This is a genomic window from Mucilaginibacter gossypii (assembly GCF_017569325.2).
GTDB lineage: Bacteria > Bacteroidota > Bacteroidia > Sphingobacteriales > Sphingobacteriaceae > Mucilaginibacter > Mucilaginibacter gossypii.
The window spans coordinates 1,611,462-1,669,132 of record NZ_CP071878.2; the positions used below are offsets into that span (position 1 = coordinate 1,611,462).

At 40.9% G+C, this 57,671-nt stretch carries 44 protein-coding genes (2 of these 44 cut by a window edge); 19 read left to right on the top strand and 25 right to left on the bottom strand.

What is annotated here, in order from left to right:
- The 4 genes in view from J3L18_RS06895 to J3L18_RS06910 are tightly spaced (at most 29 nt apart) and all read left to right on the top strand, a layout consistent with a single transcriptional unit that may run on beyond the window.
- Positions 1 to 2,440, top strand: the 3' portion of a protein-coding gene (locus tag J3L18_RS06895) for a SusC/RagA family TonB-linked outer membrane protein (RefSeq protein ID WP_129570923.1). Its footprint begins 614 nt before the window's first position; 2,440 of the gene's 3,054 nt are visible here — the last part of the coding sequence; the start codon falls outside the window, past its left edge; the stop codon is at positions 2,438 to 2,440.
- 19 nt (positions 2,441 to 2,459) lie between these two features.
- Positions 2,460 to 4,058, top strand: a complete 1,599-nt coding sequence (locus J3L18_RS06900; protein WP_129570924.1) for a RagB/SusD family nutrient uptake outer membrane protein — start codon at positions 2,460 to 2,462, stop codon at positions 4,056 to 4,058.
- Between the two features lie 16 nt (positions 4,059 to 4,074).
- Positions 4,075 to 6,297, top strand: coding sequence for an alpha-amylase family protein (locus J3L18_RS06905; RefSeq protein ID WP_208102491.1), 2,223 nt, complete (start codon positions 4,075 to 4,077; stop codon positions 6,295 to 6,297).
- Positions 6,298 to 6,326: 29 nt separating this feature from the next.
- The gene (locus J3L18_RS06910) at positions 6,327 to 6,551 is read left to right on the top strand and encodes a hypothetical protein (RefSeq protein ID WP_208102490.1); all 225 of its coding nucleotides are present in this window, start codon (positions 6,327 to 6,329) and stop codon (positions 6,549 to 6,551) included.
- A 416-nt stretch (positions 6,552 to 6,967) separates the two neighbouring features.
- Here J3L18_RS06910 and J3L18_RS06915 read toward each other — a convergent pair whose 3' ends face one another.
- The 7 genes from J3L18_RS06915 to J3L18_RS31060 are packed head-to-tail and all read right to left on the bottom strand — an operon-like array spanning position 6,968 to position 12,246.
- The gene (locus J3L18_RS06915; protein ID WP_091162774.1) at positions 6,968 to 7,678 is read right to left on the bottom strand and encodes a MarR family winged helix-turn-helix transcriptional regulator; all 711 of its coding nucleotides are present in this window, start codon (positions 7,676 to 7,678) and stop codon (positions 6,968 to 6,970) included.
- Positions 7,679 to 7,714: 36 nt separating this feature from the next.
- Entirely contained in the window at positions 7,715 to 8,782 is a 1,068-nt protein-coding gene (locus J3L18_RS06920) for an oxygenase MpaB family protein (protein WP_129570925.1), read from the bottom strand.
- Positions 8,779 to 10,029, bottom strand: coding sequence for an NAD(P)/FAD-dependent oxidoreductase (locus J3L18_RS06925; protein WP_129570926.1), 1,251 nt, complete (start codon positions 10,027 to 10,029; stop codon positions 8,779 to 8,781). Before J3L18_RS06925 ends, J3L18_RS06920 begins: the two co-directional genes overlap by 4 nt.
- Before the next feature lie 3 nt (positions 10,030 to 10,032).
- Positions 10,033 to 10,689 (bottom strand): flavin reductase family protein, encoded by a 657-nt coding sequence (locus J3L18_RS06930; RefSeq protein ID WP_129570927.1) that lies wholly within the window; start codon positions 10,687 to 10,689, stop codon positions 10,033 to 10,035.
- A 1-nt stretch (position 10,690) separates the two neighbouring features.
- Positions 10,691 to 11,407: an SDR family NAD(P)-dependent oxidoreductase gene (locus J3L18_RS06935; RefSeq protein WP_129570928.1), complete on the bottom strand. Its 717-nt coding sequence runs from the start codon at positions 11,405 to 11,407 to the stop codon at positions 10,691 to 10,693.
- Positions 11,407 to 12,087 carry a GTP cyclohydrolase I FolE gene (gene folE / locus J3L18_RS06940; protein WP_112652969.1) on the bottom strand — a complete coding sequence of 227 codons (681 nt, stop codon included), beginning with the start codon at positions 12,085 to 12,087 and terminating at the stop codon, positions 11,407 to 11,409. Before folE ends, J3L18_RS06935 begins: the two co-directional genes overlap by 1 nt.
- A gap of 9 nt (positions 12,088 to 12,096) precedes the next feature.
- Complete coding sequence (locus J3L18_RS31060) at positions 12,097 to 12,246, bottom strand: hypothetical protein (RefSeq protein WP_375339183.1); 150 nt, start codon at positions 12,244 to 12,246, stop codon at positions 12,097 to 12,099.
- Between the two features lie 758 nt (positions 12,247 to 13,004).
- Here J3L18_RS31060 and J3L18_RS06945 point away from each other — a divergent pair.
- Entirely contained in the window at positions 13,005 to 14,051 is a 1,047-nt protein-coding gene (locus J3L18_RS06945) for an NHL repeat-containing protein (protein ID WP_129570929.1), read from the top strand.
- 522 nt (positions 14,052 to 14,573) lie between these two features.
- On the opposite strand, the gene J3L18_RS31065 is transcribed toward J3L18_RS06945, so the two are convergent.
- The 18 genes from J3L18_RS31065 to J3L18_RS07030 all read right to left on the bottom strand — a co-directional run bounded on the left by J3L18_RS31065 (position 14,574) and on the right by J3L18_RS07030 (position 37,590).
- A complete protein-coding gene (locus tag J3L18_RS31065) occupies positions 14,574 to 14,651 on the bottom strand; it encodes a thiamine pyrophosphate-dependent enzyme (protein ID WP_375339186.1) in 78 nt (25 codons plus the stop codon).
- 361 nt (positions 14,652 to 15,012) lie between these two features.
- Positions 15,013 to 15,651, bottom strand: coding sequence for an MgtC/SapB family protein (locus J3L18_RS06950; RefSeq protein WP_129570930.1), 639 nt, complete (start codon positions 15,649 to 15,651; stop codon positions 15,013 to 15,015).
- A 113-nt stretch (positions 15,652 to 15,764) separates the two neighbouring features.
- Positions 15,765 to 18,419, bottom strand: a complete 2,655-nt coding sequence (locus J3L18_RS06955; RefSeq protein ID WP_129570931.1) for a family 78 glycoside hydrolase catalytic domain — start codon at positions 18,417 to 18,419, stop codon at positions 15,765 to 15,767.
- 134 nt (positions 18,420 to 18,553) lie between these two features.
- Positions 18,554 to 19,897 carry a sugar transferase gene (locus J3L18_RS06960; protein WP_129570932.1) on the bottom strand — a complete coding sequence of 448 codons (1,344 nt, stop codon included), beginning with the start codon at positions 19,895 to 19,897 and terminating at the stop codon, positions 18,554 to 18,556.
- Positions 19,898 to 20,018: 121 nt separating this feature from the next.
- Positions 20,019 to 21,137 carry a glycosyltransferase family 4 protein gene (locus J3L18_RS06965; RefSeq protein ID WP_129570933.1) on the bottom strand — a complete coding sequence of 373 codons (1,119 nt, stop codon included), beginning with the start codon at positions 21,135 to 21,137 and terminating at the stop codon, positions 20,019 to 20,021.
- On the bottom strand, positions 21,134 to 22,189 hold the full coding sequence (locus J3L18_RS06970; protein ID WP_129570934.1) for a glycosyltransferase family 4 protein: 1,056 nt from the start codon (positions 22,187 to 22,189) through the stop codon (positions 21,134 to 21,136). The genes J3L18_RS06965 and J3L18_RS06970 overlap by 4 nt, the downstream gene beginning before the upstream one ends.
- Before the next feature lie 18 nt (positions 22,190 to 22,207).
- Positions 22,208 to 23,284, bottom strand: a complete 1,077-nt coding sequence (locus J3L18_RS06975) for an acyltransferase family protein (protein ID WP_129570935.1) — start codon at positions 23,282 to 23,284, stop codon at positions 22,208 to 22,210.
- A gap of 92 nt (positions 23,285 to 23,376) precedes the next feature.
- A complete protein-coding gene (locus tag J3L18_RS06980) occupies positions 23,377 to 24,678 on the bottom strand; it encodes an O-antigen ligase family protein (RefSeq protein ID WP_208102489.1) in 1,302 nt (433 codons plus the stop codon).
- 26 nt (positions 24,679 to 24,704) lie between these two features.
- Entirely contained in the window at positions 24,705 to 25,478 is a 774-nt protein-coding gene (locus tag J3L18_RS06985) for a glycosyltransferase family 2 protein (RefSeq protein ID WP_129570937.1), read from the bottom strand.
- Position 25,479: 1 nt separating this feature from the next.
- Positions 25,480 to 26,475, bottom strand: coding sequence for a glycosyltransferase family 4 protein (locus J3L18_RS06990; RefSeq protein WP_129570938.1), 996 nt, complete (start codon positions 26,473 to 26,475; stop codon positions 25,480 to 25,482).
- A gap of 2 nt (positions 26,476 to 26,477) precedes the next feature.
- Positions 26,478 to 27,674: a glycosyltransferase family protein gene (locus J3L18_RS06995; protein WP_311085658.1), complete on the bottom strand. Its 1,197-nt coding sequence runs from the start codon at positions 27,672 to 27,674 to the stop codon at positions 26,478 to 26,480.
- A gap of 2 nt (positions 27,675 to 27,676) precedes the next feature.
- Complete coding sequence (locus J3L18_RS07000) at positions 27,677 to 28,237, bottom strand: acyltransferase (RefSeq protein ID WP_129570940.1); 561 nt, start codon at positions 28,235 to 28,237, stop codon at positions 27,677 to 27,679.
- Between the two features lie 33 nt (positions 28,238 to 28,270).
- Positions 28,271 to 29,182, bottom strand: coding sequence for a glycosyltransferase family A protein (locus J3L18_RS07005; protein WP_129570941.1), 912 nt, complete (start codon positions 29,180 to 29,182; stop codon positions 28,271 to 28,273).
- A 104-nt stretch (positions 29,183 to 29,286) separates the two neighbouring features.
- Positions 29,287 to 30,585, bottom strand: coding sequence for a flippase (locus J3L18_RS07010; RefSeq protein ID WP_129570942.1), 1,299 nt, complete (start codon positions 30,583 to 30,585; stop codon positions 29,287 to 29,289).
- A gap of 114 nt (positions 30,586 to 30,699) precedes the next feature.
- Positions 30,700 to 31,782 (bottom strand): GumC domain-containing protein, encoded by a 1,083-nt coding sequence (locus J3L18_RS07015; protein WP_129570943.1) that lies wholly within the window; start codon positions 31,780 to 31,782, stop codon positions 30,700 to 30,702.
- A gap of 35 nt (positions 31,783 to 31,817) precedes the next feature.
- Positions 31,818 to 34,301, bottom strand: a complete 2,484-nt coding sequence (locus J3L18_RS07020; protein WP_129570944.1) for an SLBB domain-containing protein — start codon at positions 34,299 to 34,301, stop codon at positions 31,818 to 31,820.
- 161 nt (positions 34,302 to 34,462) lie between these two features.
- Entirely contained in the window at positions 34,463 to 36,136 is a 1,674-nt protein-coding gene (locus J3L18_RS07025; protein ID WP_091162794.1) for a capsule assembly Wzi family protein, read from the bottom strand.
- Positions 36,137 to 36,513: 377 nt separating this feature from the next.
- Entirely contained in the window at positions 36,514 to 37,590 is a 1,077-nt protein-coding gene (locus J3L18_RS07030; protein WP_129570945.1) for a tellurite resistance/C4-dicarboxylate transporter family protein, read from the bottom strand.
- 270 nt (positions 37,591 to 37,860) lie between these two features.
- Between J3L18_RS07030 and J3L18_RS07035 the strand changes: the two genes are divergently transcribed.
- From J3L18_RS07035 to J3L18_RS07100, 14 genes are all read left to right on the top strand, one after another.
- Positions 37,861 to 38,922 (top strand): MFS transporter, encoded by a 1,062-nt coding sequence (locus J3L18_RS07035; protein ID WP_223266249.1) that lies wholly within the window; start codon positions 37,861 to 37,863, stop codon positions 38,920 to 38,922.
- Between the two features lie 36 nt (positions 38,923 to 38,958).
- Positions 38,959 to 41,175, top strand: coding sequence for a molybdopterin oxidoreductase family protein (locus tag J3L18_RS07040; protein ID WP_129570947.1), 2,217 nt, complete (start codon positions 38,959 to 38,961; stop codon positions 41,173 to 41,175).
- Between the two features lie 26 nt (positions 41,176 to 41,201).
- Positions 41,202 to 41,771 carry a 4Fe-4S dicluster domain-containing protein gene (locus tag J3L18_RS07045; RefSeq protein WP_090527412.1) on the top strand — a complete coding sequence of 190 codons (570 nt, stop codon included), beginning with the start codon at positions 41,202 to 41,204 and terminating at the stop codon, positions 41,769 to 41,771.
- An 8-nt stretch (positions 41,772 to 41,779) separates the two neighbouring features.
- The gene (locus J3L18_RS07050) at positions 41,780 to 42,316 is read left to right on the top strand and encodes a Rieske (2Fe-2S) protein (protein ID WP_090527415.1); all 537 of its coding nucleotides are present in this window, start codon (positions 41,780 to 41,782) and stop codon (positions 42,314 to 42,316) included.
- A gap of 34 nt (positions 42,317 to 42,350) precedes the next feature.
- Complete coding sequence (locus tag J3L18_RS07055) at positions 42,351 to 42,599, top strand: DUF6755 family protein (protein ID WP_090527418.1); 249 nt, start codon at positions 42,351 to 42,353, stop codon at positions 42,597 to 42,599.
- Between the two features lie 1,036 nt (positions 42,600 to 43,635).
- Complete coding sequence (locus tag J3L18_RS07060; protein WP_223266250.1) at positions 43,636 to 46,644, top strand: SusC/RagA family TonB-linked outer membrane protein; 3,009 nt, start codon at positions 43,636 to 43,638, stop codon at positions 46,642 to 46,644.
- A gap of 34 nt (positions 46,645 to 46,678) precedes the next feature.
- The gene (locus tag J3L18_RS07065; RefSeq protein ID WP_129570948.1) at positions 46,679 to 48,187 is read left to right on the top strand and encodes a RagB/SusD family nutrient uptake outer membrane protein; all 1,509 of its coding nucleotides are present in this window, start codon (positions 46,679 to 46,681) and stop codon (positions 48,185 to 48,187) included.
- 11 nt (positions 48,188 to 48,198) lie between these two features.
- Positions 48,199 to 49,308 carry a discoidin domain-containing protein gene (locus J3L18_RS07070; protein WP_090527426.1) on the top strand — a complete coding sequence of 370 codons (1,110 nt, stop codon included), beginning with the start codon at positions 48,199 to 48,201 and terminating at the stop codon, positions 49,306 to 49,308.
- Positions 49,309 to 49,311: 3 nt separating this feature from the next.
- Positions 49,312 to 50,442 (top strand): DUF5007 domain-containing protein, encoded by a 1,131-nt coding sequence (locus tag J3L18_RS07075; protein ID WP_243771468.1) that lies wholly within the window; start codon positions 49,312 to 49,314, stop codon positions 50,440 to 50,442.
- A 20-nt stretch (positions 50,443 to 50,462) separates the two neighbouring features.
- A complete protein-coding gene (locus J3L18_RS07080; RefSeq protein ID WP_223266252.1) occupies positions 50,463 to 53,609 on the top strand; it encodes a SusC/RagA family TonB-linked outer membrane protein in 3,147 nt (1,048 codons plus the stop codon).
- A gap of 11 nt (positions 53,610 to 53,620) precedes the next feature.
- A complete protein-coding gene (locus J3L18_RS07085) occupies positions 53,621 to 55,144 on the top strand; it encodes a RagB/SusD family nutrient uptake outer membrane protein (protein ID WP_091162800.1) in 1,524 nt (507 codons plus the stop codon).
- Positions 55,145 to 55,173: 29 nt separating this feature from the next.
- On the top strand, positions 55,174 to 55,896 hold the full coding sequence (locus J3L18_RS07090) for a fasciclin domain-containing protein (protein WP_091162801.1): 723 nt from the start codon (positions 55,174 to 55,176) through the stop codon (positions 55,894 to 55,896).
- 41 nt (positions 55,897 to 55,937) lie between these two features.
- Complete coding sequence (locus J3L18_RS07095; RefSeq protein WP_129570950.1) at positions 55,938 to 57,548, top strand: DUF5008 domain-containing protein; 1,611 nt, start codon at positions 55,938 to 55,940, stop codon at positions 57,546 to 57,548.
- A gap of 30 nt (positions 57,549 to 57,578) precedes the next feature.
- On the top strand, positions 57,579 to 57,671 hold the start of the coding sequence (locus J3L18_RS07100; RefSeq protein ID WP_129570951.1) for an alkaline phosphatase family protein. It continues 1,608 nt past the right edge of the window; 93 of the gene's 1,701 nt are visible here — the first part of the coding sequence; its start codon is at positions 57,579 to 57,581; its stop codon lies off the right edge, out of view.

The following is a 57,671-nucleotide window of genomic DNA, read 5'->3' on the forward strand; positions in this document are numbered from 1 at the left end:
TCTGAAAGATGCCGCCGCGGCCGGTATCTATGGCTCCCGTGCGGCAGAAGGTGTGATTCTGATCACGACAAAAAAGCCAAAAGCAGGGGCGACTAATGTGAATTTTGATATGTATGCGGGCATCCAGCATAATAATCCGGCTTACCAGATGCTCGGGGCGCATGATTATGCTACACTTAAACGATTGGCTTATCAGGATGCGGATCCGGGGACCTTCGGTCAGCCGGGTACGATGACCGCTGACGCCAAGATATTTAACGCTAACGAATTACAGAGCATAGCTGATGGCTATACCGGTTATGACTGGCAAAAAGCAATCCTGCATAATAATGCACTCACTCAGAACTATACACTTTCTGTGGCTAATGGAACCGGCTCTAACAAGGTATATTTCAGTGGGCAATACCAGAACCAGGACGGCATACTTATTAACACCGGCTATAAAAAATATTCCGGCTACCTGAGCGACGAAACAGCGATCAGATCATTTTTGAAATTGGGCGGTAGCATGAATTTTACTCATGACATTACGCACAATGCGATGCCGAACGAGTATCAGCAATCGCTGACACAAAGCCCGTTGCAGCCGATCTATGACAGCAGCGGTCAGCCGTTGATCACTGTGGATAACTCCACGGGGGTACCGACTATTTTCAATCCTGTAACACTGGCCTTAAACGCCATCGACTTATACACCACCAACCGGACCAATGCAAACCTATTCGTCGAGTTTACACCGGTAAAAAACCTGATGTTCCGTTCCAGTATCGGCGCTGATATCTATCAAGCCGAAGAAGATAAGTATTGGCCAAGAACGACAGGCCCGGGTTATGCACCGACAAATGGCTTAGGTGAGATTTATAATACCCGTGCTACGGACGTACTATGGGAAAATACTGCAACCTACAACCTGACGAAAGGCAACCACGACCTGAGTTTACTGGGCGGTTTCACTTTTGAACGTCACGAAAATACGGCGACTGATATGCAGGGAAGCCAGTTTCCAACGGACTTGCTGAGTTATAAAGCCATCGGCAGTGCCGGTCAGAAATTGCAGGACAATAGCAATTATGATGGTTGGGCAGTACGCTCATTCTTCGGCAGGGCTGTCTATAAATTTAAAGGACGTTACATCTTGAACGGCACGATCCGTCAGGACGGATCCAGCCGCTTTGGGCGTAACAATAAATTCGGTGTATTCCCCACAGTCAGCGGCGCCTGGCGGGTGATCGATGAGCCATGGATCGGCTTCAAGCTGAAAACTTGGCTGAGCGACTTTAAACTCCGCGCCAGCTACGGCTTGGTAGGTAATCAGAACTTGCCTTATGACGCAATTTATACCCGGTATGACCCAACCACTTATCCGTTTAACGGTACAAGTGTAACCAGTGGCTACCTGGCGGGGGGCACGAACGGCGTATTCGGCAACAACTCTCTGCAATGGGAAGTGCAGCACCAGTTCAATGCAGGTACCGACATTGCCATGTTCGATAACCGCATTCAATTATCACTTGACGTATATAATAAAAATATCAGCAGCCTGCTGATGCCACTTCCTTTGGCGCCATCATCTGGTTTTCAAACAGAATACGTGAACGTTGCGGCCATGAGAACGCGCGGCATTGACCTGGCACTGAAAACAACTCCGGTGAAGACGGCCAGCTTTACCTGGCAGGCGCAGATCAACTGGTCGAAGTATGACAGCAAGGTAACCAAGCTATTCCCGGGCAGGGATTCCGTTAACCTGTACCTTCGCGTTGGCTTGCCGCCAGCGGGCACTTTCGTAAACTACATTTTCGACGGCCTGTACCAGCAGGGAGATAACTTCAAGTTAAATCCAAATGGCAAACCTGGCGACATCAAAATACGCGACGTTAATGGTGACGGAAAGATTACACCGCTGGATCAGGTGGTGGTAGGTTCAAGCATTCCAAAAGGTTCGGGCAATTTCTGGAATTACTTCCGTTACAAGGCGATCTCATTGACCGTGAACAGTACGTTTGCGTATGGTCAGAAGTTGAACAACCTGACTTTTACCAACCTGACTTATTACAATTCGGCATTTGGTAGCCAGGGCAACGTCACCGTTCAGGGGGGGGACTACTGGACCCCAACGAATACAAATACAGTAATTCCAAGACCAAACTCTTTCGGTACTTCGCTTAAAACATTGCCTGGTGGTATCTCTCAGGGATCAAGCTATTCCATCCAGAATGCCAGCTACCTGAGAATCCAGCATATTACGTTAGGTTATGATCTACCTTCTTCGCTACTGAAAAAGATAAAAGTCAACACTTTGAATATCTATGCGCAGGCGCTGAATCCATTTGTCTTCACCAGCTACAAAGGAATTGACCCGGATATCGCCGGTAATTATGCATCTAACGAAATTTATCCTCGTTACCGTACTTTCATTTTAGGCGCAAGACTTTCCCTGTAACATTAAGACCAAATTAGACATGAAAACTTTTCAACGTATAAAATTCAAAGCAATCGGTATCACAGCCATCATGCTGTTGTTTGTCATCGCCGGTTGCCGTAAGGAACTTGACTATACTCCGGAAGTATTTGTTTCGGCCCAAAGCCTCTATAAGGACCAGGCCGGGGCTATAGCAGGAGTAACCGGTATCTATCAGCAATTGCAGACGCTTAAAAAATCTGACTATCAGCTTATTGGCGTAATTGGCACCGATGAGGCACGCTGCGCTTACCAGGCGCAGGGTTATGGTTCTTATTGGGCTGGAGTAGTAGGTATTGACGTTTATGACCTTACCTTCAACAGTCAGAACGCTGACATCAGCGGCTTTTGGAGCGTTTGTTATAAAGGGATTGCCAATGCAAATGCAGCAGTCCTTAATATTCCGCAGATCAAGAATTTCGGAGACGCTTCGTTGCAAAACCGTTTGGTTGGCGAAGCCCGATTCCTGCGTGCGGTTTATTACTTCTACCTGGTTCAATTATTCGGCGATGTGCCTATGCCGCTTGAAAATACGGCTTTCGACAACGGCGTACCGCGTACGCCGCAGGCTACCGTTTATAACCAGATCATTTCCGATCTTAAGTTTGCTTCGACCAATTGCTGGGCTAAAAATCAACTTGGAGCAAGTGCCGCCGGCCGGGCCAATATGGAAGCGGCAAAAGCCTTGTTAGGAAAAGTGTACCTGACCTTGCATGACTACCAGAATGCTAAAACAACGTTTGAGGAACTGATCAATGGTAATAAACTGACTTTGCTGGCAAATTATGCTGATCTCTTTGATGGTCAGCATGAAAATAATACAGAATCACTTTTTGAGATCCAGTATTCTACAGATAACAACAATAACACTCAGGGATTGCAGAATCTTTACGGTTCCTACGCTGGTCCTCCGGTGCCTTTTCAACAATTCAATCAGCATACTCCAGGCTATGGCGGTACGGTGATAACTTCCACAGCGTTTTACGCGGATACCGTTTTTGCGAAACCTTACTCATGGGCATATCAGTATGACGCACGTTACAAAGCTTCTATCAGTCACGATCGTTATGACAGTAACGGTAACACCATGAGCTGGTGGGCAGACCCGGGGTTACCAACCGTGAAAAAGTATGATATCTCTTCCAGCGACATTGATGTTTATCACTCTGGCAAAAACTTATATTATCTGCGCGCAGCAGACGTATTCCTGATGTATGCGGAAACTTTGAACGAATTGGGTCAAACTCAGGCAGCACTGGTACCGCTCAATAAAATACGTGAACGCGCTTTTGGAAATAGTTCGGTAAATTACGCTTTGACCGATCAGGTCTCGATGCGAGAGATCATACTGGATGAGCGTACCCGGGAATTGGGCGCTGAAGGCTGGCGCTGGTTCGACCTGAAGCGTACGGGCACATTGATCTCGCGGGTGAAACGTTACGACGATCCAAAACGTGACTTTATGAAGAAAAATAACTCGTCTACCGATCCGCATCCAACGCAGGAGATTTCTTCCAAAAATTTGTTGTATCCTATTCCTCTGAGCGAATTGCAAAATAATGCTGCACTGGGATTAAAAGCACAAAATCCTGGTTACTAATTAAATTGATTTATATATGAGCAAATTCAAATATCTGTGGCTGTTTACCCTCGCTTCAGTTCTTTACTGCTTCCCATTCGCATCGCTCGCACAGCAAGTAGATCGGTCGGGTGACGCGCTAATGGTTAGAAGCGAAGGGTCCGCCATCACTGTCAACCAAAAAACAGGGCGTTTGGATTTTAAATTTGGCAATGGCGTTACGATTGATAACGCCATTGCCTATGTAAGGGAATTATCTTCCGGATATTTGGCGACGACTGACTGCCAGTTGCATCAGGCAAGCACCGATACGTTCAGCAATGCCGCCGGCAAAGGTATACGGCTGACGATAAGACACTCCGGAAATGCGGCCCGAATTACCTTGTTGCAGCAGTTGCTGATCTATACCGATCACCCTTACATTTTTGCTAATCTTACTGCCATTAAAGGAGACGGTACGGATGAAGAAATGGAAACCCGTGAGATCTGCGCGTTGGCTGTTTTACCAAAAGAAAAGGCCCTGCTTGTGCAGCCGGGCGCCGAGCCGCGTTTGCTCGACGTTCCGTTTGACAACGATAACTGGACGCATATTCTGGAACGACGCTGGGAACCCGGGAAACCTGCATTCAACGGCATAACCTACGAGTTTTCTTCAGTTTACGACAACAATAGTTTTTCAGGTATCGTCTTTGGCAGTCTGAGCCACGACTTCTGGAAAACCGGTATTGCATATCATTCAGGTAAGACTACGGGTCAGGTCGATTCACTATCTGTTACCGACGGCGTAGCAACCCCCGATAATTCTGCATTAAGACCAGAGTATGGGGGCAACGACGGAACCCACGATCATGCGGTGCATGGTACCGCTAAGGGGCCGTCAGTTCATTCGTCCGTGATTTTCCTTGCTGCGGGAGATGTCCGCAAAATTTTTATTGACTACGGCAATGCCAACGCTTTACTAAACGGCCGGCTGGACTGGAAAGGCGCAGCACCTTTTTATTGGAATAGTTTTGGTGTGGAAGGCGTGCTGGGTTATGAGGGGAAAATGATGCCGCGTGATATTCCCAAGATTTCAGATTTTATTGCAACGCTTGATCAGTTCAATAAATATTCAAGACCAGTTATGAGTATCGATTCTTATGATCAGGGTATATATACCACGAGTTTGCTGGCATCGTTCGGTAAATACATTGACAAGAAAAAACAGGATCTTGGCTTCTACTTTATACCCTTCGCCATGTGGACCTGGCGGAACAATACTGCAAATACTAAAATTCAGGGATCAGATTATAACCTTTCAGACGCGCTGCTCTCAGACGATCACGGCAACCCGATCTGGTATAAGGAAGGCGACTGGGGGTGCCTGGCGATGGATCCTACACACCCTGCCGTTCGGCAGTACGTGATCTACCAGCTCAAAAAAGCTAAAGAGATCGGTGCTGAATTTTTGAAGATCGATTTCTTAACTGCCGGCGCACTTGAATCTACCCGTCGGTACAACTCGTCCGTTCGTTCCGGTCTTCAGGCTTACAATTATGGTATGAACATGTTGAAATCACTGGCGGATTCCATTCTGGGCAAAGACGTTTTTATAACTGAGGCAATTTCTCCCATGTTCCCCAGCCAGTATGCCCATGGCCGTTTTGTTTCTACGGATGTCTACTCCCATTTTAGGGACGATCAGCCGGGTTTCCCGCAATATGGTAGTACAGAGGCATCCCTTGCCAGCGGGTCTCATCTCTGGTGGGTACAGGGAACACTCTGGCCGTATACCAACCTGGATGTGGCCGTCATGAAAAATTTTCAGAGAAATCCTGATCTGACTGAAAAAGATATCCAGGTACGCCTGTATGCTATGATGAGCATGGGCAGTATACTTGGGGACGGCTCGGATTACCGGAATAAACTCGCGGCTGATCGCGCAGCAGTTTACCTGAACAACAAATACCTGTGCGCTTTCTTTAGCGCACCAAAGGCTTTTACACCAGTAAAGGTAGCTGACGGTGAGTCACTCGACCAGCAGATGGCATTTTTTCTGCCGGGTAAAGAAGTCTTGATCTCACAGTTCAACTTCAGTAATTCCGCCGGCTATGACCAAATTTGGAAAAAGAAGGAGCTGGGTCTTACGAACACCGGTTACCTTATAAAAGATTTTCTGACGGATCAAACAGTAGGCAAGATCGAAAGCGGACAAGAAACTTTTTCTACCAGCGTACCTGCAGCAGATGCGAGAATGCTTAAACTGGTACCATCTAATTAATTTAAAACTACAATTATAATATACCCGATATGGAAGTAAAAGCTTGGGCGGAACAAGTGACCATCCCGACCTATGGGATCGGACAACCGGAAAAAAATCCAATGTTTCTGGAGAAAGGGGTTTACCAGGGCAGTAGCGGTGTTGTTTATCCCCACCCGGTTGTCGAAAAAATATCTGATGAAAAAACGGATAAGGAATACACGGCAGTGTTTCTGAAAAACGATTACCTGAAGATCATGGTTTTTCCACCGTAGCCATGATTTTATTTTACAAGAGTACGCTTTGTGTTTTCTAAAAGCCGTAAACTTACCTCTTATTGTTATCGTGTTAGGATGAATTTTTGTATTGGTTCAGCAAGCGATAACGTTCTACCAATTACCTGATTCAAAACTTGATTTATATAAAGCCTGTTTAATCATTTTCTTTTCACAAATCGTGTTGCTGATTTTTAGTTTTTTGAGTATTTCATTTAAACTGGATAACTTCTTTTACCGAGCGCAGTGTGTTTCGTTCGACCTCCCTTTACAAGTTGACGGCAAAATTTAAAAATGCATAATTCATTCTGCTCATGAGTTCGATCTTGATGGTCAATGTCATCTAATTATAGCCTGATCGCAACGAAGATGCCCTGGCTTAGTACGGCATTTCAATAATGACTTCAGTATCAATGTTACTCTGGATCAGAGGTACGCCCATTATGCGGTGTGATTCCGGTCGCTACTTTTTTAAGGTCTTCTTTGCTGAGGATGGTTTTCTTTTCGTAGTGTTCCAAATGAAAGTTTTCCAATTTTTGTAAAAGATATTGCAGCGTGAATTTTTCGGCAAAGGTCAACCTGCCGGTGATGATCTGTCCCACATAGTTGGTATGTTCAAATACCTGGAACAATAATTTCTTGCCTTCGTCAGTAATGGCAATATGCTTACTTCGTTTATCCTTTTCATCGTCCCACTGCCTAACCAATCCTGACACAACCAAACGCCTGATCACTTCCGTGCCAGAAGTTTTTTCCTGTAGATTATGGCTGATAAGTTCACTTTTTGATAAGTGCGGGTGCGTTAATAAAATAGCCAGTGCCGTAAAATCCTCGGCGGTTTGCAAGGGCGTACCCTCCAGTGCTTTTTTAATATATGATTTGGCGTAACGACTCATGAAAACAAACAGGCGCCCGATGTTATTATCCAACTGATAAGCAATATCCAAAGCGGCGCTGTCATTATCACCGAACCTAACTTCACTGCTATGATTATTAACGGCGGGATCGCCAACCTTATTCAAAAGAAAACCTGTAAAATCCTGCAAAGACACTTCCCGTCCCTGGTTTTCTTTTTCCAGTTCATCTACAAGATCGATCAGTTGATGAATGAGTTGGTATGATTTCATGTTTTTATAAATTAAGCATGCCGGCAATTTTCAAAATTAGTTTCTTTTAACGAGTGCTGGGTTTTGCGTCTTGAAGGTAGCATAGGCAATCTGGTAATTTTTCTTGGCATCTCCCTGCGGCTTAAAGCTTTTAAACAGGTTCAACGTTTTGATCAGGGTTAGTTTATAAGCAGGCAGTTCGGGGGCGTCGATCGCCAGCATATCGGCCATTTCTTTTCCAAGCAGGTAACGCATCAAGCCCAGTATATCGTTGGCCGTGGCCTTACTTTTATTAACGGAAAGGATATGAGCGGTCAGCGATCTGGTTAATTCCTGTCCATGTGCAGAAACAGCGAACTGCCTTCGTTTAATAATGTTATCAAGTTGCTGCGCCATTTTAGAGTTTTCAGGGATCAGATCTTCATCTAATCCCGACAGATAACCTACTACTCCCCATATGTGCATAAACGCCGCCTGATCATCCTGGCTTACGCTGTAACCGAGCATTCGTAACCCGCGAATAACGATCAGTGAAAATGACAGGTTTGTTCCGGCCATGTCTTCCTGGTTGATCGGTAATCCCCAGCTATCATCCCATTTACCGCTTTGCAGCATATAGTAACGAACGGCAGCGTGCATGATCCGCACTTTTAAAATTTCTTCATAAGCGTTTCCGTCTTTACCGAAAGCATCCGGCCCCATAACCTCCCAAACAAACACAGCGGTATCATAAAGCCTTTTGGTAGTTTGTTTACGGATCAGTTCGGACAAGTACAGCACCATCGCGCCATTGGCTGCATTATAACAATAGGGTAATGATAACAGCCCGAGTAAACTCATAATTATCTCCGAATGCCGGGCATAGAAAATAGCGCCGTTTCTCATCAGTAGTGGTTGCGCCCATATTGGCAGTTCCGTAGCTTTATCAATAAAGTCAATTTTTGGGAATAAATGCTGTAATAATTTCAAATGGTCGGCACCTGATTGGCCACCCATCCAGTCCTGTAATTGCTTCTTCTTTACCGGATCGCTAAAAACATAATGTATAAACTCATCCGCCCGTTTATCACCCAACAGCCGCTTGCGGTTTAAAAGTTCATTGCTATATAAATTATGGTTGATCATAAGCGCATGGTATTTATAATGCCCTCTGCAGCCAGCCTGCCGCTTTTCATCGCTGCATTAATTGAGCCATTCATCAAATAATCCCCGCAAATGAAGCATTGGTCATTTACCCGTATGGTTGTATAACCAGGTTCATTAGTCACGTGGTCGTCATTCGGCAGCGCATAATCAATATGGTAGGTTTTTAAGTGTTTCCAGCTAACGGCTTCGGGATACCAGAATTTCAATTCGCTAACCACATTTTCCTGTAGTTCATTTTGGTTCGCATTTGAATGGTCGCCTATTAACGATAATGAAATTAAAGTATCACCGCTTTCAGAATACCTGTTAGAAATACGATCCAATACGGCAATGTTATTTACAATTTTTCCAGGTAACGTATTTAAAGCTATCAGGGGCTTTTCAAAGGGGCGTTTCCTGGCGGTGAAATACATATTGCTTACGGAATGATGCTCAATGTTCGAATTTTTGTTGCTTATTGGAGAACGCAAAGGATCGGTAGCGATCAAAACAAAGTTAGCGTGATAGCTAAGCCCATCTGTTGTTGTTACCGAGCCTCCATTAACTGCGGATACATTTTGATGGAATAAGAGTTCCTGCGGAGCAAGGCATTCAGCCAGTTGTTTAGGTATCATGCCCATTCCTTGGGCTGGGATAGCGGCATCACCCTCGCTGAACATTTTAAAAACAAACTCAAACATTCTGCTGGAGGTACTTAAGCGGTCTTCGAGAAATATCCCGGTCATAAAGGGCATGAAGAACTGGTTTACGATGGTTCCGCTGAAACCTTCTTTTTTTAGGTATTCTGTGGTGGTGATCTCTGGTTCTGAAAAAATCTTGTCGATACTCTTACCGGCCAATTTTAGCTTTAATCGGAGCATGCGTAATTTATCAGTAAATGTAGCAGCTGAAGACAGCAAAGTGCTCATTGTTGAACCTGGCTGCCGGATCGGATCGCCTAAAATATTAGCGCCTTTTTTGTTCAAAATAATTGCGCCGGGATCGAATTTACAAAGGTCCAGCGCCTCATAATCCAATAGGTTTCTGGCCTCCGGATAAGCTGTTAAAAAAACCTGGAAACCCCGGTCGAGCAGGTAGCCATCCACCTCATCGGTTCGCACTCTACCACCTACTCCATCGGAGTGCTCCAAAACCAAGACCGATTTTTGGGCAGCCTTTAATATTTTGGCCGCTGTTAAACCGGCTATGCCTGCACCTACAACAATCACTTCCGCGTCTTTTTTCATGGCTTATGTATTGAAGCTGGTATTTGTATTTAATAAATGAGGTTCAACTCCAGGCTTGGCATAGGCGAGTTGTCCAACGGGTTGCGGTAGATAGTAGGTATCCAAACCGGCCACGGTCATGGTTCCAGCTTTACCGTGATCAACTGTTCCATCTGCCCCGATCAATCCATCTTCTGTTAGGATATGGACTATTTCACCTATAACAATTGTTGTTCCGTTAACCTCCATATCAATCATCTCAAGTAATTCCAGCCCTATGCGTACGTTGGATGCTTTCACAAAAGGTGCCTTAAATCCATTTGTATAATACTTTTTGAAATGACAGGTGTCAAACTCAGAAAAGCCGGAAGGATAACTTGCACTGGTTTGGTGCGCCTGCATGTACCATTCTGGTAACACGTTATTGAGGGTATATTGTCCTGTTGATCTGATGTTACGCAGCGTATCATTGTGCTCACGTTCGGGTCGGATCACCATTCCGATAAGCGGCGGGTTCGCACCCAAATGGAAAACAGAACTAATGATACACAAGTTAGTGACACCGTCATTACTGGTTGTTCCCAAAAGATTCAAAGCCCGGTAGCCTATCAAACTGTTGATCAGGCTTGTCCTGTATTGCTTTTCCAGCTGATAGATGTTTTCGCTTTTTATATCCTGCATCTTAACTTGTTTTTAATTTACCTAAGCCGCCATCCATGCCGATAACCTGCCCTGTCATCCAGGTACTGTCATCCGATAATAAATAGGCGATAAGCCGACTGATATCTTCGGGTTGTCCTATTTTTCCTAAAGGATGACGTTTACCAGAGGCTTCCCGTTTTTCAGGTGTACTCAACAAGGCCTGAGCGAGTGGTGTATCTGTTAATGAGGGGGCTACCACGTTAACCCTGACATGCTGGATAGCAAGCTCGGCTGCCAAAGAAAGCGCCATACCTTCAACTGCGCCTTTGGCAGCTGCTATACTGGCATGGTAAGGCATGCCGGTTTTGGCGGCGACCGAACTGATCAGAACAATGGATGAACCTCCGGCATTTTTAATTGGTTTCATAGCCTGCCGGATCATACGTGCTGCACCTAAAACGTTCAGCTGGAAATCTTTCAAAAAATCTTCATCAGTTAACCTGCCGAACGGTTTCAGCGTAATGCTTCCAACCGAGTAAACCAACCCGTGCAGTTGCTCAGGAAGGAACAGCTCCACCGCATCCAAACTTTCTAAAACGTCTGCTTTTAAAAAATGTAAATCTTCCGGCCACTCGGCTGATGCCGATCTTGATACCGTATAAATATTGGCGTTCTGCCGATGAAGCAGTTGAACTAATGATAAGCCAATGCCGGAACTGCCTCCGACCACCAGGATATTCTTTCCGTTGAAGTCCATTATCCGATATACTTTAAAAATTCATTCTTGGTTTCAATATTTAGAAACTGCCCGCTGTATTCAGCTGTAAGCGTGGTACTGCCGGCGTCCCGGATACCACGGCTGGATACGCAATGGTGATGCGCGTCTATAATTACCGCTACATCTTCCGTGCCTAACGCTTCTTTGAGCATATTGGCGATTTGCATGGTCAGCCTTTCCTGCACCTGTGGTCTTTGCGAACAGTACTGAACAATCCTGTTCAGTTTTGATAAACCGATTACCTGCCCATTGCTGATATAGGCAACGTGGGCTTTACCTACAATAGGTACAAAGTGGTGCTCACAGTTACTAAATACAGCAATATTCCGTTCCACCAGCATTTGATTGTAGTTGAATGGATTCTTGAATAAAGTGGGTTTGGGTTTGTTAGCAGGGTTAAGGCCGCTAAATATCTCCTTCACATACATTTTAGCTACCCGCTTAGGTGTGTCTCTCAAACTGTCATCTTCCAGGTCCATTCCCAAGGTTTCCATTATTGCGGCGAAATGTTTGGCGATATGTTCCATTTTGGTATCGTCGTCCAGTTCAAATGCATCAGGCCGGAGTGGCGTGTCGAAAGCAGCGTTATAATGATCTTGTTCCAGATCAGTTACTACCTGCGCTAAAGTTAAGTCGTTAACTGTTTCGTCTTTTATCATGAAGTCGTATTAGTATAAGTTTAAATGGAGTTTACTATTTATTGCCCTTCGCTGATTTTTAAGCCGGAAATAAAACCCTGTGTTTAAACCTGTATAGATCATTACATTTAGCAGGATCAGATTCATCCCATAAAAAACATCCTCTACAGAAATGGTCAAGATACGTACGCCTATGATGTGTGCCCGGGTTATACCAAACTACCAGGTTTTCCAGGACCGTGCCGGTCAGCAAACCATTATACAGTGACACTATATCAGGCTTTGACTAAATAGGCTTCTGCACTTAAACGAGAAAACCCAGAGCCAATCACCGCTACGGAAGATTTTTCGTCAGGGATAATATTATTGATAGGATTTGACTTTAACATTTAAGGAAAATTAGCATTTAGTTTACGATTCAAATATAATACAATCATATACTATATTTTAACATGTAGTACGATTTTGTATAAATTAAGAAAGATTATAAATTACTATTTCCGCAAACTTTTTTAATTGATCCCACAAACCAATGTTATAATTCAGTTGATAAAAAGATGATAAATGCATGTTGTAGATGATGACAGTCAGTTATTTAGATGATGACAAGCATTCTGAAAACCTGATCCTTTTCCTATTATTGCTTATGTTTTTACAATTTGTAACACAGAAAAAAATATTTGACTTCCCTGGTTAATAACGGTTTGCCCGGCATTTGTCTATCGCCTATTGATGTATAAGGTAGTACAAATTTCGCAGTCCGCCCAATGGCCGGCATACCTGAGCTATCCATTATAAGATTAAGCGCATTGTGTCTTTTGGGATACAAATTTGGGTATTGCTTTTTTCAGCATATCTAGTAAAGATCATCATATAGGTTGTTGAAATCAGCACTGGAGTAATAAGGATCTCTTTTTTTTAGTTTTACTCGTTGTATTATGAAAACGCAAATAACTGTTGTTTTAGGATTAGCCTTTCTGTTAGGCAATGCATCCTGTATTAAAGACTTTCACAAACCCACCACAGTAACGGTTAGCACGTTTGCCGGTCAAAGTATTGGAGGGTCATCTGATGGTGTCGGCACATCGGCTTCGTTTAACAGCCCAGTGGGTATAGCAACAGATGTTGCCGGTAACATATACGTGACAGATAATTGGACCGGCTTGATCCGTAAGATAAGCCCGGCGGCTGTAGTAACAACCCTTGCCGGCAACGATAAGGTTGACATGGATGGCCGGGGCCCTGTGTTTTGGTATCCGTCCGGCATAGCGGTAGATGCTTCAGGTACTATATATGTAGCCGATAGTCATAACAATCGGATCTGTAAAGTAAGCCCGGAGGGCGTGGTAACAACCTTTGCAGGTAGCGGTACTCAGGGAACAGCCGATGGCCCGGGTGCTACGGCTACATTTTATAATCCGGGAGGTTTGGCCTTAGATGCCTCCGGTAATGTTTACGTGGTACATAGTAACCTGGTCCGTAAGATAAGCCCGGAAGGCGTAGTAACAACCCTTGCAGGTAGCGGTGCAGCAGGTTCGGCCGATGGCAAGGGTACTGCTGCGTCATTTAATGGTGCTTCTGATGTAATAGTAGATGCTATCGGTAACCTATATGTGGCAGATTCCCACAATAACCTAATCCGTAAGATTAACCGGGGAGGCGTGGTAAGTACGCTTGCAGGAAGCGGCGCCAAGGGTGAAGCTGATGGCAAGGGTGCTGCAGCTTCATTTGATACTCCGTTTGGTTTGGGTATAGATGCCGCAGGTAATATATACGTGGCGGATCGTCTGAATAATAAAATACGCAAGGTGACCCCTCAAGGTGTGGTAACCACGGTAGCCGGTACCGGTGAGTTTGGGTCAGATAATGGCCCGGGCGCTACAGCTACATTTAAAACCCCAACTGACGTGGCCGCAGATAATTTCGGCAATTTATATGTAACTGATGGCAATACTATGATACGGAAAATAGTGATAAGTAGATAAACTCTCTGAATGATATCTATTAAAACTCCATTATATGTTAGGAATGGTCAAGCATAAACCCTGAATAATCGGTTCTATCGAAAACGGGTTAGATATTTGAAATCAGCCTGACCATCAAACAGAGTGGCTAATAGTTTCAGTTCATCCAAAATAGGTCTGTGGGTACATCGGGTTTTAGTACTATTTTAGCCAAGTTGTCAATTTTATTGGCAACTTTTTTATGAATTAATTGCAGGTAGCCAATTGCTTCTCTTGAGGTAATCGATTAAGCTAATTATTTACAATTGAGTTTTATTCCTCTTGTTAAATTTGTAATAATTGAACCTCATGGACCATATCATATTCAACATTATTTCTGAATCCTAATGTTGATTACACCCGCAGTCCGCGATACGGACAGAGGATCGGAACAAATTAATCATAACGCCTAAACAATCAAATATTGATTGGACAAGCTGTTTAGGTCAATCATCAACACATTAACGTTCGGCGCAATCAAAATGCCGGAATCCGGCTGGGTTTTCAAGATCCGCTAAACAGCTCCTGCCACTGGCGTATCATGCCTAAAAACCTGTTATTTAAAATGATGATCTTAAACATAGCAAAAGCCAGCTGACTTATGTTGAAGGGGGATTGGGATATATAAGGTTCAAAAAGCTAAATAAACCAGATTGACTTTCCGGAGGATATTTGGTGTGTAAAAAAAGCTATTGCATGGCTGATAACTCGCATAAAACAGCCAAATCCTTTAGAAATTGGTTCGAATTCTGTACCGTTAGGCGCACCATATAGGAACTGTGTCTAAGTTCTGAAAGGGGCACTTTAAAAGAGTTAACCTTTTTAATTCTAAAAAGCCGCTACTTTTCGATTTGATCAAACAGAACTCGGATCAAGCAGAATTCTTGTGGGAGAATGAAAAAGCATTTGCTTTGTGGATATAATAATTAATACGTTGTCGATATCACGAAAACTCAAAATGTTCGATAACTGGAATATCGCTAACTGAGTTGATGAACAGATCCATTTTAACTGAAGGTCCGTGAAGCTGCCATGTTAAAAGCATATAGTCACCATCTTTCACCCTCTTAACCATCTTGAATTTCAGTTTATGAGCTGTCATCATGTCTTCGCACAAGACGATACCATTTACCGAGACCGGGCATTTAATATAAAATGTTTTGGATTGATTATAATAATCTATTTTCTTTTGAAAGAAAGGAAGTACGGAAAGTATAAACAGGATCATTATACTGGCGAACCCGGCAGCTAAGTAGTAACCGGCTCCAATACCCATGCCTACTGCCGCAACGGCCCAGATGGTAGCTGCGGTAGTGATGCCATTAACCCGGTTTTCACCTCTGAAAATAACGCCGGCACCAAGGAACCCGATCCCCGTAACCACGTTTGATGCGATTCTGTCTGCATTGTCAGGCGCTCCAATGGCGGTTGACATGAGTGTGAAAAAACAAGCGCCAAAAGATATCATGATGGTGGTACGGAAGCCAGCCGCCTTACCATGATATTCTCTTTCGGCGCCTACAAGTCCGCCCCACAACAGGGCCAGTAAAAACCTGACCAGTATTTCTATATCGAAAGCCATAAATTCAATTTTATTTGATTATAACCGAATATATGATTTTTATAGATACTTGAACCTGCCGGGTTTCATCATTTATGTAGCGGGAGAACCCGGTTTTCAGAGACAGATTGCTGTCATCTGCTGTAATGATAATTGCCGGGGCCCACAGTGAATTTTTTGTAATTATTTCCTGAAAAATCGGGAACAAAAATATCAGCTGTTGTATTTTGCGGAACAGTTACCCTCATATCTAATTTCCTATCAGTGATTTGCCATTTACTATAGATGGTTCCGTACGGGCAATCGTATTTTCCTTCGGCCCATGATAGCCCGCCGCCAATTACCGGTTTGATTGTTATTTTTTTATAGGCTGGTGCGGCAGGCGTAATACCTGCAATATAGCGATACATCCAATCGCCGATAGCCCCGTAAGCGTAATGATTATAAGAATTCATAGATGACTCTTCAAAACTGCCGTCGGTCCTGATACCATCCCATCTTTCCCAAATAGTAGTAGCCCCCTGTTTAATTGGGTATAGCCAGGAAGGATAAGTATCCTGCAATAATAACTTGTACGCCACGTCGGCGTAACCGAACCTGGTGAGGGCATCACAAAGATAAGGAGTGCCTAAAAAACCCGTTGTTAGGTGATCCCGATATAGCCCGATGTTCTTAACAAGGCGGGCTGCAGCCTGCTGTCTCAAGTTTTCCGGCAGCATATCAAATTCCAAAGCTAATACGTATGCTGTTTGGGTATCTGATGAGATCAGGCCATTAGCGGTAACATATTCGTTCACAAATGCCCGTTTTATTTTGAGCAACAACTTTGAATAATATTGCTCGTCGGTTGTTTTGTTTAAAACTTTGGCGCTGTTGATCAGTATTTGGGTTGAATATGCATAGAAGCATTGTGCGATAAGATATTTATTGGTTATCGCAGATGTACCATCTCTGTCGTTATTCACACTATAAAACAACCAGTCGCCAAAATGATTACCCGTTACCCATAAATTGTTCCTGGTTTGCTTTTGGATATAATTAACCCAGGCTTTCATGCTTTGAAACTGGTTTTCTAAAATCTTTTTGTCTCCATATGCAAAATACATATTCCATGGGATGATGGTTGACACATCTCCCCATCCTGAACTGCCGCCAACCTCATTTGTGCCATTTTTGAATACATCCGGAACCACAAAGGGGATACTACCGCCTGGATACTGATCGGCAGCTACATCCTTGAGCCATTTGGTAAAGAAATTGTGAACATCCATATTAAATGCTGCTGTACGTGAAAATACCTGCGCATCGCCTGTCCAGCCTAAGCGCTCGTCGCGTTGCGGGCAATCTGTTGGTACATCAAGAAAGTTACCTTTCTGTCCCCATTGGATATTGTGTTGCAATTGATTAAGCAAGGGGTTGGAGCATAAAAAGCTCCCGGTAGCTTTCATATCCGAATAAACAGCTACAGCGGTAAAGTTCTCTGGATTTAATGCGCCTTTTATACCGCTAACCTTAATGTACCTGAAACCCTGCCAGCTAAATTGCGGCTCAAATGTACGTTTTAAGGTATCTTTTAATATATAAGTGTTTTCGGCCTTTGCCGCCCGTAAGTTCTCTGTATAAAATTCGCCTGCTTTATCCAGCACTTCTGCGTGAGCAATTTTAATTGAGTCTCCCGGATGGCCTTTCAGTGTAACTTTTACCCAACCCACCAGATTTTGACCAAAATCAATCACCTTTGCACCGCGTGGCGTAGTTATGACCTTTATTGGCTTAAATGTTTCATGTTGCTTAACGGGTTCGTTATATGTAGCAATAAGGGTGTTTTTAGCGTATGGCATTATGATTACAGGATGCCAGTCATGGTCATCAAAAGCGGGCTTTGCCCATCCTGATTTTTCTAATCTCGTATCAATAATACAACCGTTGTAGATCTCGGCAAATTGTAAAGCTCCCGTAGATGATCTCCAGCTTTGATCTGACGATATGATTTTCTCTGAGCCATCGGTAAAGATGATCCTCATCTCCATTAAAACCGCTGTTTTATCGCCATAAAAATTAGCCCTGGGTGTATAAGGGCCCAGCGGGCTGCGATACCAACCGCTGCCCAGTGTAATACCCATGGCATTTTCTCCCTGGGCTAACAGAGTTGTAACATCATAGGCCTGATATTGTAACCTTTTATTATAACTTGTCCATCCTGGTGTAAGGAAGCTGTCGCCTACTTTATGCCCGTTTAGTTGTGCTTCATAAAAGCCATGCGAAGTTATATAAGCTGTAGCCTCCCTTATTTTTTTGTTTAATGAAAAATTAGTTCTCAGCAAAGGAGCGGGGGCGTTTACTGTATCATTCAAGGCAGGCCTAATCCATTGGGCATGCCAGTCAGAAGCAGATAACAGGCCCATTTTCCAAAATGACTGATCACTCCAAGCTGAACGTAATCCGTTGGTATCCCAAATCCTTACCCGCCAAAAATATTTATGGCATGATAGCAGTGTTTTGCCGCGGTAAGGTATGTATACTGATTGATTCGATGTTATTTTTCCGCTCGACCATAACGGGGGGGCATTATTTTCGCTGAACGAGGCTGAGTCTACTTGTATTTCATAAGCTTGTTGGCCGACGGGTATATTATTTTTTTCTGCAAGTTGCCAGCTAAAACGCGGATTGTGTGCATCAATACAAATTGGGTTTTTCAGGTTTTCGGTTAAAAGATTTTTTAAAACCACTTGTGCCGAGGTAGTGAGCCATGAAAATAAAAAACATCCAATAAGAAATGGTGCTCTCATAATTTAATGTATAGGGTAACCGGTAAATTGGTTTATAAAAATAAAGCAGGATGGTTTCATTACCATCCTGCTCTGTCTTTTTGAATACTTATTATATTTTCGAGAGATCGTTATCCCGAGTTTGGGAATAACGTTTACTTTCCCTTGAGTTGAACCATCACTTTTATGGTTTGGAAAATTATGCTTAAGTCGTTATTAAAGTTGATGTTTTTTAAATATATAAGATCATAACGAACACGATGACGCATTTCCTGAACATTTTCGGCATAGCCATAATTTACTTGTCCTATAGAGGTGAGACCCGGCTTGAGTTTAAATAACTTTTTGTAGTTAGGTGATTCTTCTATGAGTTGTTCAATAAAATACTGCCGCTCTGGTCTGGGACCAACGATAGACATGTCGCCCTTTAAAACATTCCAGAACTGGGGTAATTCATCCAGCCTGGATTTACGTAAAAATACACCCCATTTCGTAATTCGGGGGTCTTTATCTTTTGACAGCATCGGCACAGCTTGCTCTGAATTTACATACATGCTTCTGAACTTATACATTCTGAAGGGTTTATGATTTCTGCCAATTCTTTCCTGACGATAAAAAACCGGGCCCCTTGAAGTTAATTTAGTTATTATGGCTAATGCAATAAACACAGGAAGCCCAGGGATCATTACCAAAAGGGAAAACATAATATCGAAACAGCGCTTGAAGAAAATAATTTTCAAACTAAGCTCAATGGAAGATGAAAGCTGTATTACGGGGAGATTTTCATAATTAACGATACTGGCGTAGCTGTTATCAAGTACAAGATCTGAAACCAGTTTAATTTTAATGGAATGCTGGTCGCCCAGGTCAACCAGTTTATTCAATAAAAGCTGATCCATAAACTTGTAGCATATAAATGCTTCATCAGGCCTGGCCTCAAGGATTTTATCAAATAGTACTTCATGGGGCAGGCTTTCAATCATTTCTTCGGGTATGGTGGTAATAAAATTATACCCGTACTCCGGATGCCTTGAAAATGATTTTTTTACCCGGTTAACGATATCCGCATTACCAATTATGATAACGTGCTTAATATTATAGCCCTTTTTACGAATATAATCGAGTGTGAAAAAGATTAGAGAGCGCTGGATAACTATGAAGATAAAAAACAAAAGATATGTGCAAAACATCACCATTCTGCTTACCTCATAAAGCTTAAAGAAATAAACTATCCCCAGAACCATTACCAGGTGATACACCATAGAGGACATGAATTTGCTTAAATTGTCACTTAATATCAGGGGTCTTTTTATGGTATAGTTTTTAGTTACCGATGCGATGGTAATCCAGGTTAAATTAACTAATAATAAAAAATCAGCTGACTGTATTTCTGACGAGTAGAACGTAAATATAAGCAGATGAGCACATTGAAGTGCGATATTTAATAGTATTAAATCACAAAAAAATGTGAATGGCTGAAGTAGTTTAGAGTAGCGCATTTGCGATCAGGGTTAAGTTGTGCAAATATAATAATTTTACTAAAACGAATCGTTTTTAAATAAAACCAATGTTTGTTAAACTTAATTACGGGGTATTCATCGAGAACGCTACAATTAAAAACTAATTATTCTTTATTTTATTTTGTGTTTTATTGTTAATTTGGATAAATAGCTCACTTTTAAATATATCTGTCGAAAAAGAAGAAGCGTGCATGGTAATTTCTTTATAATTAAATAATGATTCGTTAACCTCGAAACGCTCCACGGCCTCTTTAATGGCTTCGGCAGACTGTTCATAGAAGAATATACCTGTTTTATTTTCGACAACACTTTCCAACGCGCCCCCTTTACCAAAGGCAATTACAGGAGTGCCACAGGCCTGGGCTTCAACAGGTAAAATGCCAAAGTCCTCTTCAGCTGCAAACACAAACGCCTTAGCTTCGGCCAGGTATTTTTTAAGCACATCAAATGATTGATATCCAAGTAACGTTGTATTTGAGGTAGTTAATTTGCTCACCTTTTTAAAATCAGGCCCTTCGCCAATAACAAATAATTTTTTATCAGGCATCTGGGCAAAGGCTTGCACAATCAGATCAATTTTTTTATAAGGAACAAATCGTGAACAGGTAACGTAATAATCCTTTTTTTCATAAACAGGTAAAAAATCTTCTGTTGCTACGTTGGGGTATATAACTGTACTTTCACGGCCGTAGATCTTTTTAATTCGCCTGGCTATGTAATTTGAATTAGCAATAAAATAATCGACCCGGTTGGTGCTTATGATATCCCACTGCCGGATGCGATGCAGCAAATATTTTGCTATGAAACCCTTCAGGCCTTTGTCCAACCCCGATTCTTTTAAATATTGATGATGCAAGTCCCAGGCATAGCGTATTGGCGAATGACAATAACAGATATGTATTTGGTTTGAATTGGTTAAAGCTCCTTTAGCTACAGCATGTGAGGATGATATAACCAGATCATAGCTTGATAAATCAAACTGCTCAATAGCCAAAGGAAATAAAGGCAGATAGGCCCGGTATTTAGTTTTTGCAAATGGCAGTTTATGAATAAAAGAAGTGGTTATCTTATGCCCGGAAAGGCCGAGCTTAACAACGGTTTCCTCACGGGCTACAAGCGTATAAATATCTGCATCGGGATATAATGCGGCAATTTCTTTAAAAACGTTTTCGGAGCCCCCAATTACGGTAAGCCATTCATGTACTAATGCGACTTTCAAGATTGTGTAATTAAATCAGTAATGGAATTGACAATTTGCCTGGCCGAAGTTTCCCAGCTAAACCGCTTTGTATTTTGTTTTCCGTTTTCAACAAGGCGCCCGCATAATGCCACATCTTCAATAAGTAAATCAATACTTTTCGAAATCTCCGCGACATTGAGCGGATTTACATAAACACTGGCATCACCGCAAGCTTCACGCAAGCTGTCTATGTCAGATACTAACGTTGGGCAGCCTTGAGCCATTGCCTCAAGCGGCGGAATTCCGAAACCTTCATATAAACTTGGATAAACAAATAAACTTGCTTTGTTATATAAACCTGCAAGTTCCTGGTCGTTAACGCGCCCGGTGAATATAATATCAGGATGTTTATCAAGATGCGCATTATCTTCGTTATTGAAAATCGAGTTGTTGTCTCCAACTATTATAAGTCTAATACCTCTGTGTTTTATTGATCCAAAGGCCTGCACAAGGTTCCGTATGTTTTTCCTTTTATCAATTGATCCTACAGCCAATATATACTCGCCGTAATCTGAATTGACAGGTGTAGGAGAGGGGAGCTCAGATATGCCATTATATATCACTTTTATTTTTGCGGTTTCGACATGGAGATACTTTACAATTTCAGTTTTTGAAAAATTACTTACGGTGAATATGAGCTTAGCTTTTCTGCTTATCTTTGGTATCAGGAATTTGTAAAACCTTACAAAGTTTTTGCTAAACCACTGTGGATTAACTAAAAAGGCAACATCATGTACGGTTATTACCTGATTGTTGTAAAATAGCGGCGCAACATTGCACATGTTGATAAGTAAGGGGCTGCCGTTTTTTTTTAAATATAATGGTAAATCAAATTGCTCCCATATAACCCCTTTGTTTTTTCCTATAACGATTACACCAAGCTGTTGAGCCAGATCCAGGTGAATGATGTTAGACGGAGCCACAAATATAATCCCCGGCATCATCAATTTTAACTGTTTTGCTATCTCAATGGCAAAACGTTGCACTCCTGTAAGTTTTTGGGTGAGGAAACGCGCGTTTACTATAATCATATAAATTAAGAATAAATATTATATGATGGTCGTTTTCTTAGACATGATTTTCTTTCCTATTAATCTTTTACCTATGCTTATACTTGGTTTTTCGATCAAATAATAACATGCTGAAGCTGCTATTAAAGTAAATACCCAAAAAAACAAAACAAACAGAAGCATATGGGTAGCAAAATATTCTTTCGGAAATATTTTAACAGGTAATTCCATCCCAAACACGGGATGCAGCAAATACATAGAGTAGCTTATGGTACCAAGATATTTTAGAAATATACCCGGAGATTTATAAAGAGAGAATAATTTGAATAGTAAAAGAGCAATTAAATACGATGCAAAATACCGATACCAAACTTCGTTATTCCCGAAATTTTCAGAATAGGCAAGTAACGTTAATGGTACTAATATTACAATAAAGTAAATTATTAACTTCTTAAAAGTTTCATTTGTTATATAAGAGCTTTTATCCAAAACGTTTTTACGCCACAACATACCTAAAAACATTACCGCTAAGCCAAGTATCAGGGCGACCGGTAATTTTAAATGAAATTTATATCTTAATCCGGCTACAAAGAGTGAAATGAACAGCAGACTATAAAAAAACTTTATTAAAAACTTATCATTGTTTAGAAGATTAAACTCATGAAGTATTAAACAGATAAAATAAAAAATCAGCTCAATTTGTAAAGTCCAAAAAACACCGACAAGATCCTCTGAGCCAACAAATTTTTGAAGCATGGTGAGATTTATCAGTATATTTTTAACTCCAGAAAAACCCGAGATTAAACAAAAACTAAGGATACATAGCCAATATGCAGGATATAATCTAAAAAATCTGCTTATTAGAAAAGATTTGGCGTTTGCTTTATAAAGGCTAAAAGGGATAACATAGCCACTTATCAAAAAGAATACAACAACTCCTATTTTTCCAAAATCAAAAAAATCAGAAACAAAAAACGAAATCCCTTTTGATAACGATGGATTAATTACAGTAACATTGCTTCGAATTAATAGCCACAAATGAAGTATAGCAACAAGTATGGCTGCAACACCCCTCAAGCCATCGATCCATTCTAACCTTGATCTTTGTTCAATCATTATACAATTTTATTGATCAGTAAATTGAGTTTGCTAATAACCTTTGTACATAAGATATTTGTGCCCATGTTAAGGTTTGTTTGGAAAATTTATTATCTATATATAACATTTGCGCTATCTGTTAAATTATAATTTTTGATAATATATCCGCTTGCCAGGATCACCCAAAAACTACAATAAGCAAATTCAGGAACCGAGACCATCATAACAACAAATAGCATTATTACTGCTGCACGATAGTTTTCTTTCAGGATTTTATTTTTAACAGGAATAAAAAGGTGGGTGCAGACAAATGCTGTGAAAGCTAAAAAACCGAACAATCCTGTGTTAAATAATAAAGTGCTGCAAAAATCTGTTGATCGTGCAAAACCAAACCCAAAGCCAAATAAGAAATGTAAAATATCTGATGTTCTCCAAAAGTTAAATGTGGCCAGAAAAAAGGAAGATCTTTCATCGCCCGAAACTGTTTGTCCGGAAAATTTATCGAGAAAGATTTGGTTTATAAGTTCACTGAAAATATCGTTTGTAGTATACAAGAATAAAACCAGGATTATCAAACTGCCGATGATAAGCATTATACTGTAACGCAGTTTTCTATTTGACGAAAAAAACATCAGGTAGATACCATAAATAAACAAGCCCAAAAAGGCTGTTGTTGAAAAAGTCAAAATCAAACAGCATAAGCAAAGTGCAGCCTCCCACTTTTTTTTCATGCCGATTAGCAAAGCAAAATATGGAAGTGTAGTAAAGGAAAACATTGAGGGTTCGCCTGTAAAGCCCTTTATACGCAACCAGCTAATGGCTCCAATACTTTGAAGTTGAAAAGAACCACCAATTACGCCATCTTCCTGATTACCATAAACCCTGTTACTAATGAAGTCGCCCGATGTGTTAAATACCATATAAAATATTAACTCATATAGCCCGTATATTATAAGCAACCTAAAAGTCCACAAAATGAACTTGATCAATCGTTCGTCTCCATAATTTTTTATCATTAAGTATAAAAAAACGTTGCAAATAAGATATGCCGACTGGGTGATTAAGCTACTCCTTAAAATTAAAGTGGTGTAATCGCTGGCATCAATCAACACTATAGTTTTAGGAACGCTGACGGGAAATAAGAGACTTGCTATTTGAGACATTAGCGTAATGCCCAAAAATAGAAACACGAATAAAAAAAATTCCCAAGCCGTTTTTTTTTGCAGTTCGGACTTTATGGGAGAAGCAAAAAAAATGCACAATAGAATAATAGTAAGTAAATAGGCTGGAACCGTAGCCGGAACGGTTGGGATAATTGCGAATGCCGTTAAAGTTGACACCAACACAATGAGGTATATAAAACTTTTATACTCAACTTTAACTTTAACTAAATCCATTATTCTTACTTTCAAAAGCTGCACTTTATTATTAGTGCGAGCTAAATATCTTTTCCTAAACTTCTTAATCCAAATTTGACATAGTGCTTTAACATTTGAAACACATAATAAAACCTTGCCGTATTAATATCTAATTTTCCGGTAGTGGTCACCGCCCTGTAATGTTCTTTAAAAAGTTTTTTGCTATTGCCACTTAAACCTCCCTGTGCCATACGAACTGTGAATTTATGCATGAAGGCAGTTTTAAAATCTTTACCCGGGCGAAGCAACAGCTCGTAGTCGCCGCATATTCTAAAGTCTGTATCGAAATGACCATATTTTTCAAACAACACACGGCTGTGTAAAGCCCCCGGATGTGCAATAGTATTTTCGAGTCGGGCTTTTTTCCAAATCCAAGGTAAACCAAGTGGTTTTATGATCTTACCCGTCATTGTAACCAAGTGCATTTTTGATGATATAAACTCCAAATCCGCCTCCGAATAGGTGTTAATAAAATCAACATAGTCGGCCAATGCAGAGGGATAAAAGACGTCATCAGAACCAATAAAGGTTATCCAATTCCCGCTGGAGAGTTTAAGTGCTTTGTTCCAAGCGTCATATACCCCTTTATCCGGTTCAGATATCCACTTAGTGATATACTTATCATATTTTTCTATAATGCCAACAGTTCCATCTGTTGAATTACCGTCAATTATTATATACTCAATGTTTTTATAAGTTTGATCAATTACGCTTAAAATGCTTTTTTCGATCACGCTACCAGAATTATAGGTAGCAGTTATGATTGTAATTAAGGGCGTTTGTTTTGACTCCATCTTATTTTAATCTCTCATACAAGTTTGTATAAGCACCCGCAACAGCCGAGCCTTTACAATCTTGCAATATTTCAATATTCGGTCGATATACTTCCGGGGTATCCCATATCAGATCAACTCCTTTTTTAATATGAGCAACCGAATCGGTGTTTACCAAATAGCTTCCAGAATAATATTTTTGTTTTGCGTAAGCCCTGTTGGCTATAATTAGCGGTTTGTTAAGTACAGCGGCTTCGAGTAACGAAATAGGCTGCTGTTCCATATAACTAAGCAAAGCAAAAGCCCTGCAATTCATGAAATATTTCAATAACTCATCTGAATTAGCTTCCAAGCCTTTGATCCATTGGATGTTGACCGATTTTTCTATGATACGTACAAGTTGGGTTTCGTATTGTTCTTCACCAGCTATGGTTTTGCCAATCAATATAAGGGGTATGTTGTTTTCTGCGCAGGCTTGCGCCAAAAGTACCTGATTTTTTCGGCGACAAATATTGCCAACGCATAATATATAGTCGTTAGTTGGATCGTTATTTTTTACCTGGCTGCGAAGTTCAAAGAACCTGTCATCTACTATGTTAGGGATTACGCTTAATTTATGACTTGGTACTTTATAAAATTTTTTAAATAGCTCGGCCTGCTCATCATTTATTGCAACAATAACATCTATATAATCAACCATTTCTTTAACAAGCCGTTGCTTGTAAAAAATTGAAGATAAATTAAATTTAGCTACTTGTTTAAACGTTTCAAAATAGCTTATAAGCGCAGTGACCACAACCTTTTTTTGCGATCTTTTAGCCCAATAAACGTTTTCGTAATTAGCAATATCGATTCCCCAACAGTGCAAAACATCAAAGGTGCTATCCCTGCTCCAAACATCCAGTTTTTGAACATCCAATCCCTGAGCTTTGACTGCGTTAAATGTCGATAACATCTGTAGTTCAAAGCCTCCAAAAGCAAAGCAATGTGGTTGATATGGTAGATACTTAATTTTCATAGTTATCGTGTCTCATTTATAATGTTATCAAAAACATTGTTCACCATGCCGGCAGACAAATAGAGATCGTAAACACTGATATACTTCTCTCCGTCAAATTGTTGATACTGATCAACTATTTGTAAGACACTTTCTTTAAGCTTTTCTTTATTTTGGCTGTCGCAAACATATCCCAAGGCGTTAGTGTTAAAAAAGTCAACTACTGAACTATAGGCTGGTCCATATACCAAAATAGGCCTTCTGTATTGTATTATTTCTGCTACTTTTTGCGGAAAAGAGGTTTTAATCATCTGCTTATCGGCATCGTTAAATGAATAAGGGATAATAAAACACTGACATTGATTGTAAACGTCTATTAATTCATCTCTGTTTTTTACTGTGGAATAGAATGTAGTAGGCGAGGTGAAATGCAGAGCATCAAATTCGCTTCTATCGGTATATGTTTGTATTTGTAACCTCAATTTTTTGTTACATAATCCACTATCATTTATTTCATTTAGCACGGCATCTAACTCCAACAAAGGTTCATTATAAAGAAAACTTAAGCCTCCTGTAAATAAAAATGTAAAAAGATCCGTGCTACTGCTTCTAATCAAAGGCTCGCGCTTAAGAAAATGCGGAAGTAGAACGTGACTGTCTTTATCAAATTGCTTTAAATATGTTTCACGCAATCCCTGGCTTATATTTATTAAAAAGTTTGAATCTTTAATAGCTCTGGGTAGTAGTTTGCTGATAGAAAAATTTTCAAATTTTCGGTTCAGTTTTTTATTAATTGCTTCGAGGTCATCTACGATATACAAACCATATTTAGGTTTATTAAATAGAAACTTCAATATCTGAAACCTCCAGAGGAGTATGCCACTTGCTCCTATAGGTGCTACAACAAATACATCAGAGTCATTAATAATTGAGCCTATTTTTCTTAAGGAAATGATAAATGAAACTTCTTTAATGATCTTATTTAATAACCTTATATTATTTAAACGCTTAAATTTAGCATCACAAATAATTACAGTAATCCCCTCGTTGTCTTCCCGTATTTCCTGAGCGGTGGCCTTTACATTTCCACAAAAAGTTACCAATGATAACTCCTCTTGTTTTAAAGCCAGTAAAATATTATACAATAATACAGATATACCCACCCCTTTACTTCTTAAAGGCGGATCATCTGATAAAAATACTAATTTTCTTTTATTCAAAATCATAAAAACTGGGGTTTATAAAGCCCAAAAGGAGATGACACCAAAGGTGACGGATCCCTTTTTTTGATCACTTTTGCCGGTACACCTGCAGCAATTGTGTAAGGAGGTATACTTTTATTCACTAATGATCCTGCCCCTATTATAGCTCCTCTACCTATAATAACGCCGCCTAAAATGGTTACGTTTGCTCCTATCCAGTTCTCTCCCTCAATCGTTACCTTCTGATCAGTTAATGGTGAATAATCATGGTTATTATGCCCCCCTGCCACTATGGTTAATCCTAATGCAGTTTGAACGTAATCGCCAATGATGACCTCTTCAAATGCCCATATTTTATTGTAATGCCCTAATGAACAATTTGAACCTATCGATATTTTTCGGGGGTTAATAAACCTGAAACCACGATCAATGAAACAAGGGTAGTTGATTTTCACTCCTAAAAGTTTTAATAAAAAGATTTTTAAATTTCTGATTCCATCTGTTTCAAATGTTATCAGATCACCTAAATTCAAAATAATTATGGTAACTAACGATACTACGTCTCTATATAACTTTTTCATTAGCTTAAGCTTAATTTGAGTTTTTAATTGATATTATAACATCTGCCGCATTCGGGCTTTTAACTTGTCAAAAAAACGAACAAGTCGTGAAACAGGTCCGAGATCACGTAACGAAAGAATGTCGGCATGCCATTTATCTGCCTTCGTATTTCTAATTATTTCGTTTGGATGGATAAGCGAATCTAAAGAATAGGTTTTTAGATTCTCTACAAAATGCTCTGTGTGAGTATGCGTTCCTCGACTATCAAAACCAATATTTTTCACCAGGTTAACCCTTGGCATGACACTAAGACCATTGTTTTTCCAACAGTAATAAAACCATTGATAATCCCAGGTATCTAACTGACCATTTCTAACGCGATTGAAGTTATCTCGCCAATATTTTTTTTCAAACTTATCGGTTACAAAACCATTAAAGTCCCATTTATCGTTGTAGTCTGTTAAATAAAAATCGTACTTTTTCCATGCGCGCCTCCAGGTAGCCCAACCCCACATATAACAGGCGTAAGTAAAAAAGTATGAATGTTCTGACACTTCACTCAATTGGAAGTTACTACCAGAAATGTGCATTATCCGTTCATCAGATTTATATCTTAATAGAAGGTCTTCGCAAAATTCAAAAAAACTTTCATTGGCAACACAATCATCTTCTAATATAATTCCACTTTCAACATGGTCAAAAAACCAGTTTATAGCGCTTGAAACACCTTTTCCACAACCGTAATTTTCATTTCTGAATAATGTATGAACCTCACACTTCCAATCGATCTGACCTAAAATATATTTCCGGATATTATCAACTAACTCCGCTTCACCAACTTTAGTCATTCGTGGCCCGTCAGAGGCAATAAAAATACTTTCTGGTTGATATTTCCTAATCGCATTTAATGTGCGCTCAAGCGTATCAAGCCGATTAAATGTCAATAATAATACTGGTTGTTTCATCTTAAATTCACCGTTAACCAACTAATGATGGCTTGTGTTTGTTTGTCTTGTTTAGGTACCAATTTCATCAATTATTTTTTTACCTCGAATGTACCCGATAATTTTTATTTAATAAAAAAGAGAATAGATTTACTTTGGAGATAAAAAATATGTCTCGTAGATTTTTGAAATGCGAAATAGAGATATGACGCAAAAAATTGTGAAATCAAAGTAGCGATGGCTGCCCCATTAATTCCGTATCTGGGTATCAAAATAAAATTCAGCGTCACATTTATAATAAGCCCCAAAATAGATTTCCTGAAATTGTGAATATTCAAATTTTCAATCACCAGTATATTATTTATCCCTACCCCCCAAAAAACAAAAATACCAGTCCAAATACTAATATTTAAAGCAAAAGCGGCCTCCCTGTACACCTTACCAAAAAGCATATTCACTATTTCAACAGAAAAGGAATTAACAACAATTGAAATCGAAAAACTGATAAAGAATAAAATTTTAAGGAGGAGCAATACAATCTTATAATAACTGTCTTTATTATCTTTCATTTTTACAAGCTTGGGATATAAAGTTGATGTTAAAATCATTGGTATAAAATACCATAGTTCTGTAACCCGTACAGATACAGAATATTCACCAACAGCCTTATGACCAGCTAAATTATCAAGCATAATCTGATCAACTCTCATATAAAACAAAACTATAATACTCGATAACATTAGTGGCCAGCACTCTATTAACAATTGTTTAACTAAGCTGAATTTAAGCCTCCAAAAGAGTAGATTTTTAAGCTTGTAAAATATTATCAAACCAAATATCCCCCAAAAATTTTCAGATACTATAGCAACAACTATGATTACTAAACTAAACCCCTTTATGATGAAAAGAGCTTTGACAACTGAAGAAATGATGAAAGCGCCGTTTTTTGCGATTACGGTTTTTCTTGATTGTAATTTTGCCTGAAAATCGTAATCAATTACGTCAAAGCAAGAAAATATTGGCGACAAAGAAACAATAAAAGTTATAAGAAGCAAGTTTCTATCACTATCACTAATTGCTACGTACAAACAGCATATGCATAAAGAGATGATCCCTCCAAAAACGCGTAAGAAAAAAGCCGTTCCGATAAAAAAGAATTTGCTTTCCGGATGATCTATAATCTTTTTTATAATTATCTGATCTAATCCCAAAGTCGATAACGCACTCATCAAAGCAACTAAAGCTGTAGCGTAATTTAATTTACCGAATGATTGCGGACCTAGGTATCGTGCGACCCATATACCCACGATCAAACCAACACCCAAACGCAAGAATCTGTCAAAAAACAACCAGAATGCATTGCTTGCCATCTTCTTTATATCCGTAACCGAACTGATTTTTTTATATAAATTGGCAATGATCATAATTGAAAATTATTTGAATTACAGGCATAGTACAGCAAAGCAATTCAAGTAGTGAGTGTTTAAAACAATAAATTAGATTGTGAGATATTTAGCTTAAAGTTGAAACTTTAAAAATTATCGCATCATATTTTTGTAAGCTTTTCTTACCATGATAAAAAATGCACAAAAAATGGTGGCTATAAAAAAACCGGCTAAAAGACATTTAGGTTTACTCGGTTTTTCCGTTAAAAGTGGCAATACGGGGCTATCTATCAATTGTATTAAAGGCGTCTCCTGCATTAATGAAATTTTCGCCAACTCAAGATTTTTAACAAGTTCACCATAAATCCCGCTGTTTGCCTGTACATCAACCTGTTTTTTTTGCGAGGGAACCCTTAGCGTTAACAATGATGGATTAGCGTTGGGGGCGGCGTCTAATGCTGAAGCTACGGCACCTATTGAATTATTAAGAACCGACTTAACACTATCGACTTGCTTTTGTAAAATAAAAACATTGTGTGCAGTTTTTTTTGTTTTTGTTTTTATATAAAAGTCGTTAACAGTTTCAACTAACTTGTTGTTGAACTCCATAGCAAAAACTTCATCTTCAAATTTTGTATCTACTTCAATGATATTTAACTTTTTATTGGGTTTGCTTACGGTTAGTGAATTTTTGTTGATGTCTATCACTATATTTTTGATAATGCTATCCTGTTGCCTGTTAAAATGATCCGGATCTCCGCCGAAATTGAGATTTTTCAACTTATCATCTTTTTGTATGGATTTTCTCAAATCCTTAAAGTCGATATACCTGTCAATCATGAGCTGATCTTTACCGTTAAAATTAGCTTTAGCCAATAAAGTTTTCTCAATCATTAAACGTGACTGATAAAGTGCAAATATGTTATCCCCCTCAAATATCCCTTCATTTCCTCCGCCGCCAACATTTATGCCAGCTAAACTGGCAAGGCCAGCGTACTGCCCAAGGCCGCCACCTTTCTCAGATCCACCTAAGACAAATGTACACACAGCTGTATAAGTGCTTTTTTTAAAAGCAGCAAAGGTCAATCCAATTATAGCTCCTACCAAAGAAACCGCTAAGATGGTTAACCATTTCCTTTTTAAATGATCAATACCTGATTTGGTATTATGGATAATATCATTAACAGATACCCCATCTGAATCATTTACTGATCTTTGCTGATCTCCTTTATTCATGATTATGGCTAAGTACTATATAAAATTATGCTGTTTTATTTATTCAAACTTAAGATCCCTAAAATAATTGCTCCCAACGAAGCTAACCCGGTAGTAAATCCTAATATAGTTTGGGCAGTATTACCCTTACTTTCTGATTTTTTAGGAACATATATTTCACTACCAGGTTTAACAGATGGATGATTATTAAAGAACAAGAACTTCCGTGTGCCTTTTACCGTTCCGTTAGGGTAAACCACATATGCGCCGCGCCTCAGTGCATCCGGCCCGTAACCGCCGGCATTGGAAACAAAATCATTAAATGATTTTGATTTGTCAAATACCACGGCGCTTGGGTAAAGTACCTGGCCGTTAACACGAACAATCTGCTGTTGCTTTGGCACCCTGATAACATCGCCATTTTCCAAAAGCAAATCTGTTTTTGATCCGGGAGACTTTAAAATTTTATCCAACTCAATACCAACATAATTATTTCTTTGTTGTACGGTATCGGTGGTGGTTTTCGTCGAATCTTTGTATGATTGTTTTAACCTGTTGATCCGGGCCGAGCGTTCAGCATTTACTGATGCAGTATCTGCTTTGTTTTTATCGATACCCAGTATTGCAAAATTATCGCGTTTTAGCGAACCGCCCGCTGCATCGGCCGAGGCGGTAAGCCCGCCAGCCCTGGCAATCAGGTCGGATATTTTTTCGTTTTTACTTTTGATGGTGTAGGAGCCGGGGTATAAAACTTCGCCCTCAACCTTTACTGTTTTTTGTTTTTCATATCCGGGCAGGCTATATACCGAAACAATATCAAAGGACGTAAGCACAAAGTTAGCGTCTGCCGGTTTCAGCTTACCGTCAATATTAACGCTAAAAACCTGCGATACTGAACTGTTTTTAGATGAAGGATCGGCATCGGTTACTCTCCGGGCTACTTCAATACGGTTTGTACTTGCGCCTTCGGCAAAACCGCCGGCTTTTAAAATCAGGTCTTCTACTTTCATGTTTTCTGAAAAAGCGAACTTCCCCGGTTTCCTTACATTACCGTTAATAGTAACGGTGTATTTATCCCTTAAATCAAATATGGATGAGATGTTAACAATATCTTCACGCTGCAAGGGGATATTTACAGATTTGTTGACAACGTCCTTAACATTAAATCCTATTATTTCGGTACTATTATCTGGCTTTAAACGGGTAATCGTACCGCGTTCGGTAAAAGCGTCTTCTTTTAATCCCGCAGCTTTGTCCATTAGCTGCAGTAGTGTTAACCCACTTTGCAGTTCATAATCGCCGGGCCGGAAAACAGCTCCTTTTATTACCACCCGGTTTTCAAACCTGTATATAATAGGTTCAATAGTATACTTATCGCCCCTTAACGGAATGTAGTTTTTATAATCGGCTTCCAACACATCCGTTATTTTGCGCTGCTGATCACTTACCTGCGATACTTTGATCCTGGCAGTATATGCGCTATCAGTAAAACCACCGGCATAAGTTATAATGTTATCCAGGCTTTCTCCCGGCAAAACTTCAAACAACGCAGGTATTTTAATCTCACCAACAAGCTGCACCCTGGTCCGGTACGTTGGTACGCGTACAATGTCCTGATCCTGCAGGGTAATGTTGTTTTTCTGGTCGCCTTTTAACAAAAAATCATAAACATCCAGGTGCCTGATAATGCGGTTATTCCTGATCACCTCTATCTGCCTTAAGCTACCATTATCATTTGGGCCGCCTGCCATATATAGTGCATTAAAAACGGTAGCGAGAGAGGGCAGGGTATAAGTGCCTGGTTTAGCTACCTGCCCTATGATAATTACCTGGATACTCCGGATATTACCGAGGGTAACCTGTACGCTTGTACCGCGGCCAACCGCATAGTTGTTAGCTGCAAGCCTGCTTTTTATCAAGGCCGTAGCTTGTTCAATAGTTTTACTTCCAACATTTAAAATGCCAACCCCCGGAATGTTTATATTTCCTTCGGGGGATACTTCCAGTTTCCAGTTTACCAAAGAGCTGCCGTAAACATTTATGTTAAGCTGGTCATTAGGCCCAACAATATAATTTAGAGGGGTAGCCAGTTTAAGGTTGGGTTCAAATGAACTGTTTTTATTTTTAAAAATATCGGCGCCAAAAATTTTGGGCTTTAAGCTTTCAAATAAATCTTTATTGGTGTAAAGGGTATCAGTAGTATCTGGTTTATAATTAAGTTGCCTTCCTTGCTGTGTAAGTGTCGAATCGGGTTTGGTATTGGATGATTCGTTGCTTTTGGTCCTTAATTTTTTTATACGAAGTTCTAACTTTTGAACCTGCGCGGCTGACATTCCCCGGCTTTGAGCTTGCTGTAGTAACTCAGCGTCGGTTAATCCTGATTTTTGGGCTTGCTGTAACAGCTGAATCAGTTGCTGATCTGAAATATCGTCGACATTAATTGAGGAAATGTTTTGTAAGTTGGTTTGGGCGGTAATATTAGTAACTGCTCCGAAACTGAGTACAGCAATTAAAAATATAAGAAAGCGAAGTCTGTTCATATGTGAAAGTCATCAGAGTATAAAATAACACTCCAATAAATGATAATATTTTCTGCAAAAGTAAACCAATTTCCCATTTTAGGGGTTAAAGTGATTTTTTTAATTTCTAGTATAAATGGTGTGTTGATCGATAAACTAAAAATCGGGGCTAAAATTGTTCATTAATTAAAAAAATAAGTAAAGTTAATCCTGGCATGTAAATTGAAAGTCGAGCCATTTTTGTATTCATAATTCAACGTGTAAACAGGGGTAGCTTCTGCCGAGAGCAGGTAGTTTTTAAATTTATGATTAGCATAAAATGTACCCGCAATATCTACCCAGTGAAGATTGCTTACTCTGGCTTCAGTAAAAGCCTGGTAATACAGATCATTGTTATGTAACTGCCTTTCCAGCATAAGGCCATAAGAGTTGTAATTTTTGAGGTAACTTATATCAAAGATAAAGCTGTTACCACCTGGTCCGATTCCAGCACCTATGTATCTGCCATAATTGGTATAACCGTCTCTCGGGCTTTGCGAATGGATATACCATGAAGGTTCGTCACGCAGCAAATAGGTTGGCGCTCTTTGCAACTGTGTTATTTCCGATTTAATTTGTATAAAGCCGCCCCGGCTAAGTTCAAACAATTTGCGTCCGCCAAAGGTATATGCTGATGAATGCTCGGGTTCCTGTAAAAAGTCAGAAATACTTCCGGTGCGGTCATTACGAGCCCATTCAAAGTAAATTTCAGCTTTGTATAAAGGTAGCAGCTGTCTGATGTTGAGCGCGTACGCAAAATCCTGTTGGTCGCCGTTTTGTCCGTTGTTGATATCATTCGCCTTTAGTGAAGAGCCGGTAATAACCGGAATTACTTTACGGATAATGTTTTTATTATGATAAAGAGAGTCTTTGTCAAGATAGTCATAAGCAGAAAGGCCAAGGTATAAGCCCTTTAGCCATTTAGGCTGCCAGTTGACACTGTAGGCCGAAATATACCTTGTAACTTTAGGTTTGGGGCTATATAAATTGCTGCCGTATATAAGTTTGCTTACATCGTCTGGTGCAAAGCCCGATTGTTTTAGATTGCCTCCTATGATCTGCCACTCAAATGAGCCAACCAGTGTTTTAACCGGTTTGGTTGAATTGAAGGTCCAATGGAAAAAGCCAGGGGCCGAATTGCTCATCATGATTGAATTTCTTATTCCTGGTCCCCACCACAAGTTTTCTGTAGATACGCCGGCTTCAATGCTTTTATACGTCAAAGTGATTTTTGATTGCCCGGGATAAAGATGTTTTAAAGAAGATGTACCAAATCGTTCGGGTGCATCAATTCCATTGATTTGGCCAAAATAAGCACCCATAAGTGCCGGCGAATTGTTTCGGGCCTGTACATCTGCAAAAGTTGAAAAGCTTTTATTTTGTGCGTAAACCAGCTCAGGTTTTATCTGTACGTTGAGAATTCCGGCTTTTAACAAGAAACCGCCGCTAAGCATGCTTTGATAGCCTGCATTGGGATACAAGGAGGAATTATTGTAGCCAAAGGGACGGTTCACGTTGTATTCATTTAACCAGTTAAACGGAAGGATGCGTAAACCCGATGGCATGCCCATGAAATTGAATTTTAAATACTCATGGCTCGAAATCAATGGCTGAAACGCAGGATCAGCAACCGTTGAAGCTAAAGGCCTGATAACAAGCGATGACGTATTGCCTGTATTTCCTGCTACCTGATCCCTGCGTAATAGCTCCTCAGCATAGCTTCCAACTGGTATGGTTTGACTATAGCCTTTTAACGCAGCAGTGAAGGATAGTAAAATTAAAACATATAAGGATCGGATAGTTATACGGATGCTCATCAAAAAGAAAGGTTTAGGAAACTAATAAATTAACCAAATGGTAATATTAAAATATCTTTCTGTTAATATTGACCGGTGCATCGTATCCAGATGCGAATCTTTAATCAATAGCTCGAGTTTTCTGATATTTCGGTGGCAATTATCGGCTTTTTTTTGAAATTTCAAAACCTTTTTTTGGGTTTAATAAAAAAAATACAATTTGATTACCAATACGGTTAATTATGCCAAAACATTACAATGACCTTTAAATAAAAAACTCCGGACAATCTTAGCCGCTTTTTCCAAAACAGATTTTAACTATTATTGATTGTTCTCCCTTTCTGTTGCTTTTGAGGTTAGAATAAAGCAATGCCTTTATACTTAAGTTTTTGAAATATTTAAAGGCTCTTTTCTGAATGCAAAAAACGGATGAACTCTCTTAACATTCCGGCAAAAACAATCACCCATGCTGTAATTGAAAAATAAATAAAGATATTAGAAATGGGCAGGATAAACGGGAGATCAAGCGCTTTGGAAAAATTAAAGGTAGCTACGGCGTACATACCGGCCGGAAAAACGAGCGACCAATATTGGGGATCATATTTCACGGGAACTTTTTGTATGATATGCCGCCATATAGGTAATAAAAACAGGATAGGGATCCACCAGGTTGCAAACGCCCAGAAAAAAACCGTGAGCCCGGGTAAAAAATAGCTAATGCCGCTTATCCATTCATGATTGTGTGAGTACATCAATAAACGTGAACCCGCCAGCGTGGTAATGGCTACGGCACCCATATTTATCCAATAAGGAGGGGTTAGCAATTCCGCTTTCATGCTTATAAAAAGCCAGCGGTATATAATTAACGATATAAATACCATATAGTGCATTGCTCCAATGAGGAAAGCGCAAAACGATATAAAAATAATAACATCCTTATGAACCATTTCACCGGCAATAATAGCCCCCAGCACCGCTACAGATTCGGTGGCTACGACAATGAGTAGCCAGGCACCGCTTAAACTCGCTTCCACTCCTTGTTTAGGTTCTTTGGCGGTGATCACAATAAAAAAGGTGTAAGTAATCATCACCCAGAGTACGATGCCAAATTCCCATAAAAAAATGGCTACATCTTTATAGGAGGTCATTAAAGCAAACTGGTTCCCTAAAACATTATTCGCGGCAACAATGGTTAAAAAAGTGACTCCACGCGACGAACTGCTTATATCTTTCCATACATCTGTAGGGTATTTAATTGCCCTGAATATGAGCACAGCCCAAAGCACAATATAAAAAATAACGTTAGCACATAACAAGATGTTGGCAACCTGTTTCATATTATATAAAAAGGCACCAACCGAAACTATCCCGGTTGCCATTACCAAAGCAAAGTAACCAGGGAAGAAAGTTTGGAGTGAGTGGCCCGTAATCGGTTCGCCTGGTTTAGGTGGTAGTGCTGTATGCTGAGCTTCCATATTTTCGTAATAAGTTTATGATAACAGGAGATAAAGAGGCATTAATAAAAGGTAATTATTGAAGAATATAGTCTAATGTAATTAAAACCGATACAAGAAACTGTTTTTTTTGTATTTTTAAATGTTTTATAATAGCCACGGCATATTATAATAACAAACAGAAACCAGGAAAACCCGCATCAGAAATAGTTGTATATTTTTGGTGAAAATCTAATCCGGCTTATTGAAACCGGCAATTATCATACTTCGTAATACAATTAGCAGATGGATATGTCTCTTAATAAAAAGGCCCTATTTATAGCTACAGGAGTTTCCTTATTGTTAATCTCGTTCGTTTTTTATGGCTCACGTAAGCTTCAAAATTTCGACCCCGCATTAATTATTTATTTATTCGGAACTGTGTTCGCTTTTTTCGGAATAGTTTACCGTTATACCGTATGGTTGCAACGGCCACCTACCTGGATGTATTTTAAGCGCACCTTTCAGTTTTTTTTTACCGGGAAGATATTTTTGCATGTTATTTCATTTGCAAAAGAGTTTATACAAAATATTGGCTTCCAAAAGTTTATTTATCCCCGCGGACGGAGCCGGTGGATAGGCCATTTTTTAATGGCAACAGGTTGCACAATGGCTTTCTGTGTTACTTTTCCTTTAACCTTTGGCTGGATAAATTTTACCATGAACCCCGCAACCAGTATAAACCCCTCGAGTGTGCACATGTATGAAGCCCATTTCCTCGGATTCAAAATGTTTGAATTTGCACTTGGTTCATTTGTGGCTTTTGTGATTTTTAAGGCTCTTTACTGGTGCTCGTGGTTAGTTATTGTCGGCGTATTGATATTTATGCGTCGTCGCCTCACTAATGCTGGTTTAGTTGCTACGCAAACTTTTGAGGGTGATTTGCTGCCGTTAATCCTGCTTTTAGCTATTGCTGTTACCGGCCTTGGTTTGAGCTATGGTTATGAATATATGAAAGGCATTGCATATGATTATATGGCCGTAACCCATGCTATAACAGTTATTATGTTTCTTATCTGGATCCCGTTTGGCAAGTTTTTTCATATTATACAACGGCCGGCCCAGATAGGCGCTCATATTTACAAAAAGGAAGGTATAAAAAGGGGTATGGCGGTATGCCCTCATACCCGCCAGGAATTTGCTACCCAGTTGCATATAAACGACTTGAAAATTGTAACCAAAGAATTAGGCTTTGACTTTACACTTGAGGATGGTACATCGCACCTTGATCTGAGCCCAGAAGGGAAGCGCTCAAGATTGGCAATGGCTCATCTTAAAGCCAGGCAGCAAAATGGAGGTAACCTTTTCGGTTAATTGACGCAGTAGTAATTTAACATAGAATACAAATTTATGGCCCATTTACCAGTTTCGCCCGAAAAGCTAATAGAACAGTTTGGCCCGCATTTGAATTATCCTCCCCGCGAAGGTTTTGCCGGCCGTGATGAGCCGGATAAAGCGGTAAAAACGCATTGCTGTTTCTGCGGAATGCAGTGTGGTATAAAGCTACTGGTTAAAAATGATAAAGTGGTTGGATTTGACCCCTGGGAGGAGTTTCCTTTTAACCAGGGACGTTTATGCCCAAAAGGCGTACAACGATATATGCAGAACAATCATCCAGACAGGATTTTACAGCCCTTACAACGCAAGGAAGGCGTAGGCTTTACTCCGGTTTCGTGGGATGAAGCGATGGATAAAACCGTGGCCGAAATAAAACGGATACAGGAAAAATACGGAAAGAACGCTTTTTCTGTGCTGTCGGGAGTTTCGCTTACCAATGAAAAAAGCTACCTGATGGGCAAGTTTGCGCGGGTAGCATTGAAAACCGCCAATTTAGATTATAATGGTCGTTTATGTATGGTTAGCGCGGGAGCCGGCAATAAAAAAGCTTTCGGACTCGACCGTACCTCAAATACGTATGCCGACCTGGAGAAGGCAGAAGTGATTATTGTAGCGGGCGCTAACATCAGCGAAACCTTTCCGACTTTAACACACTGGGTTTGGCGTGCGCGGGACCATGGGGCAAAATTAATCGTGGTTGACCCCAGGGTTATTCCACTGGCCAGGACCGCCGATCTGCATTTACCGGTCAGGCCCGGAACCGACTCCGCTTTGTACGGCGCAATACTTAAATACCTGGCCGATCATGATATGCTCGATCATGATTTTATTGACAACTATACCACAGATTTTGATAAGGCATTGGCAGCTGTTAAGGATTACACGCTGGAATGGGCCGAAGAAATTACCGGCATTGAAAAAGCGAAAATTGAACTGGCAGCACAATGGTGGGGCAAAGCAAAAACAAGCTTTTTGTTACACGCCAGGGGTATTGAACATCATTCAAAGGGTGTAGATAATGTACTTGGCTGTATCAATATAGTCCTGGCAACCGGCCGTATCGGTAAGCCATATTGCGGCTATGGTACTATTACAGGCCAGGGAAACGGACAGGGGGGGAGAGAGCATGGCCACAAATGTGATCAGCTGCCGGGAAATCGTGATATTACCAATCCTGAACACCGAAAGTATATAGCCGGGGTTTGGGGGATTGATGAAAAAGATATGCCCGGCAAAGGTTACACCGCCTACGAACTTATTGAGGCCATTCATCGGGGCGAAGTAAAAGGGCTGCTATCTATTTGTTTTAATCCGTTGGTTTCTCTGCCTAATAATAATTATGTGCGCGAAGCGCTGGAGAAACTGGAGTTTTACGTTTGCATTGATTTTTTCATGAATGAAACCGCCCGTCATGCTGATATTATTCTGGCCGGATCATTACAGGAAGAAGAGGAAGGAACGGTTACTACCGCCGAAGGCCGTGTAGTTCGGATCCGCAAAGCCGTGAACCCGCCGGGACATGCACGCAGCGATACATCCATCATATTGGAATTGGCAAAAAGACTTGGTGCCGAAGATAAATTCACTTATCGTAACAGCGAAGAGTTATTCAATGAGTTAAGGGTTGCTTCAAAAGGCGGCACTGCGGATTATTATGGTATTACTTACCAAAAAATCGAAGACACAATGGGCGTTTTCTGGCCTTGCCCTACTTTGGATCATCCGGGTACGCCGCGCTTATGGGAAGATAAAAAATTTGCGACTCCCGACGGTAAAGCCCACTTTAACCCGGTGACTTACCGGGATCCCGGTGAAATTACAGATGAAGAATACCCGGTAATATTAACAACCGGCAGGGTTGTATCACAATACCTGAGCGGAACACAAACCCGCAGGATAGGTAAACTGGTTGATTTGTATCCTGAACCCAAATTAGAAATACACCCGGAACTTGCCCGGAAATATGGAATTAAACAAAATGAACTGGTGCAGGTATCTACCCGTCGAGGTACAGATGAGTTTCCTGCCAATATTGTAGAGACTATCCGCACCGACACTGTTTTTTTGCCTTACCATTGGCCTGGCAAAAAGTCGGCAAATCAGTTTACACCGGCAACGCTTGATCCGGTATCAAAAATCCCGGAGTTTAAAGTTTGCGCCTGTAACCTGAAGCCTTTGGGCGTTATATCGCCGCCGTCAACGGCGTCAGGCGCGTATGCGAGTATTTAATAAATTGTAACCCGAAATTATAAGATATGCCCGTAACCAATTACAGAACAGAACAGGAATTCTTTGTAGATATGCAAAGATGTATTGGATGCAAAGCCTGTGAAATGGCTTGTTCAGAGTGTGAAACAAACGGCCACGAATCTATGATCCATGTCAATTATATTGATCGCGCCGTTACCGTACAAACCACCGTACAGGTTTGTATGCATTGTGACGATCCTGTTTGCGCTAACGTTTGTCCGGCAGATGCTATAACGAAAGATGAGTTTGGCGTAGTGCACACCGCCAATACAGCACGGTGTATAGGCTGTTCAAATTGCGTAATGGCATGCCCTTTCGGCGTCCCCAAAAAAGATGAGGCTTATGACCTGATGATGAAATGTAATATGTGTTACGACAGAACCAGCGCGGGCAAAAAACCGATGTGTGCCACCGTTTGCCCAACACAGGCACTGTATTATGGTACAAGGGAAGAAATTGCAAAGATGCGCCCGAACAGTACGCCTGTTAACAATTTTATTTTCGGAAAAGAAAGTGTGAGCACCAAAGTAAACATCATGATGCCCAAAGGAAGTACTTCATTAATTATAGACTGACATTATTTATGGCCACAGATAAAAAGGATAATCACTGGAAAGAAGATTTTCCGGTCTATCAGCTTGAATCTACCCAGGTAAGCAGACGTGATTTTGCAAAATTTTTATGCCTCGTATCTGGTGGGTTGGCCGTTGGAAGCGGGTATGTTGCCATAAAAGCTAATTTTTTTCCGCCGGATAAAATCGTGGGTGAACACTTTGTTTGTAAGAAGCACGAACTTCCGGTAGGAGGGACCCGCTCGTTTGTGATCAATGGCAGTACTATTCCTTATATTCTTATTCGCATGGAGAATGATGAGTTTAGGGCTTATGAACAAAAATGTACCCATTTATCCTGCGCGGTTTTTTATAAACCCGGCAGCGGAAAAATTGAATGCCCTTGTCATAATGGCTTGTTCGACGCTTTTACCGGCGAAGTGCTTGCCGGCCCACCGCCCCGACCGTTACCCCGTTTAACTGTAGTGATTAAAGGGGAAGAAGTATACGTCAAAGATTTTAAACCCGATAACGACAAACCGGATCCGAATCGTCAATCCAGATCATAAGGTCATTAGCCTTTACAAACATTATAATTAAGTTATGAGTAATTTCCGCGAAGCCCAAAATCAGGCACATCCTAATAAAACCAACACACTCATGCTGGCATTGATCATGATCCTGATATTAAATGTGAGTATCCAGGTATGGCTATTGTACACCGCGCTAAATAACGCGTTAGAAAAAAATACAGATATAGCCTTCCCATCTTTTATCGCCTCATCAATTCTTTTCCTAATCGGTTTTGGCTGGTTGTATTTTTTGCCTTCGGGCCCAAGAGTAACAAAATAAGATGATATAACCCCATTACAATAATTTTATCTTTGCCCGGTTTTTATTTAATTTTTCGGTATGCTATTCCGGCGGCTATAAATTTTTCAATCTTAATATATACATGATTGGTTTACCCGTGGATGTCCGTCTGTCCTGCCTAATCTCCCTGCATTTTGATATTTCCAAAGGTGAATGATGGTGACGCCGGGAAGCGGTGTGCAGCTTATAACCGATGGACTTAATTCGCAGAAAGTGAGCAAGCAATATCGAAAACAAAGAACGGAAAAGACCGATTGCCGGGGCAAGAATATGAAGTGCAGGTTGCAGTACTTAACTAAAAATGTAATTCTTACATTTTATGGCTGATTTTAATTGGTTGGAACATGATTTTTTAACATTTTATCAAGATTTTACTGGCTGCACTATTGATATTTTGTGAAAAAACCTAAAGTTTTTGTTGATTTTTTTGTCATTTTTTCAATGGGGATCGATTGTTGCTACTTGAAATAATAAAAGTTTATTATTTTTTTGATATTACTTGGTAAAACGTTTTTCTTAATTATATTTGTTAAAACCAATTGTGAAAAATACTTTATTACTTAATCGTTTAAGCTACCTGAACTGCTTGTTTTGAGATTTATGTAATTATTAAATTAACCAATATCACTGACATGAAAAACATTATTTACCTGTACCACATCTTTCAGAAGCCTATCATCTGACGGGGGTGATCCTTCGGAAAAATCTCTTGCTGAGATTTTAGGTATCAAGAATTTTATTAATTAACCTAATCACCAAAAGTGAAAAGAACGCTTGGGTATGGTCATTTTTGATGGCAAACCTGGGGGTGTATAGCTATGCGCCGCTATCAAAAATATTCCTGCCGGTTATTTTTGATTTCTGTTCTTTTCGCTTGTAAATCAGCGCTATGGAAAAAGAATTACATTCTACTTAATCTAAAGGTGCATGTCATCTGCATAACTCGTTTGCAGGCATAAAAGCACATGGCCCGTTAAATCAAAAATTATTTTACAATCTAAAAGATCCATTCATTATGCGATACTTATGGCTGTGCTTTGTGGTTTTCGCAGCAATTGCCACAAATGCACTTACAGGCTTAGCTAAGGGGAATGAGGGCAGAAAAAGCAAAGTAAAACGTCCTTTTTATAGTAAGCCTTACGTCCGTCGGGATACAACGGCAAAAGATTCATTATTAAAAGACAGCATGAATATTATTATAAAGCATACCCTTTATAATAAGCTAGCAGATAGTGTTACCAAAAAGCCTTATGATCTATCCAAATTCCCGGCTGTTTCCCTGCAGCAATTGTTAAAAGGGCAATTTGCAGGGCTGTATATACAGGAACCTTCGGGCGAACCCGGTACCGTTCAAAATATGTTTATGAGAGGGGCGCCCATGCCGCTTCTTTCTCCAAGGGATGTTTACCAATCGCAGCCACTGGTTGTACTGGATGGTATTCCGCTTGTAACAGAACACCCATTTGCATATGATATACAGCTATATAACTATAACAGGATGGGAACAGCCACCAACCCATTTGCTGGTATTGATATGAATAATATAGCCTCGGTTGAAGTGTTAAAAGATCTGTCGGCCACGGCGGTTTATGGGCCTCGTGCTGTTAATGGTGTTATCGTTTTAACCTCTAAAACCCCTATTGCCGCTAAAAGCATCACTTTTGATTCGTATATAGGTTTGGCACAGCGGCCGCATGTAACCACTATAAACGGTAAGTATGAAAATGCTTTCAGACAGCGTTTTTACGACCTTTATACTACCAATGGCAGATACTCTGATGATGAGAACTATCCCATCTACCTGAGCGATTCATTAAACAATGTTTATAGCGGGAAATCAGACTGGAGCGATCTTTACTATCGTAATGCTGCAGTTTATGGTATTAATTTTGGAATTTCCGGGGGCACAGATCGTGCTAACTTCCGTTTCTCATTGGGGGATCTGAAGAATAATGGTGTTGCTGATGGAACAGTGCTAAACCGATATAGCGCCATGTTCAACATTAATATGAAACCTATCAAATGGCTACTTTTTTCGGCTATGGTAAATGCCAACCGGATTGAGCGGCAACGAAACAGATATCTCCGCGACAGATTTGCCCAGATCAACTATTTTCCAGATCTCAGCGCCCCGCTACCACCAAACAAAGAATTTTATGCCGACTACCTGGCGCAGTACAAAAAAGGCTTCGATAACAACAAAACAAATATTGTTGACGGCTATGCCAAAATAGGTATCGATCTCGGAAAATTTAAATTCGTAACCACCTTCAATTTAGATTATAATGAAGGCTACCGCGATGTGTTTTATGCGCGCACGCTTTTGCAGGGCAACAGCTATGCTTCCAATTATTTTGGCTTTAGCCAAAGGATAATGGCTGATAACAGGGCAACCTATGATCTGACAGTAAATAAAGTGAACGATTTCCATTTTGAACTGGGGCAATCAACGCAATGGGACATTTATAAGTATAGCAACGCCTATGCATACAAAGGAGTGAATGACTATATTAAGATAAACCTCCTGGATTCAAACCCGAAAAACCCGGACGGATCTGATAACCCTAACTATCTCAATTCAACAGCCTTCCCCCGCGAATTGACCTATCGTTTTCTGGATAAGATCAAGCATAACCTAGTTTCGTTTTATGCAAAAACGGATTATTCATTCAAAGAAAAATACTTTCTGTCCGCAACGGTACGTGCTGATGGATCGTCAAATGCTCAGCCTACCAGTCGGTGGTTCTATTCGCCGGTATTATCTGCAGCCTGGAACATTAAGAAGGAGGTATTAGATAATAGCACTATTATAAACGACCTTATTTTGCGTGCAAGCGCAGGGAGGATCGGTCGTCTTAATGCCTTTGACAACTATGCGCAGGGGCCTCAGTATACAGCATCGGTAGGGTATACCGGTAACTTAACCGTGCCTGGCTATAACGCTTTTGGTGTGCTTACCAGGCCTTACTCTACCGGTTGGATTGGTTATGGCATACCATGGTCATATTCTAATCAGCTTAATATAGGCACAGATGCCGGTTTTCTTAATAATCGTTTGCACCTTTCGGTTGATTGGTACCTGAAACAGGAAAAGAATTTGCTGATAGGTATTCCCGCTTTTGCGGAGTATGGGTATAAGCAGTCGATTGAGAGTGGTATGGCTGTAAACAATACCGGTATAGATGTATCTGTATCTGCCAATATCATCCGGAACACAAAATTTGGATGGACATCTTCATTGAATCTAAATCATAATGTCAATAAGCTCAAAGCATTGCCAAGGGGCTTAAATCAGATCATTATTGATAACAGGCTTTTAAAGGTAGGGAGCCCGGTTGATCAGTATTGGTTACTGGTAAATGATGGCATTTATAAAGCGGAAAGCGAAGTACCCGTTGTAAATGGGCAGCCACTTAAGTACAATGGCATCGCTCTGCATGCCGGCGATCCCAGATGGCGTGATATCAATGGCGACAATGTAATCGATAATAACGATAAGGTATTAAAGGGACATTCTTTACCAAAAATTTCAGGTGGTTATGATAATAATTTCAGATACGGCAACTGGAATTTAAATGTCAATCTCTATTTCAACCTGGGGCGCGACCTTATACACCAGGAAATGGCCAACCGGTTTGATTTTATTAACCGGGAAGGTAACAGCGATGTAAACTCTGTTAAAGAGATCACATTTTGGGAAAAACGCGGAGACTATAGCAAATACCCACTGTATAACCCATGGAGTACTGTTATCCCATATCGCGTTGATCAGGACCTTTTTCTTGAAAATGCTTCATTCCTGAAATTAAGAACCGTTTCCATTGGGTATGACCTAACCAAAGCAATGCGCTTAAAGAAAATCAAGCTAACCAGGTTTTATGTATATGCCACCGCAAATAATGTGTTTACTATAACCCCTTATACCGGTCAGGATCCTGAATTGGTGAATTATGATGGCTATGATACCGGTTACGGCCTGCCTATACCACGAACATATACCCTGGGTGTAAAAATGGAATTATGATATGAAAAACGATCACAAAAATCATGTTGTAAAAATGAAAAAGACATTATGTATCGTCCTGGCCCTGTTTACTGCGGCAATAACAAGCTGTAATAAAACCCTGGATATTGATTCAACAAGGGTTGTGGGCGAAAAAAACATGTGGAATAAGCTTGAAGATGCACGTGCGGGCTTATTAGGAGTGTATGCACTTACCCGTGCAGCCTTATCTGACAACGATGGTCACTGGCTTTATGGCGATGTACGTACAGGCGAATTTATTAGTCCGAACCGGCAGGACCTGAAAGCAATTGCAAGTAATCAGCTCAACGCCTCATACCCAACTGTTGACGCCTTGAGCGACTGGACGAGATTTTACGCCATAATTAATGCTGCGAATATTTTCCTTGAACGTATTGGCGATGTAAAAGCCGCCGATAAGCGCTATACAGAAAACTATTTGATAGTTGATGTTGCCCAGGTACGTTTTTTAAGGGCCTTTACCTATTTCTATATGGTAAGGATTTGGGGAGATGTACCATTCATTACCTCATCCCACGATGGTAAGTTTGAAAATCAGCCCCGCGAAAGCGGCAGCAAAATATTAGTATGGGCGCAGCAGGAAATGCTTAAAGCTGCAGCCGATCTGCCGTTTGTATACAGTAACAACGATGTGCAGCAGCCCGGCAATTATTATAATGAAGATGCTACCCGCTGGGGGGGAGCTTTGGCCACAAAGAACTCAGCCTATGCGGTCCTGGCTCATTTGGCGGCCTGGCAAGGTAATTATACCGATGTAGCTACCTATACCAAGTTTGTTGAAGATAATTATGGTAAAAGCGGTATCAATTTTCAAAGCACTGAAGATCTGACCAAATCAAATGGGTTCTTTTTCAATAAAAACACCAGCCAGATGTTTGGTTTTAACTCTGACTGGGGGCATATTGACGGGTCGGTAACAGGCCACCTGGAAGAGTTAACCCTGGCCGAACCCGTGGTGAATAAAAAAGTGCCGGATATCTACATGCCTAAAGATACTATCCTGAAAATATTTGACATGCCAAAGGATGAGCGCTTTAGTATAGATACGCTTGGTCAGCCCCGTACCGAAAGGTACTTCACCAATATCAATGGCAAGTACCCTATTTTTAGCAAAATAAAAGTGATACTGGGGGGCGTTTCTGATCCTAACTTCCGATACTTCACCAGTGCTTTGATCTTTACAAGGATAGAGGATATCGTATTACTCCGGGCCGAGGCATTGGCTGTTTTAGGGGATGTGAACGGGGCCGAAAATGAAGTTTTTAATATCATGACCCGCCGGGGGATGGGAGATCTTACGATAGACAGCGACCAGGACATTATTGATTTGATATTTAAGGAGCGCCATCGCGAATTGATGGGAGAGGGACATCGCTGGTATGACCTGGTACGCTATAATAAAATCAAGCAAAACAACCCGGCATTCATGAAACTCATCAATTCGCAGGGGATATACTGGCCTGTTTCGCGTAAGCTCATCGCTCAAAACAATCTGTTAACCCAAAACCCATTCTGGAAATAAACTGACCATATATGAAAAAGTTAAAAAAATATATGAGTGCCTTAACGCCGGTGTTGATTGCAGCCCTGTTGCAAACTGCCTGCAAAAAGGATGGCGGCTACCATGACGCTACAGGCACCAACTCAAAATTTGCGGGTAATACTTATGAGTATTTAAAAAGCAAACCCGGTGTATATGATTCATTACTGGCGGTAGTCAACCGGATGGGACTTCAGCAAACGCTCATGGACAGCAATGTTACCCTTTTTGCGGTTACTAATCCAAGTTTTCAGCTGGCAATTAATAACCTGAATACATTAAGAAGGCAAAGCGACAAAGATCCGCTGTTTTTGGCAAAAATTGATGGCGTGCAGTTGGACACCATGGTTTCATATTATATTATCAGGGGTAAACGTACAACTGATTCCCTGCTGCTGCAGGACGGGCTTGATCTTTTCAGCGTACGTTTCGGATATCCTATGCATGGCAAGGTTTCCAAAATATCAGCTTCCGGCCTTACCGGTGGCGGCCCGGATCTTATAGAGTTTAGCAATACCAAACGCAGCAAGTTTATCAGAAACTGGTCAACCACTACTACCGGCTCCAATAATATCAGCACCAAAAATGGTATTGTTCATGTGGTAAGTCCCGATCACATTTTCGGTTTTGATGAATTTGTATCCCGATTAACCTTTGTTCCGCCACCGCCAAACCTGATGACCCTGATAGGTGGCAAGCTTACCGTTTTGAGAGATAACAATGGCGGTCCGGATAATGGCGAAGGCTCTAAAAAAGTAATTGACGGCGACGATCATACCAAGTTCCTGGCCGAACTTCAGGGACGGTTATGGATGCAGTTTGAGCTAAATGAGCCTGCCGTATCAGGGGTGTATACGCTCACATCTGCTAATGATGCACCTGAACGCGACCCCAGGGCCTGGACTTATGAAGGCTCAAATGACGGCAAAACCTGGACGGAGTTAGATCGCCGGAGTAACTTCTTCTTCGAAGAACGATACCAGACCAAAGTTTTCAGGTGCCCTAACACCACCGCTTATAAATTCTACCGGGTGGATATTTCCGAGCTGCGTGACGGGGGCCTTTTCCAACTGGCCGAATGGACCATCAATAAAGTAAAATAAGGCATGGAAGATCAAAATATCAATACATTAAAAAAACGAAAAGAGATGCAAACATTCATAAAAATGGGATCTGTAGCTCTACTATTTGCTGCAGTCGCGCTCAGTAGTTGCAAGAAGATGTATGGCATTCCCGATGAAAAAGATTATCTGAGTTCGAATGTAAACTACAGCAATAAAGTTTTTGAACCGATTTTAGGCCGAACCACTTTAATGGGCGGGTTTAATGGAGATAACTCAACCCAGCCATTAAAGTTTGAGATCATCAACGCGCGTTTTGGTGACGGTAAGCCTGTAACAGATCTTTTTCAAAAAAGGCCAACATATGTATGGACAGCGCCCTACAACGGGCTTGAAAAGAGCCTGGCCGAGATAGAGGCAAAACGCAAGCTGGAAGATCACCCTTTATTTGAAGTGCGCTCGTCGGGCGAGTTCATTATGTGGGCTTCTTCCAATAATGAGCTGATCAAGCCCAGGCCGTCTGATAGTACCAATTTTCCGCAGGATACGCGCTATTTTGACATAAAAATAACCAACACGGGTGGCAGTACTATAATTCGCGACCTGCAGGTACGCCCATTCCGCGAGCGTCCTTATGAGCCTTCTGATGACTTTAACATTTACTCCGGCATGCCTGCGCCTCATCCCAAAACGCCATATAATCCGGCCAGCCGAAACTACATCAGGCCATTTTTAAACGGGGTAATAGGCCAGGTAACCGACATCCCGCTGCAGAGTAATGACGATAAAAAGGATGTGGTGGTTTATATCCGCCCGTTTACCGGCGGTACGGGAAATTCGTTAAGGTTTAAGTTTCTGAACAAAGACTCAGTAGAGATGAATCCGGCCCTGTTTAACGAAACTACCTGGGATAAAATAGTGCATGGCTTCAACATGCAAAAAACTACAACATATGTACAATACGATGTTGCATATCCTATTCCTTTAGTTGAAATACCAACTGTATATGCTCCCGGAGGAACCAGGGACCATGCCGAATTTAAATATTCGCGAATTGGTTTTGGCGGCAGTAGGGTAGTGGCAAGCTTCGGGATAGATTTCGCTATATACAAAAAAGGCGACTGGGAGATAGTGTTCCATTTTTTGAAGGACAATCCAAAGTTTGAAGACGAATAACCGAATTAAAACTTATCACCATGAGAAAACACATACTATTTTATATAGTGCTTGCTGTTTGCATGATCTTATTCTGCGCAGATGTTCATGCACAAGCACAAAATATAACGGTTACCGGTACGGTGGTTGAAAAAGCTACCAATAAAATTTTGCCCGGTGTAAATATATATATGGGCAGTAAAGGCCTGACACAAACTGATTATAAGGGAAAGTTTACCGTTTCTGTACCGGCTAACAGCACACTTACTTTTACGTTTGTAGGTTTTGTTACGGAAAAAGTAAAACTTGAGCCCGGCCAAAAAAACATAACTGTAACGCTGACTGAAGACAAAAAGGGCCTTAATGAAGTAATTATTGTGGCCTACCAAAACAGGAATAAAGAATCATCACCAGGCGCTGCGGTTACCTTAACCCAAAAGGACATCCAGGATGTGCCGGCATCAAACGTCGAAAACCTGCTGCAAGGAAAAGTAGCTGGGTTAAACGTTCAGAACAATACTGGTGCTCCAGGTTTCAGGGGTTCCGTTCAGGTGCGTGGTTTATCAGCCCTGAGTGTATCCGGCAGCGGTAGTGAATCGTTCCTGCAACCTACATCCCCCCTGTATATTATTGATGGGGTACCTTTAGATGCGGATAAGGCTGCTGAATTTGGTTTTCAAACGCAGGGGCCGGGGGTAAGCCCGTTATCATTGATCCCGATAGAGGATATCCAAAGCATACAGATCATGAAGGATGCGCAGGCAACTTCCATGTATGGATCAAGGGGGGCTTATGGCGTAATCATCATAACTACCAAGCGTGGAAATTCTAAAGTACCCAGGGTAAGGTATACCGGCAACTTCTTCGTTAACGCCGTCCCACAGCTGCGTGCAACATTGGGTGGTAATTCCGAGCGCCGGGCAAAAATTCAGCAGATATTATCCAATGCAACAATTATTGATGAGTTAAGGAAATTGGGGCAAACCGGGTTCCTGGCTGATAGTTTGAACGCATATTGGAACAACTCAACAAACTGGCAGTCTATTTTTTATGGTACAACGCATAACCAAAGCCATAACGTAGCCTTAGACGGAGGCAACGACCGTTTTAACTACAAAGTGAACATGGGGCTTTATTCGGAAAAAGGCGTGATCAAAAACACCGGTTTCGACAGGTATAACCTGAATATGAACATGGAGTTTAAGCCGAATGATAAATTCAGGTTCTTTGGTTCATTGTTCGGCTCGTTGGGAAGCCAGGCTAAGGGCAATGGCGTGGGCTTACTACAACAAGGAGTGGCCTCGAACGGTCAGGCATCTACACTGCTGCCGCCTCCTTCATTTTATCTTTCACCAGATGGCGTAACATCTGCTTTACAAACCCAAAACAGTAACAGCACAAGAAATATCCGTACCAATATTGATGGTCGTTATGAGTTTATACCGGGGCTGGCACTATCCTCAAGCATCAGTTATGATTATACCTCAGATGCAGAATCAACCTTCACTCCCGCAGCTGCAAATGCTCAGTTTGCGCAGGTATATGATTATGAGGGCCGTAATTTCACATTATACAACCGTAACGCACTTACCTATGCCAAAACATTCAGCGCCGACCATACGATATTCATTAATACGTTTAATGAAATATATAAACAAGGTGGCCAAAGCGGTATCATCAGGCAAAACCGTATACCTAATGATCAATTGCAGGGGCCAGTAGGGTCGGACCCATATAACTCAAGAGGCGGAGGTGTATTGTCGAACTTTAAAAATGCAACCATCGCCTCATTTGCAGGCTCCTTTAACTACGATTATAAAAAGAAGTATGTACTGGAGTTATCATACCGCTTAGATGGTACATCCTCAAATGGCTTAGAGAATCCGTATTCCAAAAATCCTGCAGCCGGTTTCAGGTGGAATTACTACAAGGAAAACTGGTTTAAAAATTGGGATTGGCTCACTTCAGGAGGTTTAAGGTTAACCTGGGGTCAAAATATCGTACCAACCGGCAGTTTGCAAAGCATTTATGGCTTGTATAACCTTAATGGTAATTTCAACAACAATCCAACCATTGGTATTAATTATGAATTTGTGCCTAACCCGGCATTAAAGCCTACTACCACTACTCAATACAACCTTGGGTTTGACATGACGATTTTGCAGGGTAAAGTTGACCTGACTTTTGATACTTATTATAAAAAGGTTGATAATTTACTTTTTGACCGATTTTTACCTAATAGTACGGGTTTTCAGAAAAAGTCAAGTAATGATGTATCCATTGCCGATTATGGGTATGAGCTGATGGTAACGGTAAGGCCTTTAACCGGCAAGGATTTTAACTGGACGGTATCATTCAATGGCGCTATTAACCGCGATTACCTATTGAGGTTACCCGCCGAATACAACGGACAATACATCAAATTTGATTATAATAACTATCAGCACATTGTTTTCAGGGTAGGTAAAAATACATTGTCAAATTACCTGCTGGTTAACCAGGGTGTTTATTCAACCGATGGTGATGTACCGGTAGACCCTGTAACCGGTAAAAAATACCAAACCAGCGGGCTTGCCTTTAAAGGCGGCGACCCGAGGTTTAAAGATGTTAACGGCGATTACATCCTCGATGACCGGGATTATGAAATAACCGGTAACTCACAACCTTTAATTACCGGTGGTATATCGACAAATATCAACTACAAAAATTTTGGATTAAATATTTATGCCTCCTATACCGCCAAGAGAACAATATTAAATAACGCGTTATCAGACAGGTTGTCGATCATGAGAGATCCTTACGCCCTGCTGGCGGCAGTTCCATTGGACGATCTGGATATATGGCGAAAACCGGGTGATCAATCCAAGTATCCTAATCCCTATTCGTTTTCGAGGTTCAATCAGATCAGGCCACTTCGTTCCGATCAAAATTTGTGGCAGGAAGAAGGTTCATACCTAAAGATCAACACGGTTACACTATCCTACATGTTTGACAAAAAGTTTGTACGGAGGTTCGGGTTCAATAACGTTAGGGTTTATTTCTCAACCAACAACCTGATCACATTTTCGGGATATAATGGCCCCAACCCCGAAAACGTAACTTCTTTGGGCCGGGATATATCAAGCGGGTACCCGGTACCGCGCACATATAATTTAGGTTTAAATATTGAACTCAATACAAGTAAATAAAACTCAAGATCATGAAAAAAAGTGTTATATACATTTTAGCAGCGGCAGCAAGCTTGTGTTTACCAGCCTGTAAAAAGTTTCTGAACGTACAACCCATTGATAAACTAACAGGGAATAACTTTTACCAATCGAAAGATGATGTGGTGGCCAATATTTATGATATGTCAAGAACATTTTTTGGCAAGATCAACGAGACGCATTTTATTGGTGCTACGGGCGAATATCGTTCGGGAGAGGTTTTATCTGAACCTCAGGCAGATAATGGGCCCGCACGTGCATATGTAGAGGTATTAGGCCGGAATGACCTGCTTGGGCTTATCAACGGCAATCCGCCCTGGAATTTTTACAACTTTTATCGCATTACCGACTGGACAGGCTATTACCAGGTAATACAAAGTGCCAACATCCTCATCTCGAAACTGGAAGCAGGCGTGCCCGGCGTATCAGACAGCGAAAAAAAGCAGTTTGAGGGCGAAGCGGCTTTTATACGCGGGCTTGCATACTTCTTTATGGTAAGGCTTTATGGCGACGTACCTTATTATACCGATGCTTACCATTCAACAGCTTTACCGCGCGAAAACATGGTATCTGTTTTAAACAAAAACATCGCCGACCTTAAAAAATATAAGGACGGTTTGCCTTGGACTTATTCTGATCCTGCTTTAAAAGGGGTACGTGCAAGCAGGGGCAGCGTTATCGCGCTTATCATGAACATGAACATGTGGAATGCCGGTTTCGACAAACCCAATGCAACCAAGTACTACCAGGAGACTGCAGACCTTGGGCAGGAATTGATTAAGAGCAATGCTTACAGGCTGTTACCCATCAATGAATGGGCCACGGTTATCAAAGGCCGGTCGGACGAGAGTTTGTTTGAGTTTTATCGCAGTATAAACTATGGCGATCAGAACACCAATGTTGCCCCTATTGGCGATATGTTTCTGCATTATCCATATAAAAGGCCGGAATATACACACCGTATAAGCTTTGCCTATTTCAGGGCCGAGTATATGCAAAAACTATACTCAGGTACGGCTGACAAGCGCGCTACAATCTGGTTTAACTCAGACATCTACGCTGATAACGGAAAGTTCATGATGCTGAAATTTGCTCAAAATTCATTTGCAACCGGGGAGGAGGACGCCAATCCTGACAACACCTTTATGATATTCAGGTACGCAGGTGAAATACTGCTCTGTGCAGAAGCGCTGGCGGAACTCGGTCAGGACGATCAGGCTATTGCTTTGCTGAATAAAGTAAGGGACCGGGCAGAAGCTTCGCGCTATACCGGAGGCGGGGGGCAAGATCTTAAGGATTTTATTTTCCTGGAGAGATCGCGGGAACTGATGGGCGAGGGGCATCATTACTTTGACCTGGTACGTACCCGCAGAATTATGAACAGTGAATGGTCATATAACGTATTGACGCTGGACAAATTTAACCGTGGTGCCTGGACATGGCCAATCAGCAATAACGCCCTGGCCAATAACCCCTTCATGACATTAAATATGTATTGGGTTAACGGAGGTAATTAACCTATTCCTAAAAAGTAATGATAAGAAATATGAAAAATATAATTATTGTTTTTGCCGGGTTTTTACTGGTGCTTACCGGCTGTAAACGCGATGAGTATTATAAAGACGGAGGTAAAGCTAAGGCTGATTACCCTGCCGATATGCTTCAATACCTGCAGGATAAAGCAGTACCGTTTGATACCATTGCCCAGATCGTAAAACTGGCTGGTATGGAAGAAACATTCCGCAAAAGTGATTTTACCTTTTTTGCACCAGACGATGATGTTATAAAAAGAACCATAGGTGACTACAAAACCAGGGGCTCTTTAAATCAATTTTTGTACGAGGCCGGTCGTGATACCGTGAAAAAGCTGTCGGACATCGACTCTGCCATATGGAAAAAATATCTGCAACGGTATATGTTCAAGGGGATCAACCGGCTTAAAGATTATCCGCAAATAGATTTTAACCTGCAAAATCAGTATCCCGGAGCGCTTTATTATTCATACAGCGGCGATGTGGTGAACATTGGTGTGATATATGACGACGCGAACAACATCAAATACATTGGTCCGCGTACATTGATAATCAGTTATATCTATGACATTAATAATGCGCAAAACGTGGTTTTCGGTAATAAGGTTTCGTCGTCTGATATCAAACCTACGAACGGGATAGTACATACCCTGCAATATGACGGAGCCTATTTTGGGTTTAACCGGTACGACTTTTATGAGGAAATATACTTTGCAGGCCTTCACCATTCTGAGTAAAACATTATTAACAATATTCTTTCAATGATAATAAATTGAATATGAGAAGATTTAACTATATCATCACGTTTATCCTGCCGGTGCTCATAATGGCAGCTTGCAAAAAGGATAAAACAGTTTATTCTGACCCCTATGGGGAAGGAAAGCCGCCATTGGGCGTCATCCTTAGCCGCGATGCAATACCTGCACCGGCAAATGGGACGGTGGGTACCGAGGTAACATTCAAAGCCACCGGACTTATTCCTTACAAAGGCAAAATAAAGTTCATGTTTAACGGCGAACCCGGCCAGGTTACCGAAGTAACTGAATCAACTATTAAGGTAAAAGTTCCACCATTTGGCAGCACAGGTATTACGTCAATAGCAATTGACGATCAGTTAGTGCTCGGGCCGGTATTTAAGGTATCTGGATTGATTAATATCGATCCTTCTTTCAGGGCAACTGCCGGAGCAAATGGCAATGTAAACCAGGTGTATCCTCTTGCCGATGGCCGGAACCTGGTGCTGGGTTGGTTTACCAATTATGATAATAAAGGGATTATCACCCCGCTTAACCGCATTGTAAGAACATCGGCAGATGGCGAGTTTGACCGCACTTTCCGCACGGGTAAGGCAGCAAACGGATCATTATCGAGAGTAATAGAACTCGGTGGAAAATATGTGATAGCCGGAGGATTTAGCGGCTACAATCAGCGCACAGAAAACATTAGTAATATTACCACTTTAAATGTTGATGGCAGTATTGATACCATTGGCGTAAAAACCTACAGGCGCCCATCCCAAACAGATACAACCAAATATTTTCCGAAGTTTAATGGCGGTACTAACGACTATATATCTAAAATATACAAGCATCAGAACAAAATACTGGCAACAGGGAGTTTCAGATATTATGTAAGACGGGTTTATACCGAACATAATCATGATTTTACCCGCGATACGGTGATTCTTGACAGTACGGAGATCCGGCAGATAGCCCGTTTTAACCTGGATGGGACACTTGACAAAACCTATCGTTTTAACATAGCGACAAACAAAGGCCTGCCTTCGGCAAACGGCCCTGTTGACTCGTACATGCATACCGACGCTGATCAGCTGGAAAAACTGGTGCTGTTTGGAAGTTTTACCACGTTTGATCAAAAAAACGCAGGCCGTTTAATTCGCTTAAGTGCCGATGGAAACATAGACGACTCATTTAAAACCGGGACAGGTACCGATAATAGCATCTCATCTTTAACGTACAACCCTGTAACCAAAAAATACCTGATAACGGGGATATTCAGAACATACGATGGCAAACCGGCCATCAGCATGGCGCTGATTAATTTGGATGGTAGTCTTGATCAAACTTTCGTAGCTAAAACATTTGAGGGAGGCTATCCTGGTTTTGCCCGGCAGCTTAATGATGGACTGGTAGTAGTTAGTGGCAGCTTTAAAAAGTATAATAACGTTACCCGCAATGGTTTTATGGTACTAAATACCAAAGGTGAACTTGCCGGGAATTACAATACTACCGGACCATTTTCAGGTACATTGTCTGATATCATTGAAACCAAATCGACTGATGGAAAGCGGGCGTTATTGCTGATTGGTGGTTTTGACCATTTTGATAACATTCAGGTTAGCAATATTATACGCGTTACCATCGAATAAATTTTAATTGAACTTATAATCTATAAAGAAATGCAGAACAGGAAAAAATACAAACAGATCATTTTTTCAATTATTTGTGCATTGGCTGTTGCTACAATATCATGTAATAAGGATTTTGTGCGC

Coding starts and splice junctions, on each gene's coding strand:
- J3L18_RS06970 (WP_129570934.1), bottom strand. CDS start 22,189: ATGATTATAGTAAACGCGCGTTTCCTCACCCAAAAACTTACAGGAGTG.
- J3L18_RS06915 (WP_091162774.1), bottom strand. CDS start 7,678: ATGAAATCATACCAACTCATTCATCAACTGATCGATCTTGTAGATGAA.
- J3L18_RS07050 (WP_090527415.1), top strand. CDS start 41,780: ATGGCCACAGATAAAAAGGATAATCACTGGAAAGAAGATTTTCCGGTC.
- J3L18_RS07055 (WP_090527418.1), top strand. CDS start 42,351: ATGAGTAATTTCCGCGAAGCCCAAAATCAGGCACATCCTAATAAAACC.
- J3L18_RS07090 (WP_091162801.1), top strand. CDS start 55,174: ATGAAAAATATAATTATTGTTTTTGCCGGGTTTTTACTGGTGCTTACC.
- J3L18_RS07000 (WP_129570940.1), bottom strand. CDS start 28,237: ATGAAAAAGTTATATAGAGACGTAGTATCGTTAGTTACCATAATTATT.
- J3L18_RS06920 (WP_129570925.1), bottom strand. CDS start 8,782: ATGATCAACCATAATTTATATAGCAATGAACTTTTAAACCGCAAGCGG.
- J3L18_RS07030 (WP_129570945.1), bottom strand. CDS start 37,590: ATGGAAGCTCAGCATACAGCACTACCACCTAAACCAGGCGAACCGATT.
- J3L18_RS07065 (WP_129570948.1), top strand. CDS start 46,679: ATGAAAAAGACATTATGTATCGTCCTGGCCCTGTTTACTGCGGCAATA.
- J3L18_RS07015 (WP_129570943.1), bottom strand. CDS start 31,782: ATGAATAAAGGAGATCAGCAAAGATCAGTAAATGATTCAGATGGGGTA.
- J3L18_RS07060 (WP_223266250.1), top strand. CDS start 43,636: ATGCGATACTTATGGCTGTGCTTTGTGGTTTTCGCAGCAATTGCCACA.
- J3L18_RS07040 (WP_129570947.1), top strand. CDS start 38,959: ATGGCCCATTTACCAGTTTCGCCCGAAAAGCTAATAGAACAGTTTGGC.
- J3L18_RS06930 (WP_129570927.1), bottom strand. CDS start 10,689: ATGCAGGATATAAAAAGCGAAAACATCTATCAGCTGGAAAAGCAATAC.
- J3L18_RS07075 (WP_243771468.1), top strand. CDS start 49,312: ATGGAAGATCAAAATATCAATACATTAAAAAAACGAAAAGAGATGCAA.
- J3L18_RS07005 (WP_129570941.1), bottom strand. CDS start 29,182: ATGAAACAACCAGTATTATTATTGACATTTAATCGGCTTGATACGCTT.
- J3L18_RS06955 (WP_129570931.1), bottom strand. CDS start 18,419: ATGAGAGCACCATTTCTTATTGGATGTTTTTTATTTTCATGGCTCACT.
- J3L18_RS07020 (WP_129570944.1), bottom strand. CDS start 34,301: ATGAACAGACTTCGCTTTCTTATATTTTTAATTGCTGTACTCAGTTTC.
- J3L18_RS06990 (WP_129570938.1), bottom strand. CDS start 26,475: ATGAAAATTAAGTATCTACCATATCAACCACATTGCTTTGCTTTTGGA.
- J3L18_RS06910 (WP_208102490.1), top strand. CDS start 6,327: ATGGAAGTAAAAGCTTGGGCGGAACAAGTGACCATCCCGACCTATGGG.
- J3L18_RS07025 (WP_091162794.1), bottom strand. CDS start 36,136: ATGAGCATCCGTATAACTATCCGATCCTTATATGTTTTAATTTTACTA.
- J3L18_RS06905 (WP_208102491.1), top strand. CDS start 4,075: ATGAGCAAATTCAAATATCTGTGGCTGTTTACCCTCGCTTCAGTTCTT.
- J3L18_RS06925 (WP_129570926.1), bottom strand. CDS start 10,029: ATGAAAAAAGACGCGGAAGTGATTGTTGTAGGTGCAGGCATAGCCGGT.
- J3L18_RS07095 (WP_129570950.1), top strand. CDS start 55,938: ATGAGAAGATTTAACTATATCATCACGTTTATCCTGCCGGTGCTCATA.
- J3L18_RS06945 (WP_129570929.1), top strand. CDS start 13,005: ATGAAAACGCAAATAACTGTTGTTTTAGGATTAGCCTTTCTGTTAGGC.
- J3L18_RS06935 (WP_129570928.1), bottom strand. CDS start 11,407: ATGGACTTCAACGGAAAGAATATCCTGGTGGTCGGAGGCAGTTCCGGC.
- J3L18_RS07080 (WP_223266252.1), top strand. CDS start 50,463: ATGAGAAAACACATACTATTTTATATAGTGCTTGCTGTTTGCATGATC.
- J3L18_RS07035 (WP_223266249.1), top strand. CDS start 37,861: ATGTCTCTTAATAAAAAGGCCCTATTTATAGCTACAGGAGTTTCCTTA.
- J3L18_RS07010 (WP_129570942.1), bottom strand. CDS start 30,585: ATGATCATTGCCAATTTATATAAAAAAATCAGTTCGGTTACGGATATA.
- J3L18_RS06975 (WP_129570935.1), bottom strand. CDS start 23,284: ATGATTGAACAAAGATCAAGGTTAGAATGGATCGATGGCTTGAGGGGT.
- J3L18_RS06950 (WP_129570930.1), bottom strand. CDS start 15,651: ATGGCTTTCGATATAGAAATACTGGTCAGGTTTTTACTGGCCCTGTTG.
- J3L18_RS07070 (WP_090527426.1), top strand. CDS start 48,199: ATGAAAAAGTTAAAAAAATATATGAGTGCCTTAACGCCGGTGTTGATT.
- J3L18_RS07045 (WP_090527412.1), top strand. CDS start 41,202: ATGCCCGTAACCAATTACAGAACAGAACAGGAATTCTTTGTAGATATG.
- J3L18_RS06960 (WP_129570932.1), bottom strand. CDS start 19,897: ATGCGCTACTCTAAACTACTTCAGCCATTCACATTTTTTTGTGATTTA.
- J3L18_RS06900 (WP_129570924.1), top strand. CDS start 2,460: ATGAAAACTTTTCAACGTATAAAATTCAAAGCAATCGGTATCACAGCC.
- J3L18_RS07085 (WP_091162800.1), top strand. CDS start 53,621: ATGAAAAAAAGTGTTATATACATTTTAGCAGCGGCAGCAAGCTTGTGT.
- J3L18_RS31065 (WP_375339186.1), bottom strand. CDS start 14,651: ATGTTTAAGATCATCATTTTAAATAACAGGTTTTTAGGCATGATACGC.
- folE (WP_112652969.1), bottom strand. CDS start 12,087: ATGATAAAAGACGAAACAGTTAACGACTTAACTTTAGCGCAGGTAGTA.
- J3L18_RS06985 (WP_129570937.1), bottom strand. CDS start 25,478: ATGGAGTCAAAACAAACGCCCTTAATTACAATCATAACTGCTACCTAT.